Here is a 54,088-nt window from a genome sequence, read left to right as displayed (position 1 = left end):
GCGGATAATCTGGAAATCGGGGGATTCGAATCGACCTGGCGAGAGACCAAGAGAGGAACATGATCATGGCAACGCGCGTACTTGTAGTCGACGACGATGCGCAGATACGCAGTCTGCTTTGTCAGTGCCTGGCCGGCTTTGGCATGACCTGTATGCAGGCGGCGAGCGGCGAGGAGATGCACGACGTGCTCGCGCACAACGATATCGACATCGTCGTGCTCGATTTGATGCTGCCGGACAGCGACGGCCTTACGCTATGCCGAGAGTTGCGCACGTCGTCGGACATTCCCATCATCATGCTCACCGCGCGCGGCGAGATGACCGACAGAATTGTTGGCCTCGAACTCGGTGCCGACGACTATGTCGTCAAGCCGTTCGAACCACGTGAGTTGGTGGCGCGAATTCAGACCATTCTGCGCCGTACCCGGGCGCAAACGAGGTCGGCGCCCGAGCCCAAAGACGAGCGGAGATTCGCGGGATGGCGCCTGAGTTTGATCGGTCGTCATCTCATTGCGCCCGACAATACCGTCATTCCTCTCTCGAACGCGGAATTTCGACTGCTGAATGCGTTTCTTTCCGCACCGGGGCGCGTGCTGAGTCGCGAATATTTGATGGATATGGCCCGGGGGAAGTCGATCGATGCGTTTGATCGCAGCATTGACGTACAGATTTCGAGGCTACGACAAAAGTTGCGAGAGGACACCAAGGAGCCACGATTGCTACGGACGATTCGCGGAGAAGGCTACATGCTTGATGTTCGCGCACGTTCCGATATGGAGGGGTAGGTTGTCGTGGGATGGGTGCGTTGAACGGCGGCATGTGGAAGCGACTTTACCCTTGTCCCTGCCGCCCCTGGATTCATCGAGATGACGTTGCCGGCGTATCGCGGCGACGTCTCACAAAACAAAAAGCCCCTGACGTCACCGTCAGGGGCTTTCTTGCTTCTTTGGTAGGCCGTGCTGGGTTCGAACCAGCGACCAAGGGATTATGAGTCTTTCCAGTTTCCCTTTTAAATCAATGCATGAAGTACGAAACGTTCTACATATTGCGTAAACATTAAGCACCATTCCATGCGGCTTTCGGGGCGATTGTGTACGAATTGTAGAAGCGATTTTTAGCCGCGATTATCGGTCGGCAAGCGCGGATCAGCTTGTGCCTTTCCACGGAAGAACGACGCAACGCCCAAGATGCCACCGATCGCAATCCATGCCTCTGGTGGGATCGACGGCTGAGCAATCGCCGGCCACCAGCCGCGCAGGATAGGAATGATGAAGTAGGCCCCAATCCATGCGAAGCCGAAGCAGAAACCGACGAACGGTCGCCAAGCATAAGTGGGCCAGTGATCAGCTTTGGCCTCGGCCTGCATGGTCGCATTCACGGTCGCAGTGTTCTGCGCATCGGCAGCAATATCGGCCTTCTCCACATCAGCAGCGACTTCGGCGAGGTGTGATTGTTGATCGAGCACCGCCTTCTGGAATTGCATGGCGAGATTCGGATCGGCCTGAATGGCAGCGAGTGCGGCATCTGGAGCCGATTGCCCGGTGATGGTTTGGGCGACACCAACAACCTTGCTGGCTACGTCCTCTGCCTTGGAACCGCCGAGCCAGCCGGCGATCATAGGCGCGAATTGTGCAAGCGCCATTGCGATGGGGATCAGGGGCATCACGCAGCTCCTTTCATGAGATTTGAAGCGATACGACGTGCCCAGCCTTTGCCGAAATCGAGCCACGTCTTGAGCGACGTGAAATAGGTCAAGCGAAGTGAGTTCCAGCGCATCATAAAGCGCAACGGATCGGTAGCCTGAACGGCTGCGATGGTCTGCGGCCCGATCAAGCCGTCGACCTTTGCGCCCGCGGCGCCCTGCATCCATATCACCGGGTGGCCGCCGTTGTAGTTGGCGTCGAATATCTGGAACGCGACGCGCGCATCCAATTCATCAAGCCGCAAAGGATCCCAATAGAGCTTCTTGGCGATAGCTTTGGCGGTATCCCGTGGCAAGTCCTTCATGGGGCCGCTATAGCCGCTTGCTCGTGCTACGCGAGCCGTGATGCCCCACATGGTTTCACCTCCTGGATCTTTGGGATTGTTGCTGTAGGCACCTTCGTTGCCGATCAGTGCGTCGAAGGCTTCATCAAAGCTGCTCATGGCTTATCCACCTTCGCATCAAGCTTGTCCTCGATGCGGTCTAGCTTCTTGAAGATCGCATCGGTCACGGCTTGGAAGTCATCGCGCCGGATGTACTCCTTGGCGACCTGCAACGCCAATTCCGTCATTTCCTTGCGGACGGTTCCAAGATCCTTATGAGCCTGATCGATGCGGCCATATGTCCGGCTGAGAAGGAATCCGAGTAAGGTAATCACGCCACCCCCCGCGATCTGAATGATCATCCCAAGTTCCATGCTTTCCCCGAATCAGTACTTAAATCACATTCTGATTTGTGCGCAGCAATTTACGTTCATAGTGTCATTGCTACTGAAATTAATAGAACCACTTGTACTAGAACAGTTGGCAGTGACAGAAGATGACGTTGTGGTGTTTACATTGACAATCGCTTTTGCGCCGCCCGCCGAAGAATTAAGTGCTGTAAGTATTACATTCGGAGGAATCGGATATTTATACGGGAAATTAATCACTACGCTGTTTTGATTTGCGCCGGATGTTACCGGTATAGATCCAGAAAAAGTTTGAGTCGGGAGACGCCAAATTGACACAGGGATAATTCCATCAGTAACGGCATAAAAAGCTGCATTTCCGTTTTGCAGTCCAGAAACGTCAGAAAGGGTGAAACTGGCGATCGACCCAGACCCACTGGTGCGTTGCAATGTTGCGAACTGCGTTACCGCAGGCCCGGCAACAATACGTGCATTGGTATAGTTGATCGTAAAGGCTACATTCGCCCCGTCTACTGAATAACGGTTCACATATACCGTGCCTGCTGGCGCCAAGAAGTTACAGTTGTTGAAGTTGAAAATGCAAGAATTCTGCGTATTGGATTGCAGAGAGAAGTCCAGAATTCCACGATTGCCATTCCCGGTCGTGTTCGGGTTGTTGCTAGATGCGAATGTGCAGTTGTCAAAATCGAACGTGCCTCTCACAAGTTCCGCTGCATATAACGCCGTCCCAACATTCAAGTTCCCAAAGAAGTAACAGTTCGAAAACTTGTGGTTTGCGCCACTCAACATGAAGCCGTTGGTAAAGCGGCAACCTTGAAAGATCAATCCTTCTGAATTTCCATGCGGATCCACAGAGCCGATTGCGGCGCTGTTGTTGGTGTCTGCGATAAAACGAATGGCCCGCGTCGGAACACCCCCTACAATATCGTCGCCTCCGGGGGCGATACCGTGCCGTGCACCATAAAATTCACCTTGCACGATGCCGCCTTGACAATTGCTGATGAGCAAACCATATTGATATCCGCTTAGCGCGGATGACTGATAGGCGCGGCCCTTAACATCTATGTCCATGCAGCGATCAAGATAGATGCCACAGTACAGGCTTCCACCGGTCTTGATATTTTCGACAATTGGATGATCGATTAGGCTAATCTTGATGGCAGCGCTCATCGTGTTCGGCTGCTGGAATGCAAGATCGCGGAATGCTGTGCGAGCCCCGACTAGCTTGTACACCGTCACAGCGGCAGCCACGTAGCTATCCCAAAGGTTTGCCATGATCGACACAACAGAACCCGTCACCGAAAGCACCTTGCAGAACTCTCCTTGACGGTAATTCGTTCGCCATGCAGAGAACGAAGAGTTCGTCGGGTTATAGATGATAAGCGTGTCGTTTGGACTGACGCTGGGCGCTGAAGCGAAGGTCAGTTGCGTGTCGCCTAAGTTCGCATTCACAGACATAGATTGCCCAAGCGCAGTCAACGTGCCCGTGACATTAAACATGTAGGTGGCACCCCCCGGAAAGGAGCCGCCCGCGATGATGACTGATCCATCGCCGTCGCCGTAGACCGTATCGCCAGCTTGGAAGGTGATGGCGCTATTTACGATGTAGTTACCAGTTGGGATATACTTCTGCCGGGCTGAGATAGCAGCGAAGTTAGTGAAGGCAGTGCTGTCGTCTGTCAGGTTGTCGCCCTTTGCTCCAAACTGGCGAACCGAGATAACATTCTGATTAACTAGTTTCCATCGGCCGCCGTCGGCCGCGACAATGATAGTGCCGCCATTGTCAGCCGATGTAGTGTCGCTAGAGTCGCACCAGTAAGCGCCACCACCGCCGTCACCGGTAGAGTAGTACCCAGTGACGAAAGCCCGCGTGTATGTCGCTTTTGAAAGCCCTCTCAAGGCCTGAATACTATCTACTACACGGTTGTTCTTCGACGCGAAGAATTGCGCAAGCGTGCCGCCATCAAAGCCAACGAGAGATGCACCCTTCGTCGGATCTGTCGCATTCAAAAGGTCATCTTCATTGACCGATGCTGCGACGGCCTGATCCCATATCGTCACGCCTGACGAATCCTTGACGATTTGCCGATATGTGCCAGATCCCCAAACGAGAGCCTGCCCGCGGCTGTCTAGCGTAATGGGGTTGGCGTTCGGGATCGTTCCTGCCTGATCCTGATAGGTCGTCTTCGGGGTCAGCGTTGCGGGCACGTAATACCCAACGGTGCCATTAGCCAAGGGAGCGCCATTGGCGTCGATGAATTGGATCTTGCCGTTCGGGAGCAATTGCATGGATGCCTCAAAACAAAAAGGCCACCCGAAGGTGGCCTATAATGAAAAAGTTCCGCTCTCGCGGGGTCTATACGTTAAATCCTGTGCCCAACATCCACAGTCACTACGAGAATCTAAAAGTCGCTCGAGATGCGCCTATCGAAGTCATTCGGGCGGCGTACAAAGTGTTGGCGCAAAAATGGCATCCAGATCGGAACGACAGTCCAGATGCCGCGAATACGATGCAAGCCATCAATAGCGCCTATGGCCAACTGTCAGATGCAACCAAACGACGCCTCTATGATGATTGGCTCGAGGCGGAAGAGTTGAAATGGGTATTTCGTCATCCGACGATAGTCCCGCAACCTCACCCAACTCCACCCGCACCTAAAAGACCATCTGCTCCTGCGCCCACTGCTAAAGCGCCGACAAGTGGCGCATTTGAGATAGACGAATCTCGTCTGCGCGGCTTCAAATGGCCGAAATCCAAAAATGGTAAGGATTCAATGGGAAAATCTGCGCTAAGAACCATCATCTGGGCTGCTATCATCAACTCTATTTTTTCCCTGTGATGATTTGAGGGTTGGCCATGATGGATTTGAGTTTGTTGGCGCTCGCAATATCAACAGCACGCGCAACACGGCCCGACATCATCGCTCCTAGCCCACCTCCTGCGCTGGAACCGGCCATCATGCCCGGTACGCCGCCTAAGGCGTGGCCGATAGTGCCCCCGAGACTGCTTCCTATTGTCGGTGGAGCGTAAATCATCCCGCGCTGAAGTAGGTTATGACCTTGAACGGCGGCGCCAGGATATGCAGATGGCGTTTGCAAGATATGACCGGCGTTGTTCAACGTCTGGAATTGAGCGATTTCGTCGGGAGAGAACAATAGCGACATGCGCGAAGCTTGCGCATTCAGTTGCTTCGTGACGTTCGCAGCGTTCCAGAGCGAAGGGCCGTTTTGTGTGCCGCCACTATCGCCTGCTTGATAAATTTGCTTCGCGAGAGCGCCCTTCATCTCCGCAAGAGCTTGCTGCCCCTGTGGAGCGAGCGAGTCAGGAAGATTATTCAGAGTGTCAACGATGTGGCCTAGTTGCCCTGTGGGCATCGACATAATCTTGCTGGCGACCTTCTCGTCGGGCACCGCTTGATTGATGCCATTCGGTCCGCTCTCATTGAGAAGCGAAGAAATTCCCTTTGGGTTATCGAGGGTGTTCTTGCGCTCGGCATGCAGCGCCCGCGCAGATGCGTAGATATCGTCGCCGCCGGACTTCGTGACGTCCGTATCCAGCGCTTCTTTGATCTTGCCGATCAGACCGGAGTTTTGCGGAGACCACTGGCTGTTAAGATATTGGCGCAGTCCCTCAGCCTGTTGCACCGTGATCGGCTGCATACTACCGTCTTGCCCGACAATGCCTTGCTCACGGGTATAGGCATTAATGCCGCGGCGTAACGCGCTGTTTTCTGCCTTCCCAGCAAACATTGAGTTCGTGTCGAGTAACTTCCCGAAAGTGTCGGGTTGGACGTTCGGGATTCCGCCGGCGCGCTGGTCCGCGGCTTGATAGAGTTGGCTGATTGCGTTGTCGTAATGATCCGACAACCCCTGAAGCGGCGCGCGGATAGATTGCCCTACCGCTTCCGGCGTGTCCGCTGCAGCCCCGGTATTCTTGATAATCGACTGGCCGTAATTCTTCAGCGCGGCTTGCTCATTTGCCAGTTGCTGGCGCATTGCTTCGCCCACAGCGCTATCAAGCTTTGAGTGCTGGTATTCCTGACCAGCCAAGAACTTATCGCCTGCGATAGCGCTTGGACGCTGGCTATTCAAGCCAATCGCCTTCATCGTGGCGATATTGTCAGCCTGCGATGCGCCGGAAAGCACAGTTTTAGGTGTTGGGAGATCAGGAGCGTCAAACGTTGGCACGGGCGTGGGTGACGCGCTTGTCGCGGCCCCGGGAGGAATGCCACCATTGCCCGGAAGTGCTGCACGAGGAGGTGCTTGGGTAAATGTGCCATCTCCATTGGCTGTGAAATGCGGTTTAGGGGCCGCAGCCTCAGGCACTCGGGAATTGATACCCATCGGCCAAGATTCGGGAACTGGACCGGCTCCGATTGCCCCCGTGAGCCTATTCGGCACAACGCTACCCAAAGCCTTGGCCACAGGAATCGCGGCGATATTTGCCGCCACGGTCGGCACCTGATCATTGATCGTGGCCATCAGTGCATTAGGTGCTCCCTTGACGAAGGTGTCGGTGTAGGCTTGTCCAATCGGCGCCAGCAAATTACGTCCAATGGCCGAGTCCATAACGGCGTTTTTGGCGCCCGTGAGCATGTTGCCAAGCCCGGTCAATGCCTCTTGACCGCCTTGGGACATCGGGTGGTAAGTCAGCGCGTTCGATACGTTATTGCCGGCCTGCTCTGCTCCTGCATAGCTATTCCCGAGCGCCACCGAACCTAGTCGCACCAAGCCGGCGATAGGCGCCGCGATTGCTCCGGTCGCCATAGTAGCTAAGGGTTCGACGGCTGCCCCAAGCAAATCGTATGGCTGCACATCGCGCGGCGTGGGCGTCGGCAATTGAGTTCCCGGTGTAACGCCAGACGTCGCACCAGCCTTCGCCATTAGGGCGCTGAATGGGTCTGTCGGAGCCTGCGAGGTACCTTGCGAATTCCCCCCTAAATAGCGGCGTTCAACTTGGTCTGGCGCGACCGAAGCGGCTCCGGCCTTCGCCATTAATGCGGAAAATGGGTCTGCACCCGATGCTGCGTCCGCACCGGTGGGGGGCAATCCAGCCATCTGTGTTTGCGGCATGTTTTGACCTTGAAGAACTCCCTGGTTTTGATAGGCTGCCGTGACCTTTTTCACATATGCCTGCGTTTCCGGGAAGTCCGGAATGCCACCAGCCTTATCCACAGCCCCCGGGCCTGCGTTATATGCGGCTAGGGCAAGCGGTACGCTCCCGTACTTGTCGAGTTGCTGAGACAGGTATTTGGCGCCCCCAAAGATGTTCTGTTGCGGATCCTTGATGTCCGTAACGCCCATCTCCGTCGCCGTCGTAGGCATCAACTGCATCAATCCTGCCGCGCCCCTCGGAGAAACCGCGTTCGGATTGCCGTTACTCTCTGGCGTCATGACGGCGGCGAGCAAGCGCGGGTCGACGTTGTACTGCTTGCCCGCGGCTTCGAAAATGCTCCCGTAGTCGGCCATTATTGCGGTCCGTTGATGTAGCCCTTTTGCACGGCCCAGTTGTATTGGGCCTTGAACTGCGCTTTCTCTTTCGGCGGCATTTTTTCCACCATAGCTTTGACCTTGGATGGCTCAATCTGGTCTGCCACAAAGACGCGGGGATCCATCGTGCTGCCGAACTTGGCCGCCCAGGTGCGATATTGGTCCGGAGGAAGCCCGGCACTGTTCCATGCATCCTGCTGTGCTTGGCCCATGCGCTCTAGCCCGATATTGGCCTTCACAACGTCCTGAGCGGCGAGACTCGAAATGTGCGTGCTGGCGTTTGCGGATAGCGTAGTAGCGAGCTTGGAATCGGTACCACCGCCCAAAGCAGATGCTTTAGCTGAAGCGTATTGCGTGAGGTATTTGTTGGCTTCGTCGTATGAAGCGATCTTTTGCGGGTCGACTCCGGGAAGGTACTTGCCGAGATCGCCAGGGGTCTGAGCAAGCAGGAACGATTGAATCTGGTTTTTCTGGTCGGTACCTGGGCCGGTATTGCCAGCCTTCTGGAGAGCGGAGAGAGCCGATTGGAGTTGGTAGATACGTGCGCCCGATCCGGCGGCCGATTGCTGGTCTGCGACTAGCTGATTGCCAGAGCCGGTCCCGGCCACATCGGCGGCCTGAGACACGCCTGGCGCGAGACCGGTTGGAAGCACACCACCGTTCGCCGGCGGTTGGCTGCCGTAGCGGCCGTCGCCTATGCTTCCACCCTGTGCACCGCCCGTGACATATTGACCGTTGCCCTGCTGCTGCGCCGCTTGCGCCTTACTGATCAATCCCGGAGTGCCGTTTGGCTGCACGATAGGAACTTGCGACGTGGCGTCACTCGGCGTGAGTGTCTTGTTGACGGTGCTTCCGACAATCCCGGGATTAGTGAGCGGATTAGTGTCCTTGAATGCGATTTGACCGCCCGTATCGACCTGCGTCGGCGTAGGCGTCATCGCCTTAAGATTATCGAGAGTACTCGATACGGACGCCAAGCCTCGCTGCAACCATCGAGCGCGTCCTGCCGGGTCGGGTGGGATTGATTGCAAGCTACGAACTACCATACTTGGATCAGCATTGTAGTCCTTGATGATATCTGCCCCGCTTTGCATGACCTTTGACATGAAGTTAGGGTCGTTGGGGTCTAGGGTTGACATACGCTGATAGATGGCTTGATGCATCTTGTTGGCGTTGTCGATTTGGGTATTTGAAAGGGTGACGTTCGCTTGCTGATTTTCTGTCAGGCTCTTGGTAAGCGCCGGAAGCCCAAACGCTCCATTAGGATCACCTGCAAGCGCACCTTTCACGCTGTTCCAGTCCGTGTTTCCGTTGGCGTCCGTATGCGCTTGAATGGCTTGAGACACGGCCTGATTCGCGCCAATGGTCTGCTGCAACTGATTAGCATTGGCATTCATATAGCGCAGCTGCGCTGCTTGAAGCATGGTCTGCAGAGGGTTCATCTGCGGCGCTTGAACCTGCAGCGGAATACTCGGATCGATCGGCATATTTCCTCCTTAGTTTCCAGTCCAGCCATTGGCGGAGTTCATATAGCCGATTGGATCGCTGGATCGATTTGCCGCAGCTATCGTGTTGTTGTTAGCGTTGTTCTGCATCATCCCGTACAGCAAAGCGTTGTTGCCAATGCTCGACAGACCGCCGCTCAGTGCATTAGCACTTCCTACCTGTCCAGAAGCCAGCGCATTTGCGCCACTGGTGAGCGTATTCCCGATGTTGCCCATCGCTTGCGCGCCCAACGATCCATTGGTCGCCGCCGCGTTCTGGCCGCTACCCACAAGCGACGAGAGCCGATTCACGCGATTCGCTGCGCTGCTGTAGTTCGTGTTGAAGGTATTGAGCGCACGATTGAACACGTCGTTATAGGTAGAATCTGCGAGCCCTGTCGTATAAGACGCGGCCCCCTTCAAAGCCGCTCCCGATGTTCCAAGGCCTCGTGCCGCTGCGCTGTTCTGCACCGACTTGAGGCCCTGATCGAGCGTGAATTGATACCCGGGCGTCGCTTGCGCTTGCTCTGCCGTCGGCGCGGAAAATGTCTGGTTCAGGATGTTGTTCGGGTCGAGTTCCATCCCGCTGAATGGATTACTCGTTTGCGCCCCGTAGGCTGCATCTACCGCGGCGTTCAAGCCGTTGTAGTCGACCGATGAGCCACCGCTGCCACCGCCGCCTTGCAGAGGCTGCCATTGCTGCTGATCGCCCCCGATGTTCATCATGTACCCGGGCACGCCCCCTTGATACACGACTTGTCCGCTGAATGGCGCTCCGCTGAATCCCAATCCCCCAGCAGTGGAAAGTTGGCCACTGCCGGAACCGGAATTCGTGTATTGCGGCAACAGGCGAGCGTAAATCTGATCTCGTGTCTCTGCCGGCGCAGCACCAGATGTCTGCCGATAACCCATCGCCTGAAGCAGCGGATTGATCGCGCTGCTACCGAGATTAAGATATGGAGCGAGGTTCTTTTGCGTTTGCTGCCATTGCGCATTCTGCATCGATGCAGCGTTGTTTGCAGCATCCGCCTGCGTTTGTGCTGCACCCTGAGCAGCATTGCCGCTAAGGATGGCGCCACCAAGCGCGCCCGCGCCGGCTACAATCCCGCCGATTGCTGCGCCTGAGAGTCCGAAGGCCATATTTACCCCTTCAATCGATTCTTGATGAGTTGCACGTTTTCACTTCCGCCGAGCAGTTCGCAGGCCCTCGATTCCGTGAGTAGTTCGACCAACTTGTCTGTGTCCGTCTCATCCGTAGGGAAAAAATTCGTCCATACGGAATCCTCAAGCGCTAGGGCTGCATTTTTCTGCCCTGGCTTGACAGTCAGCGTGTGCGGTGCCGTTATTTCCACTACGCCGCCGTCAGTGACGAGCTGAAGCTTGCCCGCCGAGAGAACAGCGAGGTTTTCGGTCTTGTGGATCGCCCCGACGAGCACTGTTCCCTTTGGGATCGTGATTTCACGCGCATACATTCCAGGCGCGAAGTAGTGTCGAACCGGGCATTCGACTTGAGGCTGGTCGTTCAATGCATCTTCGAGGCGATGAACCTTCTCGCGCATCGATGGTTTCTTCCAAAAGTCGCTATACCGCACAGCCGGCACGATGCGAGGCATCAATGGTCCTGTCATCGTGGCAAAAACATCACCGTAGGTGGCGGATTGATGAACGTGACGTTGATAAAGTCGCCTTTTGACATCGGCACGGGAGCATAGAATTGCCCCGTGTTGAAATACGGAGCAGATCCGCGTCTGAGCTGGACGCCCGTTACTCCACCGCCCGAGATGAACAACGCGCCATCGGCTGGGGCCTTATATTGGAGCGGCGACGAACCAATCGGGACCGTCACAGGGGCACCCCCTGGAGAATTACCTGAAGCCGAGCCAGTTCGGTCAAATAGTGTGAGCAAGTACTGCCACCACACCATTTGAACTTTCCCGTTCTCATCGAGAAAATCGACGTTCGGAGGTGGAATGTTCGAGACGATCGTCATGTGCGAGCGCTTGATACGTCGACGTATGCACCATTAAGCGCCGTTTTCACGGGCGCCGACCAAGACAATTCAAATACTCGATCTCGCGCGTATCCAAGACGCTGAAACTGGATGCATGTCAGGAACTCGCCAAGCTTCCCGAGATTTCCAGAGACGGCATTACCCCAACTCGCGCCGCGGTCATCGCTCCATCTGAGGCGCAATTCCGGGTCGTAGGCGTCTTGTGCGACGCCCTCTCCGACTTCCATATCCGCGATGAACTGACGAAACAGCGCGCGCTTCCCATTCGCCCCCAAGTGCGGGAAAGACCGAATGCGCACGATTGGATTGCCGTTGTCGTCAAACACTGTTTGATCTAGCACATAGACGACTCCAGTCTTCCAATCACCGACCAGATTGAGACCGTCGTACAGATTCGCGTTGTTCATGCGATGACGCGACAACGAGCCGTCGGCTTCGAGATAGGCACGCTGGTGCCACATGTTCGTCGCCGTGTCGAAGCACCACGTCTTATTTGCCGTCGGGAACGTCAGCACGTAGAACTCATGGCCGCTCTGTTGATAGGAGCACCCAATAGCGTCATCAATGCGGGCGTAGGTCGCGATCTCCTGCTCTAGCGCATGCGTCGAAATGCGATTCGCGGTGTAGTTGCGACCAGCGTAGACAATCCCTTGGCCTCGGTCATCTTGACCAAGCCAGAACAGCGTCAAACCAATTTTCGCTACCGAATGCTTTGCTGCGCAACCGTGCTCGATGAAAACGCCAGGCATGCGACCAAACGTGAAGTCCGATGCGCCCGTATTGAACCAGACCTCGATCGTCTTTTGCCCGAACATCCAAATTTCGCGATGCATTACAGCCAACGTCACGAGAAGGTCTGGCGCTGTTGACTTTGAGGCAATATCCAACGGATTGAACGTGACAGACTGGTAGTTCGAGATATAAAACTGTTGCGTGCCGGGCTTGTTGAAGATGAAATATCCATCAACATAATCAACACGATCAGCGCCATAGAAGGCAGGATCAGTGATCTGCGCCCAGACATTCGTGCCTAGGTGAATCGTGAAGCCAGTGGGTGAGCCATCGACCACGACGGCATCGATCCCGTTGTCTTGGATACTCACTGGCCCCGTCGTCGTGGTCAGATTCCCGAGCAGCGTATAGGCACCGATGCTGCTTACCGCGTATACATTCGACGCCACTACCTCAAACCGCTGGCCGTTGCTTGCCGTGTAGATACACCGCGACTCCCCAGCGATGGGGGGCGTTGAATATACCCGTAGGCCTGGAGTCGGGTAGTGCGTAACAGGCGCCTCTGCATCTTCCGGGTTGTTCTCCGGATACAGATTCACGCAGCGCTGGGCGTCCGCGATGATGCTGCGAGCCGTGTATGCGCCGCCTTTGAGAAGTACTCGCATCAGTACGGACGGTCGCTATAAATGTTGTACTTCTGCTCAGATGCCAAGCCGCGCGGCATCGTCATGGATTGAATCTGCACATTCATTCGCTTGATGATTCGCTTCGCATTTCCTGCCAGACGCACCAGCGACGGCATCGGTTCAAGCTGATAAGACGGCGCAAGCCACAGAGCCAGGTTGTAGCGGATGGCGGCGGTATATTCAGGCGGCAGATTGATAACGGCAGCCGGCACAGAGAACTGAGGGAGCGCCTCCATCGTCACGATGTGCAGCTCGAACGTGCTATTTGGCACCGGGCATAGGAACAGATTTCCGAGCGGATACGCCGCGTCGTAAAACGCGAACTCCGGGAACGACACGAGCGACTTGAGCCCAATGCGCACGTAATCTTCTCGAGCGTCTATCATCTTCACCGGATAGTCGATTGGGTTCGACATGCCCGGATTCAACCTCGCATATGCCGCATTGATCTTGATAGGGCGAAGCACGTTGAAATTTCCGCCGACCCCGACCGTATAGGACTGGGCTCCCGTGGACATCAACGCCGTATCGACAAGGTGATAGACGCTCAAGCGCTCGCCCTGCCAAGCCCCAAGCATCATATTGAGCGTTGCCAAGCCGTCGGCTGTGTCATCCGGGCCGATAGATTGCCCGATGCCAAGCGCTCCGATATCCTTGAGCGCGAGCGTGATGAGGTCGACGGCGGTCGTCATGCGGCCTCCAAAGCGGCCCGGATCTTGTCATCAGACCAACGCTTGTCGATCCTGATGCCCTTCTCTTCCGCGATCTGGAGCAATGCTGCTCGGGTGTCGGGATTGTCTGACCCCAACAGCGCGGATTCTTCCTCAGCATTCTGCACAAGCTGATCGCCTACCCACTTCGGATATTCGACGTAATCAGGTGTATGTTCGCGGGCTACGAGGTCGACGCGTTCGGGCTTGACCCAGCCATCTCCGAGTGCGACAAACTCGGCTTCGTTCGCGACGATGCGAGCCTCTTTCTCTGGGTGAGACACCCACATGGGGAACTCTTGGAACATGTCGCCTCCAGAAGCGAAAAACCCCGCCGAAGCGGGGGTCGATTGCTGCATCAAGGCGCTCATCGAACGATCCGGCACGCGAGTTCCGGGTAGATAGCCGACCAGCCATACAACACGTCGATACGAACCGGAACCGTATCGGTGCCAATCGCATATTGGCGCGCGATACGCATCGAAATGCCCTTATGCATACGACGAGCACCCCATGCACCGTATTGGCTGACGTCTTCCAAGTCGGCGGTGGCCAACGTGAAAGCGTCCTTGTGGTAGGTAAGATTGGCGACGTAGCTGGTCGAGGCAGCGATATCCCACGCCACCGCCGCCGCATTTGCCGGGCCAGCCGATACCGTCTGGTATTGCTGGTTGGACGCCGCCGTGTTGATCGCCGGGAAGATCGAGAGGGTTGCGTTACCCGAGCCGTCTGCGGTCGCGTCAGCCAGCACCGTGAATTGACGCAACACGCCGGTCGATTGGCGATTCTGCGGGTTCACACCGTACACGCCAGCGATCGTGAAGGTGTCACCCTTCTTGACCGTGCCAGCAGCACCGAGACCGGTCACGAGTAGCGACGAACCGGTTTGACCGGCCCCAGATACCGTACCGTTGGTACGCGTACCAGTCGTAAACGTGTTCACGTTCTGGTCCATGCCGATGTCGAAGCCCAGGCCAGACGGCGAGAAGATGCCGCTTTCGTATTGTTCACCGATCTTGTTGGACGGGTTGAACAGGCCAGCCGCCGATTTGACCATCGAGCCGTTGGTAGCCGGATCCCAGATGGCGGTGCGGCGCCCATCGCGCGGAGTTGCTTCGTTGTCGAGCTTCACGCCAGCATCGAGCAGATACTTGATGTCGTTCGGGATCGTGCCGACGGTGCCGACATTGTTCGCCACGGTCGACGCCAAAGCGAGCCCGTCGAAGTCCAACTTGTTGGCGATGGTCGCCATGGCCGGCTTCAGGTAGCGATCCGCGAACTCGTCCACGATCAACGTCAAGTCTTGCGACGACATCGTGAAATCAACGTGGAATTGCGTCGTCAGCGTGACCGGCACAGACGTTTCGTTGATGTTCTCAATGTTCAGGTTCGGGCCGGTCGTACCAACGAAGCGGTTCGGCTTGCGGGCATTGACCGTCGCGCCAACCTTGGCGCCGCTGATCGCAAAGTCTTTCGAGTACTCGCGATTGGCGCGGCTGGTGAAGGACAGGTTGTTCTCAAGAATCATCAGCGATTCATCGAGAATCTTGGTCGGAGTAAGGAAGGTGTTCGACATTTAAGACCTCATTTCTTTTGTCGCTTCTTCCACGCGATGTAGTCCGCCGTCGACGCGAATTCTTCGGGTTCGACAGGAGCGGACTTTCCGCCAACAGGCGTAATCGGGGCCGGAGCGTTGGACACAGGGGCAGCCTTGGTTTGCTTGACAGTCGATTCGAGACGGGCAAGTTCCAAAGCCATGCGCAACGGAGGAAGGGACAACAGGCGTTCGGCGTCTTCGGGGTTCTGCCCCAGGTGGTGGAGCACCTTGTGACCGGCATCCATAGACGTGATGGCCTCAAGGAACTCAGGCGATGCGCCGCCCAGCATTCCGAAGGTCTTCAACGAAGAATCCCAATCTGGGAATTCAGTCTTCCCGGCCTCGAATACCTTGTTGCAGGCCGAATCGAACTCCCGCTGCTTCACCAGTTGCTCAGCGGCCTTGTAGACGTCTTGCACCGGAGGATTTGCCGCCGATGATTGGTCTGTTGCGGGCTGCTGGTACTGGCGTAGCTGCGCCTCAAGCGCTTCACGCTGCCGCTTTTCCTCGTGTTTCTCCCGCGTGAGCTGGTCGATACGCCGTTGAACCCAGTCGTTCTTTGGCTTTTCCTGCGCGGTCGGCTCGACTGCTGCTGCGGTTTGCTCGGTGCCCGGTTCCGTGCTGGTTTCTGTGACGGGCTGTTGCGCCTGTTCCGTAGAGGCCGTAGGCGTTACGTTTTCTACTTCGACTTGCTGAGCTTCGGTTTGCATGGACGAGTCCAAGAATTGAGCCCCGCCATACCGGACGGGTGCGGAAACAAAAAAGCCCGCGACTCTTTCGAGTAACGGGCTTGGGTAAAGCGGTGAATCTGTGGCTTAGCGCTGGCCGCCGATGATGTATTGCTCGCTCGCCGGCACAATTGGACTGGCCGTGGTGTTCACGTACTGAATCGCCAGCGTGTTTGCAGCCGACACCCGAACGTTGCCGATTGACAAGCCGACCTGATGCGACGCTTTGTTGACGTCAATCGAATCGCCTACCTGCAAGCCAGGCACAGTGAACGTTTGCTCTGCTGTGGTATTGGCCGCTACAGACGCAGGCGTCAGCACCTGCTTGATGTTGTAGATGCCTTGAATCGGAGAAGTCGATCCGAGGTCTTGGAGGATTCCGGGATAGGTCATTTACTGCTCCGGTTGGTTTTGGCTAGGCGTAAAAAAACCCGCCGGAGCGGGTTGTGCGGGTTGCATCTGCGATGGATCTGGCGGCATCGGTGGCGCGCCATTCATCGTTGGATCAGGCGAACCGGTCTGAATCATCTGCATCACCACTTGCGTAGCCACATGCGCGACGACTTCAGGGCTGATGTCCTTTCCGATTGCAGCGAGGCGCTTTGTCTCCGCCTCATAGGCACGGATGTTCGTTTCCTCGGCTTGGTTCCCTTGATCCGCCTGAGCAGCTTGCAGGGCTTGAGACAAATGCTCGATCATCTGCCCCATCTGCTGCATCTTCTGCGTCATGTCCTGCTCTTGCGGCGTAGGGCCTTCACCAAGAATTTGCGGGGGGATAGTGCGATGCAAGCGCTCCGCAACCTCATCAGCCATCGGGAAATCAGCAGCCTTGAACAGCAAGTCGCCCGCTACCTTCATCAGCCCTTGGTCTTGCGACATGATCTGCGTGAGCGCGTTAAACGCTTCTTGGCGTCGCGTCTCATAGTTCGGGCCAACCTCTACCGTCACGTCATATCGACCGATGCCAGGATTGAAGATCAGTTGCACCTCGTTCGCAATCGACGGATGCGGAACTTGCTGGAGTGGCTGCTGCTGCTGCGGATCGACCTTCGCGAATGTCTCTGTACCGTCTTCTCCGAGAATGCGCACGACACGTTGCGTATCGTAGATCTTCGGGATCAGGTCAATCAGCACGCGGCCCGTGTACCGAATAGCCCGAGCAACGTTGTCGATGTAGTGGTAAGTAGCGCGGTCGCCCTGGCGCTGGCGTGCCTGAATCGCCACACCGGCCTGCGCATTCGACTGCTGCCCAAACTGCTCCTGATATTGGCCCGAGGCCATCATCAGTTCTTGTTGAGCCGTCTGCATGCCGCTCAGATAGGCTTGGGCACCGACGGGCGGCTGCTCGCGCTGCGGGCGTTCAATGGGCGTTCCATCGTCACGCAGCCCGTTATATGGCAGGTACGGGAGATTGTCCTTGTTGGCGTTCGCCCACTCGCTTTCGTATCCTTCAAACGCTTCAGCGGGCCCCACATACGGCGTCTTCGTCTGCAGCGCGATGTATTCGACCTGAGCGCTGGACATGTAGTTGTACATGCGCTGCGCGTCTTTCATGCTGCGCGTGTGACCCTTGCGCTCGGTCTTTCCGTTGATGCAGATTTCCTCACCGATTACGCGCACGATCGGGATATACCGTCCCGCCCACGGCTTTTCGTCGATGATCTTGTCGCCGGCCAGCAGATACCATGTAATGGCAGGCTCTGAGACGGGGCGCTTCTGGATCGATGCATCGGCCTCGATAACCTTGCGTTCCTGCTCATCCTCGATGCTTGAAAGCATCACCGGGCCGCGCTCAGGATGGTTGACTAGCGTGTCAGTCTTCGTCGTCTTGCGGAAATACTCGCAGACGCGGATCTTGTCCTTGCTGATCCAGTCGCTTCCAGTCGTGTCGTCGCCAAACGTGACGCTCTGCGCGCGCTCGCCTGGGTAAGTGGCCTCGTACTCGGCCTTACTCATATCCTGGAACACGAACGCGAACTTGGCATCGGCGCCGTCGGCCGATTCAATATCGCAATCCAGATAGATCGTGAGCGGGTCTTTCACCCGACGCAGGAAGATTTCCTGATCGAACGAGCCATCATGTGCGTACTCGCAGACGATGCGCCAGTAGCCCAAGCCACCCTGCACCGCGAACTCAGTCGCCGTGTCATAGACGATCTCGGCGTGCGAGTTGTACTCGATATGGCGCACAATCCCGTCAAGGATCTTGGCAATCTCGATATCAGCGTCACCGTCTACCGGCAACGTCTTGACGCTCGGCTTGTTCTGCTTGGCGTCGTTGATGATCTGGAGGTTGTGCTGGCGCGTCTTGTTGATCGTCAGGCACGGGCGCGCATCGCCCTCGCGCGTGTTGCGGATCTGGTCGGGCCACTGCCAGCCATTGTCAGAATCGCCATTCGCAAAACGCATGTCCTCCACGAACTTCTTCCGGAACTCGCTTTCGGCTTCCTCGCAGCGCGCAAAGCGTTCCTTTGCTTCGGCCACGATCTTGCTTTCGGCGGTTTCTTCGGATTTGCGTTTGCGGGCCATGGCTTCCTTATGACATCCAGCCGCCGGATGTTATCGTCCGGCGAATAGTAGGTTTCTGTGGTTTTGGCGCTTTGCCAGCCCGGCGAGCGCCTTCGCACGCATATCGAAGGGCATCGATCACGTGGTTGTCCTTGTCGTTCAGGATCGGAAGAATCGCTTCCGTAAGAGGGTCGACCTTGTAGCTATACAACGCCAGCTCATCAATCAGGTGCTTGCAGCGCGGATGAACGATGATGTCGAAGCTCTTAAGGAACTCGACACCTTCTTCCAACGACTTCGCCCCTTTGATCGCAGCGCGGATCTTAGGGAATCCGTTCTTCTGCATGTGGCTGATCGTCTCGGGCCGCGCCGAGTCAGCCGTGATAGGCCACTTCTCGGCGTCCGGCACGCTCATGAACAGTTCCGGCAAGTTCACGATCTCGCAGCCCACCATATAGGCTTCGTAATCGACGTACAGGCGGTTGCCATCGATATCGCAACGGATCAGAACCGAAGGATCGACAGAGAAGCCCCAGTCAGCGCCTAGACGGTGTATGGTTCCCTCTGGACGCTCGAATTCCTCGACGCGCCAGTTATGGAACACCCGGGCATTGCTGTTCTGCTGATACTTCCCAAGCCAGATGTGAGCGTACTTGTCAGGATCGCGCCGCTTGTCGTACTCCATCTCATCGACAAGTTCTTGCGGGAACCACGGGTTATCGCTGAAGTTCGCCTCTACGACCACAGCACCAGGCGGAAGCGTATCGCCACGCAACAGCACGTCAATCGGATCCGTCGCGTAGCGTGGGTTCCAGCCGAACCATAGTTCGCTGCCCGGTGCGCGGATGGTGGGACGAAGCAGGTCGAGACTGCGCTGACTGGCAGATTGCGCTTCCTCGAACCACGCCCGGGTAAATCCTTCGAGCGACTTGATCGAGTCCGACGTGTGATCCTGCATCCCCTGGAAGATGATTACGCCGCCGTTCTTCGCGTTGATCTGCGCGTCCAGAACGTCGAAGTAATAACCCGCGTTGAGGCTTTCAATCTTGCTTTCGAGCAGTTTCTTGACCGAGAACTTGAGCGACTTTTGAATCTCTCGCAAGCACACTGCATCGGTCCTTTGCCGGATGCAGTCCTCGATCAACATCTCAGCGAAGAAGTGGGACTTGCCTGAGCCTCGCCCACCGTATGCGCCCTTGTAACGGGCCGGGGCAAGAAGCGGCTCATAGACCGCTGGCGTCTCAATCCTTAGAACGGACAATGACGCGCTCGATCTGTTTGAATTGAACCGGCTGCCCATCCTTACCGGTTAGCTCGACGCCCTGCATAGCCTTGCCGTATCCACGGTCAAGCAACTCTTTGACCGCCGCTATGCACGCCTGATCGCTTTCAGACGTATGCATGATGCTTACGAGCTTCTGGATGGCCTCCGGGCCGAACTGCTGTGCAAGCGCCTTGATGTCAGCGGTAGCCTTGTTCGGCGTTCCCTTCTTACGACCTCCTCGGCGTTCGCCCGGAGCAGATCCTTTTGCCATTGCTATTTTTTGCTATTTTTTGTCAAATTGCGGCTTTCACCATCTCACGCACCGCAGCAACCTCATGCGCGAATACGTGAACACCGCTCCCGATCTTGGCTTCGAGCGCGTCGATAGCAGCGTGCAGGCGCATCAGCGTCCCGGCCTTCTGGTCAGTGGAGATAGCCGCTTCCCCAGAGTTCGTTGTCGCCAGCCCATCCGATGAATTCGACCCAGCATCGAGTGTGCTCTGTGCAATCGCCGCAGTAGTCGTATCGGTACTCGACATTCCCGGCACGTTTCCCTGCTCACCTACATCAGCATCGGTCACGACCGGCTGCACTTCGTTCGATTGGTCCATCATGATCTCCAGATAACGTTACGGTCGCCTACCGCCAAAAGGATCCGGTATTGCACCGGCAGGAGACGGCTTCCCAAAGTATCGACCGCTGCCGGTGTTTCTCCCCACTACCGGCTTGGGGTAAGCCAGAAACGCAAAAACCGCCCGGAGGCGGTTAGTAATCGGATTTCGCGTCCGGATTTCGCGTACCGGATGCAATCGCCATGCGTGAGAAAACGAAAAGCCGCCCGGCATGACCCGAAGCGGCTTTTTTTAGAGGCAACTCTGGCCTCTGCGCAAAGAATGGCACATCTTTCGAAAAAAAGCAATACTTACCATTCGACCCCTTTACGCGACAGAATCGGCGCGATCTTGGCCTTAGCCTTTGCATAGGCTTCCTTCTGGTCAACCACGCGAGGGTTGCGCCACACTGCCGGCCCTTTTCGATTGCGTAACTCGGTCATGATCGCGATACGGTCATCGCTCAGCAATTCCTCCATCGCGAATGAGATCATCGGCATGACATACGCCTCAATCCGGCTGTCGATAACCTCGTCAGATGAAAGCCATTGATCCGAACTGGCTGACCTCGCGCATGCCACATCCTGGCGCCCGTAACCTTCCACAGGGACATACCCCTGCTCCCGGCAATACCAGTCATACAGAAGGTCGTCCAATGCGTCATAGGGATATGTATCGAGTGACGAGACATATTCAACCTTCGGGGTGGGGCATGCCGTATATGCCATCTTTTCTCCCTATGCTAAATACCGCAGACAAGCCGCGCCGAAACCGATGATGGTTGCTGTGCTGGCGATGATGAATATGTTGATGGGCGTCATGCTGGCCCTAATACTCAAGTGGCATCGGCTCACCATGTAGTTCGGCGAGGCGCTGAGCAACTTCGCGTAGGTTGGCGTAGACAAAATCACCGTAAGGGGCGGTTTGGTCCAGCTCATTTGGTGGAATTGTCAGAATCCAACCGTTATTTACGGCTCGTAAGATATAGGTCATCACATCCCCTTCCCTATCTCAGCAGCAGCGCGGACGATGGCGCGGCGAGTGGCTTCCCCATCACACCCCGGCCCGTCGAACGCTTCGTGCGCGTAGGGGAGTAGATAACCTATCGGCAGCCCTTCAGCATGGACGCCATCTGACGTAACCGTGATTTGCAGTCTCAACTTCACTGCCAGCCGCAGCGCGTCGCCGTCGTCTTCAAGTGGGTCAAAGGTGACTACATTTCCTGATTCGTCTAACCACAGGTCGGTATCTTCATATCGGGTCAGCACCGCCGCCTTCGCCGCAAGCTCAAGCATCTCTTTGTCGGTCATGGGCACTCCGGTAAGATTTGATGAAACGCTCCTGAAACTGATGATGCGTGAGGAATTCGGCGGTATTCCCATTGCTCAACATGCTCTCCCCCTCACGCTGATAGCAATCTCCGTCCGCAAAGACGTAACTTTCATCGCCGTCGAATATCGCGATCTCTAAACCTGCCCCGTCATACAAGCGGTCGATCACGATTGCGAATGGTTCACTTACCCATGTGACGCGTCCGGGCGGCAGGCTAGGCGATTGGCTACCGCCACTCACAAGCAAACTGCCTGCTGCGGTGCCTTCTACGAACCCTTGCGCGCGCCCGGCACACCACATCTGGAAATCCCGCTCCGTGTACGTTTCGCCCCTATGGAAGCAAGCCTCGAACTTGCGCCGCATCTGTTCTTTGTCATCCATCACACGCTCCCGAACAGCGCGGCCACCAGCGGGTCACGCTTTACCAGATTGCCAGTTCTTTCCGCATACCTAAGCCGATCTTTCGCATTTCGTATGGCCAGACGCTCAGGATCTTTTCTCACTGTGTCCCGATACCTTGCACACGCTTGGGCCGCGGTGATCGGGCGAGGCTTCATGCGATTTCGACCATGGCCATATGTGTAATGAGGCGCATATGGCCCGACTATTCCAACGCGCCCCCAATCAGACACATGGATTTCATCCACCCTGTGCTTTGCACGAAGGTGCTTTGCAACCGTGCTCATAGACATCGCAAGCGCATTGCTGATCTGTTCGGCACTCTTGTTCGGATGGGCCTCCATGTAAGTGCGGATTGCTTCCCACGCAGGGGCAAACCGCTCTTTCGGATATGCTGGGCGTTTTGGAAGCCCCAAGAATCTGGCGTAGCGCACGATTGCGTCAGCACTCCGCTTGGGGAGAAGTGGGCATAGAACACGCTTCACCGGGCCAGCGTCTCCCCAATGCTGGCAAAGCGTCTCCCTTTCTTCTGTCGTCCATGCTGTCGTGTATGGCATATCACCCTCTCAACAGGTAGTCGACGGCTTCAGCAGCCGACGTGATAACCGCAATCTCACCCTTCCATGCGGCATGAAATTCGATCTGGTCAGGAGTCAGCTTTCGCGCGCTCGGCGGCTTGCTCCCATCTTTAATCTCGAACAACACATTCCGGCCGCGCCATCCGCAGCAAATGTCGGGGAAACCTTGGCCAGCCGTGCTAGTTACAGCGACCGTTGCCCCGATAGCCCGAAGGGCCGAGACAATTTCGGGCTGATTCGCGTCGACCTTGGCGGCTCTACGCATTGCCGCTCGCAATACGGTCAACTTCGGCACCGGTATAAGCGTGGCCATAAGGATCAGGAATGCCGTTCTCAGCGCAGAAAACGTTCAGAAGATGAAAGCCGTCCCCGTTGGCGAATCGATAACCACGCTTGTGAGCCTTCGACAAGCTGGAGAAGAACTGAAGCATCGGCTCAGGGTCAGCTTTGATATTTCGCTTAATCTCCGCTACCTCCTCGGCCGTCCAGCCGTACCACTCGACTAGATAGGCGAACTCTTCAGCAAATTCCTTGGACACGCGCATGGTCAGAACTCCACGGTTTCGGCCATATCGACCGATTCAACGGGTTTGGGCAACTTGTACCGATGCGGAAATTCTCCGCGGTTCTCCACGTACTGAAACGAATCACGGTCGAACCAAAAATGAAAGGCGCCCTCATACTCGCCGTGACGCTGCTTTTCGATGGACAGAATCACATCCCCCTCGGCCATCACGTAATCCGCTTCGTCGTTCTTGAGGTGCAATTTGCCCTCTGCCAGCGCTTCCTTCTTCTTGTTACGCCAGACGATCACCACGTTGTCCACCAAGTCGGTAATGGCGCCTGAACCCTTGACGGAGAACTTGCCCACCTGGTCGTATTCGTCTTTTCCCTTGCGGACGTGTGCTACCAGGTGGATATGAATGTTCTCGGCCTGGGCCACTGACGTAAGCTGGTCAACGAAATCCTTCTGGCCGTTGTAGTCGTCCTCACCAGCAACGCACTTCATAAGGTTGTCCACGAACAAGTGCTTGATGCCAAGCTCCGAAGCGCAATAGCGCGCCACGGCGCAAATGGCGTCCGGAGTCACCTTCCCGAGGTGGTCATAGATCCAGAGCCGGTCATCCGTCCATTTGTGGAAGTCACGGATGAATCCTTGAGACGGATCCGAAGCTGCCCATGCCTGACGCGTCATGCGCGCCATCGTCTTATGCGGTTTCATTTCGAATGATGCGATGCACACCTTCTGGCCCTGCGTGCAGAGGTCAAGCGCAACCTGACTGGTGATGATCGACTTGCCGTGACCGTTCACGCCCGCCCAAAGCGTCACCTCGCCGTCGCGCAGATCGACTTTCCCCCACGTCTTGGTCCAGCCCAATCGGACAGCGGGCATTTCCGGCGGACGATGGAAATGATCGACAACAGCATTCATCCACTCGGAAGCCGGTCTCACTTTGTGCCACTCGGCCGTGTCGGTCATGTAATCCGACAGGTTGATGACGTCAGCTTTAAGCACCTGCATGTTTGACTCCCAAAAACTCGGTATTCATTCGGGCATCCCAAGGCATGAGCCACACGGGCAGTGTCCTTGACGAAACCATAGACCGGTAGCGCTCATGCGACGCGGGGAAGTCGAGAAGAACTTCCGCCCCGACGTGTCGCTCGACGTCCCAAAGATGTAGAGAATTCGTCCTGGCGTTTGCAATAGCCTGAAGCTCTCCAGCAATCGGCTGCCCCGGCTTAGCGAAGGCCACGACGTCCAATCCTCTCGCCCAACGCCACTCATACCGCTCACCCGGATTCGGATACACATCGAATCCATCGCGGTCGAATGGCGTTTCACCGCAAAACGTCACCCCGACGAATGCTGGCCGTACGCCGTCACGCAGCAGTTCGAGGACTGCACCCGTGTTCGGAGCGGCTTTCAAAATGCCACCCCGCGCCCAGGAATCCACCTCGCACCCTCCGGGATGACCACATACGGCGGCGGCTTGCTGGGGTCAGGCGGAGGTTCGTCTGGAGAAGGCAGACTGCCCCGATAGCCAGCAAATTTCGTCGCGTTGAAAAGCGTCTCAGGCCGCAGGTATTCGGCCATCTTTTCGTCGTTCAGCCATTGCGCTACCTTTGCGTCGATCACGGCTTTGCAGTCCGCAACCGTCGCGCCTTCGGAAAGCCGAGCGCCGATCATCGACAAATTCGCCTTCACGGGCTGGAATGACCGATGAGCCTTTGCGTTCAGGTAGTCCAGCACCTCACTGGCTTGTGGATGGTCTTCGGGTTTTGGTTTTGCAGAGCGACGGGGTTTGGAGGAGGCGTCGGGCTTGCCCGACATATCCTTCTGTTCTGTATCTGTTCTGTTCTGTTCTAGGGCGTTACTGGAACGTTTCTGTAACGTTTCATTGGTTTCGACTTGTTGTTTTTGCTTCTCTCGATACCTTCTAACCCTCCCTGTGCTTGAATCCGACTCATATTGACGCTTGCTCCAGTTAAGCAAATTCCAATCAGAATCGATGAAGCCTCGACGCATGAAAACATCCTTCGTCTCGGCCAACTCCTGTTCCGAAACTCGCATTGCAAACGCAATCGATGTTTCACGCTCGGTTACATGAAACGTTTCAATGCCGTTACTGCACTGTAGGCAGAAAAGCATGACGAGGCGTCGTTGCATAGCCTCGCTCATCATCTGTACCTTCGGGTCGGAAGCAAATTCCGAGTACATGCGGAACCAATCCATTACGTGCCCTCGATCATCCCGGCAGCGATCAAAGCGCCGTCAGGGACTTGCATATCTCGTTGCTGTAGCCACTCGATGCACCAGCGCAGCAAGTCCATCTGCGCGCCGTAGCGTTCCTCGAAGCGGGCCTTGTAGGGGTGGACAGCCACAGCCGTCCCGTTGTCCTGGTGATGGCCGCCACAGAGCGGCAAAACGAGCCAATGAGCATCAGGCTTCGTACGGCCATCAATGTGATGCAAAGAAACGTAGTCGTTGAAACCACCCTCGAAGCGACACGCGATGCAGCCGATATGACGGCACAGGTCATCGTGGAAATGTTTCTGAGCAGTAGTTGGCGTGCGGCCTTTCATTGCTTGCTCCAACGCCGCCATTCAACGAACGGCTCGCGGAATTGCTCGTGGAATATCGCCGCAGCTTCTGCCTTGTGGTCGAGTTCTGAACGACTGTTGATACGGCATCGGTTACGGATCAGCTTTGCGGCGTCCTCGGACATCGAGCACGCCCAGCCATGCTTCGCATGCAGGAAATTCCAAAATTCGGGGTTGTTGCAGAGTTGGCCAGCGAGCTTGGCAAGTTCGCCGCCCTTCTGCTGAGACTCCGGTTGTACGGGCTGTTCGTCGTCGCCAATCTCGACCAACACAGCGGCGAATCGATGGCCAGCATGATTGCCCTTGCGGATAGTCAGGGTTCGGAATGCCTCAAGGTCGGTCGCATCGGTCAGCCAGAATGTGACCTTGGCACCCCCGTTGTGGGTATCACTCCAGCCCGCAAGCTGAACCTCACCTTGAAACGTCGGGATGATTGAAGACATGACTAACCCCGAAGCACCAGATACGTAGGAATGGCGACGGCCAGAAGCACGACGGCGCTCATGATGTAAGCGGTCATTAAGCTGCCCCTCCTGCGCTAACCTGCTTGATCAATGCCAGCACGTCAGGCAGACGCTTCGCCAATTCCTGAAGCGCTCGGTCTTGCTTTGCCTTCTCGTCCTGCAAGTACTTCTCGATCAAGAAATAGACCGGCGTCAGATCGCCTGTGGCTACCAGATATTTCTCCAGGTCATCCACGGAAAACTTGCGGGGGTCGTCGGGATCGCCGCCGAGCTTGCGCGAAAGCGTTGACTGCGACATGTCCATGTCAGCCGCAATGGTCTTCAGTGGGTTGGAATGGGAATACGCGCCGGCACGGACACAGGCCAGCAAAGACTGATGGCGTTCAGCCAAACCCGGCTGAAAATCAAGCGTCATCTGCTTAGTGGTGATTACCGTCATGTTGTTTTCCTGTAGTTGCCGGTACGAAGAAGCCCAAAATAAAGACGTCTCTTCGGACGCCACACCCAAAAAAGAAGGAGCCTCAGACCATGTTAGATTTCCGTTGTCACCCTTCAATCAACACGGAAAGAGGCCCCTATGAACTATTTCTACGTCTCAGTCAAAAACGATCCATCGATTCGAGTAGCACTTGCGAAGCTGAATCAAAATCTGGAGCTCGTCCCAGTGATCCCACTTGGACCAGAGGTTCCGGACGCAGGGAACGCATTGGTGCGCTGCATCGAGGTGCATCTAACGGGATATGGCTTCCTCCGCTTGGTGCCGGATCAGGAAGGAAAAACCCACGGCACTCCTGCGGTTGCGCTAGCCATCCCGCTTGGACTCGTGAACTGGGTTCTGGAGTCGGGGACAGACTCGACAAAGGAGCTTGGCTTTCTGTGACCTTGCGACGTGCACGCTCACCGGCAATTTCTCTTTCAAGACGGTCGAGCAACGCATCGTCATACGTACGGAGCGCGCGAATCACACGACGGATGGCGCTCATTTCAGGCGACTCCCTCAAGAGCCACGCCCCCGGTACTACTTTCCGCTGCCCCTGCGCCCTCTTGTGGGACGCTGGGGCTTGGTCGGAGGCGCTCTTTGACAACCATCCAATCGATATCTGGACGGAGTTCTTCGCAAAGAACCGCGTGGCCTGTAAGGCGCTCAATTTCTGGGCAGTGCTCAGCAGGTACCCGGCGACCTTCTTCGCCCCATTGGCCAACAGCGCTTTTCGTCACGCCAAGAGCGCTTGCGAGTTTTGTTGCTGATCCGACGATGCGAATCGCTTTGTCAAGAGGCTTTTCCATGACTCAAAGTATAGAAATTCTGCACCACAAAAGTCAAGAATTTGTTGACCTTCCGCGTAAAGATTTTCTCTACACTCGGCTTATGGATATCGGCCAATGGGTACGCGCAAGCCGCGAAGCAGCCAAACTCACGCAGGAGCAGTTGGCGGAGCAACTTGGAAAAACAAAGAGCAATGTTTCTGGTTGGGAAAACGGACGACATGAGCCCAGCTTCGGCCAGATCAAAGAGATCGCGAGGATCACCGGATATGCGATCGCCATTCCTGGCATTGATCGGCTAGTCCACTCGAACGTAGAACCTGTAGCAGCCAGCACCGCACTTCGAAGAGTGCCCGTTATCAGTTACGTCCAGGCAGGGCAAATGGTGGAAGTTATCGACCCTTTTTCTTTGGGAGGGGGGTTCGAGATTATTGAAGTGTCGGCACCATGTTCGGCACGGACTTTTGCTCTTCGCATCCGAGGTAACTCAATGGAGCCGAGATTCTTTGAAGGCGACTTGGCGATCATTGATCCGGAACTATCGCCTAAGCCGGGGCAGTTTGTTGTAGCCAAGAACTCAAATGACGAAGCGACCTTCAAAAAGTATCGCCCTAGGGGTGTTGATGAGCACGGGAATGAGGTTTTCGAGCTGGTCCCAATGAATGAGGACTACCCTATGCTTCATAGCGAAAGGGACCATCTTCACATTATCGGCGTGTGTATTGAGCGCCGAGAGAACATGCTCAGATAGAAGTCCACAATTCTTGAGGAGATATGACATGACTCGGTTTTCACTGACTTTTCTACTAGCAGCACTTTGTTCCTCTGCTTTTGCCCAACAGTCGTATCAGGACATTGGGAATACCCGTTACTACCAGGACGGCATGACTGCTCAACAGATTGGGAACCAAACGTATTACAGCAACGGAAATGTCGGCCAGCAAATCGGGAACCAGACTTATTGGTCCAATGGGCAAAGTGCTCAACAAATAGGCAACACGACCTATTACAACAACGGCACAACAGCCCAGCAGATCGGTAACACGACGTATTATTCGAACGGGAAGACTTGCCAACAGATCGGCAATCAAATGTTCTGCAACTGACGTCGCTCCACGAACTGTCAAAGCCCGCTTCGGCGGGCTTTTTGTTGTCCTGAATTTTCGCACGCCCAGAAATTAAGAGGGGTGCCGAGCGCACATAAGCTATCAATAATTGGAACACGATAGGTACTTTTTTCAACGGAAAGTACAGTTTTTCTTGACCTTTGTGGTGCAGATTTTCTATACTTGCCTCATGTTCACACGAACACCGAGGCGAACGCCTCGTAGCTCTTACCAAACGACATGAGGTCAGCCATGCAAACCATCGCAACCGCAGCAAATAAGAAATTCTTCGCCGGACAGAAGGTGGTCATCGGCAATACGTCGATCATCAATGACCGCAAATACGTAGGGCTTACCGGGACGGTCGATTTCGAATTTGACACGCTGGTTTACGTCTTCGTGCGCGCTAAAGGTCAACGAGCCGACCGCTGTATCTGCATGCATCGCGACAGTCTGACGCTCGCTTCGTAAGGGGAATGTCATGCAAACCACCAGCAACCTCCTTGATCTCGAAACCGTAGTTCTGAGTTCCGGCGGCCACACCGCCGAAAGCGGCCAACACTGCTTGCTCGAAGTCGTGAGCATGTTTGCTGGCGAACCCTTCGGCGATTCCCCGGCATGCGTCGATCCGGTTCTCGCAGCGTTCGGCCGAGCTTGGAACGACGGCATGCGCACCGACGAGGAGCGCGCCCAACTCAAGCAATACATCCCTCTCCTTGTCGGTACCGCTGGATCGAAGGAACTCTCCGAAAAGCGCTCGTGGATGGCCTTTGACTGGCTGGTACGCGTGCATTGCGCCGCTTGGCTGGCTCTCACGCCTGCGCTGAAGGTTCACGCCGACATTCTCGTCTCGCTTCCCGCTATCACCTGCAACGCCGAACTCGACATTGCATTGCCCAAGATCAATGAGGCACGGGCCGCCGCATGGGCCGCCGCAGGGGCCGCCGCAGGGGCCGCCGCATGGGACGCCGCATGGGCCGCCGCATGGGCCGCCGCAGGGGACGCCCTTGGACCCACCGTAAAAACCTTGCAGGTCAGCGCGCATGAATTGTTCGCACGCATGATCGCAGCGAAGTGAGGTGCCGAGATGAACGCCCCCCTACCCTGCATCGTCACCCGCGACTTGGGTGACTACATGCGCCAGAAGGACGCGGCCGAGGCACTTGACCGCGCCCGAGACAGAGCCGCCGAGTGCGTGGACGTGATCAACGCGCTGCAACGCCTGCAAGAGCACGACTACGCCGGATACCAAGCGCTGCAAGACGCGCTCATCAAGCAAAACACGAAGCGCGCCGGCGAGATCCTCCAAGTCGCGTTCGAGGTCGAGGTGAATGTGTTTGCTGAGGGCGAGGTGTTCCATGGCTGATAAGCACATCTCCGGTCCTTGGTCGTGCGTTCCTTCGATTCCCGAAGAAGGCGTTGAGTGCTTCTGGATCGAGAACGGCGTACAGCGCATCACTGCTGTCGACGGCCCGCAGAACGAAGAACGTGAAGCTACTGCCTGCCTGATCGCCGCCGCGCCGGAACTGCTGGAGGTGCTGGACGCGATCAATGAATCGGTGGAATCGCTGCACGCCACCGTTGGACTGATTGCTGCTCGAAGCGAGTTCGAAGAGGACGTGCATTTCCACGAGAAGTGGGCAATGGACGAGCTTCTCTCAAAGGTCGAGCGCGCCCGCGCCGCCCTCTCCAAAGCACGAGGTGAACAGGTATGAGCGAAGCCAAACGCTACCCGGCCCCGAAGATGGTCGATCGGACGTGCAAGCGCTGCAAGAAGCCGTTTCAGGCACGTGCAGCAGATGTAAAGCGCGGCTGGGGCCTGTTCTGCTCGAAGTCGTGCAAGGCCATCAAGCAGGAGGCGCGTACGGGCCAGTACGCGGCGTTCATTGAGCGCGGCCAGAACTCATCTGAGGATAGAGAAGCTTCGTACGACGCTGCGTATGACGAGATCACGGGCGGATGGGACGAAGGTGGCTGGCGTGATGACGACTCTGGCGTAACCACCGTACGAGGTGCCGCATGACCCCCGACTACTGCGTCCGCTGCGGGCGCCAAGGCCATACCGCCGATGAGTGCTCGCTTCGTCACCATCGCCCTGCGCCGACGCTGATGGAGCGCATCGACCGGTTTGCTGCTCGCTTTCCCGGCGTGGCCGCGCTGATCTTCATTGCCGTGATTGCGCTGGGTGCTGGGATTGTCGGCTCGTTTGATGCCGACGACAGCCTTCGTACGGCGCAGCACGTCGTTTATCGGAGCATCTGATCATGGACCCGCAATGGTGGGCTGAAGTCGGGCAATGGGAAGAATATTTTAAGGGTCAACAGCCACCCGTGACGGCTGAATCCAAGGAAAAGCAATCATGGCATTCATCGCATCAGACAACGGTGGCGGCGACTTCAAGCGTGTCCCCGCAGGCGTGTTCATCGGACGTTGCTACTCGCTCATCGACATTGGCACACAACGGGTCGAATTCCAAGGCGACGTAAAGCTTCAACACAAAATTATCATCCGTTGGGAGCTTTTTGGTGAAGACGAGCATGGTGAGCCACTGACAATCGATGTGGACGGCAAAGCAATGCCGATGACCATTAGCAAGCGCTACACATTGAGTCTGTCTGACAAAGCGCGCCTGCGTCACGACTTGGTTTCTTGGCGTGGCCGAGACTTTACAGATGAGGAAGCGAAAGCATTCGACGTTTCCAAATTGATTGGCGCTTATTGCATGGTCAACGTCACACAGAACGAATCCAACGGCAAGGTCTACAGCAATATTTCCAGTCTTACGCCGTTGCCGGGAGCGCTTAAAAATGCCAAGCCCGATCCCGTTCATGAAAATCGGATGTTCGATCTTGATTCGCCGGATTGGGATTTCTTCGAAACGCTTCACGAAAAGCTTCGTGAAACGATCAAGGAAAGTACGGAATGGATTTCGAAGTATGGGAAACCGTCAGGTGCTAAAGAATATGCAGATGTCACAGGCGGCGCCGGTTTCCATGACGATGATATCCCGTTCTGAGGCATGCCATGAACATCTATCTTGATATCGAAACCATCCCGTGCCAGCGCCCCGAAGTCCTCGAAGCAATCCGACGCGATGTTGCCGAGAACTTTAAAGCACCGCCGTCTTTGACCAAGGAACAGGCCGCATCCGATCTTGGAATGACCGATGCACAGGAAATCAAATTCACCAGCAAGGATGCAATGCTCGCGAAGTGGGTTGATCGGTTCCGCGATGAAAAGGCGGAAGAAGTTGCAGATGAGAAATGGCGCAAGACCTCGTTTGATGGCGGACTCGGACAAATTGCAGTGATCGGGCTTGCCTTTGACGATGCCCCGCCCGTCTCGTTCTATTCGGACGACTGGGCCGGTGACGAGGCAAGCGTAATCAGTGCGGCCTTCAACGCGATCAAGAATAGCTACGCACCGAGCAGTGATCGCCGTCCTGTCTTTGTTGGTCATTACGTTACCGAATTCGATTTGCGCTTCATTTTTCAGCGCGCTGTCGTCCTTGGCATCCAACCTCCATCAATCATCCCTTTCCACGCCCGCCCATGGGACGACTACGTGTTCGACACGATGACGCGATGGGCTGGCATCAAGGGAAGCGTGGGACTCGGGAAGCTTTGCGATGTGCTGGGCATTCCCAATAAGGGCGCAGAACTTGATGGTGAAGAAATCGACGGCAGCATGGTTTGGGACTTCGTGCGCGCCGGCCGCATCGCAGATGTCGCGACGTATTGCATTGGCGACGTTGAGCGTGCTCGCTCCATCTTCAAGCGCATGACATTCCAATCCGCCGCCTGATTTCGAGGCGCCCGGCGGCCGTGCTGCTGAATGGTGGCGAACAGCCAGGAATTACACACTGATACGGAGATTGAGATGAGAAAGATTATTTCTGCTTTGGCTTTTATGTTGTTGGTTACTGCTCTGCCTGGTTGCAGTAATGACGCAGATGTTGCGTCGCATAACCTCTCCAAGGCAGCCGACAACTTCGAGATCACCCGTCGAGTCGTGTTCTACAACGGCATCACGGGGGATTACATGCTCAGCATTGAAGGACTTTGCTCTCTCGGCAACAACGACAAGTCGCGAGAAGTTTCGATTACTTGCAAAACCGGCCCAAACAGCTACAAGAAGCATTTTCTCGGCCTGTCGGACAACGTGACGTATTTCGTTGAGCAGATCGATGCAGCAAATGTCAGCGCATATCACTACCAGGTCATCTTCAAGCCTTCGGTGATCGTGCCGGACATCACCATCAAGTGAGCGCAGCGATGACCAACTACATGGACCCCCGCCCCGAAGGGCTGAATACCGATCCTGCGCCGCCTTCTGTTGTCGAGACGCTCGACGATGACCCACCGAATAGCTATGGCTGCGGTTACGAAGGCGCTCACTTCGGCGCTCCCTACATTGATGCCATTTGCATCGAAGGCGAGCTGTGGGACTTGGATGCCTTCGAAGACGGGATGCTGGTGGGCGGCGGCAATATGCCCTGCCCTTGCTGTAACACCCGCGAATACCTCGAATACCAGGACTACCGCTACACCGGCAACGCACGGAACCGTCGCGCGCAGATCCGTAAGGACATCCGACGAATCCTGCGATTGATCAAGGAGCGTAAAAATGCCTGACCACAAGACCGTGACGTTTGATGCGCTCATCGAATATTTGAAGCACACGCAGGACAACCACAAGAACAGCGTTTCGGCCCGCGACCCCGTGATCGCGGCACATATCAAGGATCTTGACGAATGGATTGACGTGCTGCTCTCCGCCGCCCCCATGCCAGCCGCACAGAGCGCAGGGCAAGAGGCGGTGGCGTATGAGCACGTCATGCACAAGGAGGGCGGTCAGACTGATGAACGCCTGACGTATGGCGAAGACAATCCATTCGGCTTTCCGGGCAGGGACTACGACCGCACGTACACTGTAACCCGCAGACCGCTCGTTTATGGCGATGCCGCGCCCGTGAATGGAGGCGAGCACTACGCGGAACGATTCATCGCAGAATATGGGAATCGTCTTGCGGAACTCCTCGGACTCGATGCCTACGATATAGCGGATCGTGACGCACAAATCATGCGGTTATTGCGTGCAGCAGATGTGCCCGTGAATGGCGGCGAGCGCGCCTTTACACCGGACTGGGCCGGATACCGCCAAGGGCTTGCCGATGGTAAAGCCGAGTGCGCCGCAGATGCGCAGCAGGTGGGCGGCGAGCGATCTGTAACGTTTGAAGCATGGGCAAAAAATCAAGGCTTTCCGCTTGATCGAACGGGATTGGGTGATGGCGCGTCTTATCTTGACATTCGGACTCAGGGCGCGTCTGACGCGTGGCATGCTGCCCTCACGTCTCCCGAGAAGGCGAGCGGCGATGCGCCGCTAACGCTCGAAGAACTTGAACTGTTTGCGGCAAATCTAACGAAGTCCGGCGAATTGATTTGGGCCGGGTTCCGTAAGGACGCAGACGGCAAATACAGAATCCCAATCATATCGCCGTCCGTCTATAAGCTGGTATGCGCCGCGCTGTCGGCGAATATCCAGCACGAGCGAACTTCCATCATCGCTGGCGCACTGTTCGATTTCATGGGGCACCTGACAAGCCGCGATGAAGTGCTCACGCTTTCGGCTGCCAACTTGGCGACCCCTGCTGTTGATGCACTTGCGGCATGGGCAAAGAAACGCGGTCTAAGTCTCGACGGCGCCAGAGTTGAGGATTGGCAAGACGCGCTGTCGGCGGATGGCGGGGATCGCAAGGATGCGGAGCGGCTCGACTTCCTCATCGAGCAACAGGCATGGGCGCAATGGGAGGATCGAGACGGGACAATCCGCCAGTGTCAGGTATGGACGCAAGATCACGATGAGAATTACCACATCCTGTCTGGTGACTCCCGCTACTTCAACACTCCGCGCGAAGCCATCGATGCCGCCATTGCCGCCCAGGCGAAGGGGGGATGATGATGATCCGGTGCATCCCAATAGCAACCTGCGAAATGTGCCCGTATCGCAAGCGGCACTATGGGCAGTATGAGTGCAGCATGTTCAACTATCAGCGGCTTCCCGATCAGGACGCGAGCAATGGTATCGCCAAAGGCGTGCCCGACTGGTGCCCACTCCCGCCACACCCGTCGTTCAATGCCGCCTCTCAGGCAGCGGAGGAGCGGAAATCGTGAACCAGACATTCAGCGAATTTGCCACCAACGTCGCCTTTTCGATCAGCCTGTCGAAATCGCAGTGCAACGCGCTCCTTCGCATTTCCCTTGGCGCCGAGCATGCGCAATTGTTCGCCGTCGATGTGTCCACCGTCCAGGCTCTTGAGCGGAAAGGATTGGTGTTTTGGAACCGCACGAGCGACGGCCACCCGGAAGGATTCGGCGGCCTGACGAAAGCGGGCGAACTGATGGTCGCGCTACTCGGTGAGGCAGGTATGAGCATCGAAGTGACCAACACGGCCCGGATTCTGCGGAGGATCGCATGAGACAGAACGAGATCATTCTGGGCGACTGCCGGGAGGGCCAATTGAGCCTCTTCGAAGTGCCGGCACCCGATGCCACGGCACGTCGTCGCCTAGACTTCCGCCCAGCGAACATGCGGACTGTCCACGGAATCCGTCACGAAAATAGGCACGTCAGGTCTTACTCGGTTTCGTGCGTCGAGTGCGTCGAAGACAGACTGTCTGACGAGAGTTTCGTGCGCATCTCCGGCGGCGGCATGGATGCCCCCGACGACTTGCCCGTCGGCTCAGTCAAAGCCTGCTTCTCGGACATCGGCTATCCCACCTACCGGCTGACTGGAATCATCCAGCGCATTTATCGACGCGACAAAGCATGACCACCCACCCGGCCACGAAAAAAAGCCCATCACGATGGATGGGCCATGAGTCCGTGGTGCGGGGGGCACAACATTGCGTCACGGTCAGGACAGTCTACGCGCACCGGTCCGCCGAAAAATTGAGGAATACCCGGCCCAACCAAACGGGCGTTTGAGGAAAGAGTGATACAGCAAGCACCACCGGCCACGGCCGAAGCACTGAAAGAGATTCTGCGGGTGACCGCGAAGGAATGGGGAGTTGAGAGATGAGGACCTTTATGACGCCGGAGGAACTAGCCGAACTCACCGGCTATGTCCGCTGCGCCGACCAGCGCAAATGGCTCAAGAAGCAAGGATGGGCGTTCGAGGTATCGCGTGGCGGCCGACCGATTGTTGCGCGCTCGTACTTCGATGCTAGGATGAATCGTAAGGCCGTTGCAGCTACATCGCCAACGCATCACTTTGACCGGCTTCACGCCGCCTGAAAATCATGGCCAGGAAGCGAACCACGAATCTTCATCTTCCGCCACGCATGCGGCAGAAAGGTGCGTCCTATTACTACGACACGCAGCAGACGCCGCGCAAGTGGATCCCGCTCGGCCAGGATTACCAGCAGGCATTGATCGAATGGGCGAAGATCGAAGGCCGGGATCTATCGCCGGAATTGTCCACGCTGACGACGATCTACGCGCACTATAAGCGAGATGTCTATCCGTCAAAAAGCCCAGCCACACAACGGGACAACGACCGCGAATCAGCCAAGCTGCTACTGGTTTTCGGGGATTCAGCGATAGACAGCATCACCCCGGCCGACGTGCAGCAGTACATGGAGGCCCGCGGCGCGACGGCGAAAGTGCGAGCCAACCGGGAAAAAGCGCTTCTGTCGCATGTTTGGAATTTTGCTCGAGCAAAGGGCTACACGACGCTACCCAACCCCTGCGCCGGCATCAAGAACCACCGTGAACGTGGGCGCGACAAGTACGTGAGCGACAGTGAATACAAGGCCGTCTGGCAGCAAGCCGACCAAGCGCTACGCGATGCGATGGATCTGGCCTATCTAACTGGGCAGCGCCCTTCAGACGTGCTCAAACTGTCCATGACCGACATTCAGGATGGCACGCTGGCAATCAAGCAGGCAAAGACCGGGACGAAACTGCGCATCCTGATAGAGGGGGAACTGGCGGCCCTGATCGAACGCATCAAGGCTCGCGAGCAAAAGACCAAAGGTCTGCGCCTCGTGCAGGACGAAAACGGCCGGCACCTGACGTATTGGCAATTGGCTAACCGTTTCGAGGAAGCGAGAGCCGCGGCAAAGGTGACGTTCCAGTTTCGCGATATTCGCGCGAAAGCGGCAACCGATGTGGGGGGATTGGATTCAGCGCAGCAACTGCTAGGGCATGCCAGTCGGGCGATGTCAGAGCACTACGTGAAGAAGGTCGCGGGCACCAAAGTGAAGCCGGTGAACCGGAAAATCTGATCGGGATTGTAGAAGATTGTAGAAGTGGTTAGCAGGCGCTAACCTGCTAACCGTTACTACTGGTAGGCCGTGCTGGGTTCGAACCAGCGACCAAGGGATTATGAGTCCCCTGCTCTAACCACTGAGCTAACGGCCCTCAACTACCGGCGCTCGCTCAGCTGCAATCAATTGCCTTCGAGGAACGACTTGAGCTTGTCGGAACGGCTCGGGTGACGCAGCTTGCGCAGCGCCTTGGCTTCGATCTGACGAATACGCTCACGCGTCACGTCAAACTGCTTGCCCACTTCCTCGAGCGTGTGGTCCGTGCTCATCTCGATACCAAAACGCATGCGCAACACCTTGGCCTCGCGCGGCGTCAGCGAATCAAGCACATCCTTCACGACGTCGCGCATACTACCATGCAACGCGGCGTCCGCAGGCGCTACCGTGCCCGTATCTTCGATGAAATCGCCCAGATGCGAATCGTCGTCGTCACCGATCGGCGTTTCCATGGAGATCGGCTCCTTCGCGATCTTCATGATCTTGCGGATCTTGTCCTCCGGCATCTCCATCTTCTCGGCCAGCGTCGCCGGATCCGGCTCGACACCGGTCTCCTGCAGAATCTGACGCGAAATCCGGTTCATCTTGTTGATCGTCTCGATCATGTGCACCGGAATACGGATGGTACGTGCCTGGTCCGCGATCGAACGCGTGATGGCCTGACGAATCCACCACGTCGCATACGTCGAGAACTTGTAACCACGACGGTATTCGAACTTGTCCACCGCCTTCATCAGGCCGATGTTGCCTTCCTGAATCAGATCCAGGAACTGCAGGCCACGGTTCGTGTACTTCTTCGCAATCGAAATCACCAGACGCAAGTTCGCTTCGGTCATCTCGCGCTTGGCCTTGCGGGCACGGCGCTCGCCTTCCGACATCTTGCGATTGACGTCCTTCAACTCGGTGAGCGGCAACACCACGCGCGCCTGCAAGTCGATCAGCTTCTGCTGCAACTCGCGCACCGCCGGCACATTACGCTCAACCACCGAGCTGTACGCCTTGTTGTCGGCCACGACCGTGTAGATCCAGTCGAGATTGGTTTCGTTGCCCGGGAAACGCGACACGAAATCCGCACGCGGCATGCCGCACTTGTCGACCACGATGTTCAGGATCGCACGCTCGATGTTGCGCACTTCATCGACCTGCGAACGCAGCGTGTCGCACAGACGCTCAACCGTGCGCGCCGTGAAGCGGATCGTCATCAGTTCCGCCTGGATCGACTCACCGGCCTTCACGTACGACTTCGACTGGTAGCCTTCCTTCTCGAACGCACGACGCATCTTGCCGAACCAGTCGGCGATCTCGGCGAACTTGGCCAGCGAGTCACGCTTGAGCTGCTCGACCTGCGCGGCCGAAGCCCCGCCGCCGCTGCCGCTGTCATCGTCCTCTTCAGCCTCTTCTTCCTCTTCTTCCTCTTCGTCTTCCGCGTCGGCGTCGAAGTCTTCGTCGTCGGCAGCCGCTGCCGCCACCGCCTCGGCGTTCGGATCGATCAGGCCGTCAACCACTTCGTCGATGCGCATTTCTTCACGCTCGACCTTCTCAGCCAACGCCAGAATTTCGGCAATCGTCGTCGGACAGGCGGAAATGGCCTGCACCATGTGCTTCAGGCCTTCCTCGATCCGCTTGGCGATCTCGATTTCGCCCTCGCGCGTGAGCAGCTCGACCGTGCCCATTTCGCGCATGTACATGCGCACCGGATCGGTCGTGCGGCCGAACTCGGAGTCGACCGTCGACAGGGCCGCTTCCGCTTGCTCCTCGACTTCGTCATCCGTTGCGGCGTTCGGCGCATTGTCGTTGAGCAACAGCGTTTCGGCATCGGGCGCCTGCTCATACACGGCAACGCCCATGTCGTTAAACGTGGCGATCACGCCTTCCAGCGCGTCGCCCTCCACCACGTCGTCAGGCAGGTGGTCGTTGATCTCTGCAAAGGTCAGGAAGCCTCGTTCCTTACCCAGCTTGATCAGCGTCCTCAGCTTGCCGCGACGCTCCTCAAGTTCCTCGGCCGTTCCGGGCTGGTGCGAGGAAAATGCGTCTTTGAGCAGTGCTTTCTCTTTTGCCCGGCGATCACGCGCCTTCTGCTTTTCCACTTTGGTCTGATCTTCGTTCACGGGTTGATCACTAGTATCCGCTGCGACGTTCTGCGCCACCGAGGCGGCTGTCTTCGCGGCCTTGCCGCGCGTCTTGGGGACGAGCGGCTCACCTGCTGCCGACACGACCTCCACAGCCTCGGGTTTGCTGGAAGCCCCGGTCTTGCGTGGGGCTTGCGTCGCAGGTTTACTGCGGCCCGCCAGGGTCGATGCCTTGGCGGTAGTTGCGCGCTTCGCGCTTTTTTCAGCGGGTTGTCGGGCCTGCGGTTTCCCGCCGGCCGTCGCCTTCGCGGTCGTTGCTGCCTTCGTCGCCCTGACGGGCGGCTCGGACTTCACCGTCGGCCTGGCTGCCTTCGCAGCCCCCACCGTGGCGGCGGTCGCACTCTTGCGCTTGGTGACATCGGTCACCTTCGCAGCCGTCTTGCCGGTCGTCTTCGTTGCGCCGGCGGCTGCCTTTATTTGCGTGGTACGTTTCGCCGAACTTGCCTGGCTGGCCGTTTTCTTCGTCGCTTGCGCCACCGCCCCGGCTTTCACGGCAACGCCAGCTTTCGGAGAACGAGACGCCCCCCTCCCACCGGATGCCGCCGCCGCGCTGGTCGCGCGCTTTGCCTTCGGTGCAGGGATAACCGTCTTTTTTCCGCTGGTCGTTGTCATCTTTGCCATAGCGATCTCGCTTGCCAGAAAACAGCCCACTGAAAACTTTCCATTATAGCACGCGGGCTTACCTCAACTTCGCGCGCCTCCTGTGCCGGCCGGAGCCAGCAGCCGCTTCAATTCGTCGCGTTGCCGCGACAGCGCTTGAGCGTGGCGCAATTCATCGGACGTCAGCGACGTCCGCTTGAAAATCGTCTCCAAGGCTTCGCACAGACCGTCGTACTGCAAGCGCCGGATCGCGCTTCGCAGTTCCGCAAGCCGCAGTGCAATCTGCTCCTCCCGACGCTCGACCTGAGTCTCGTCGTCAGGGTCGAACAACAACAGGTCGCGGGCATTCTCTTCGAACGAGAGAATTTCGCGAATGATGTCGTCGAAACTCGCCCAGTTCGGCGACACTCGCAGCCGATCCGACATGAAGCGGAAATCGGCCTGCGCCCCCATTTCGCGGCAATGCGCCAGCACTTCCGAGAAAATCTCGGCGTGATAGGGCCCTTCCTGCAAAATTCCGGCTTCTTCTTCGGTCAATTCGTTCCCAAGTACCGGGAACATCAACAGGTTCTGCAGCGCCCGATGCTCGGTGCCGACCACCCGGCGCTTCTCGCGCTTGGCCGGCGCCTTGTCCCACGGGTTCTGACGGCGCGCCGCGCCAATCTGCAACTCGCACAACCCGGCCACTTCCTCGACCGAGCTTTCCACCCGCTCGGCCAGCGCATGCAGGATTTGCCCGCGCAACGCGTTCGCCGGCATCTGCTGCAACAGCGGCTTCGCCTCGAACAGCGCGCGCGCCCGCCCTTCGGGCTGGTGCATCTCCTTGCCCGCCGTCACCTCGCCAATCAGGAACTGCGACAACGGCATGGCACGCGACACCTCGCCAGCAAACGCCTCGGCACCGTGCTCACGGACATAACTGTCCGGATCGTGCTCGCTGGGCAAAAACAGGAACTTGAAGCTCCGGTTGTCGTCCGCATGCGGCAAACACGCCTCGAGCGCCCGACGCGCCGCCCGCCGGCCCGCCGCGTCGCCGTCGAAGCTGAACACTACCGTTTCGGTCTGGCGCAACAGCTTCTGTACGTGCATCGGCGTGCAGGCCGTGCCCAACGTGGCCACCGCTTGCGGGAAGCCGAGCTGCGCCAGCGCCACCACGTCCATATACCCTTCCACCACGAGCACATAGCCCGCGTCGCGAATGCCCGTGCGCGCCTCGAACAGGCCGTACAGCTCGCTGCCCTTGCTGAAAAGCGGCGTCTCGGGCGAGTTCAGGTACTTGGGCTCGCCCTTGTCCAGCACGCGCCCGCCAAAAGCGATCACCTGGCCCTTCGTGTTCCGGATCGGGAACATGATCCGGTCGCGAAAACGGTCGTAACGACGCTTCGTGCCGCCCGCCTCGCCCTTCTCGCTCTCGATGACGAGGCCGGCATCGAGCAACTGATCGTCGCGGTAGTCCTGGAACGCGGCCTCGAGATTCTGCCAGGCATCCGGGGCATAGCCCAGGCCGAAATGCGCGGCGATTTCGCCGGTCAAACCCCGTCGCTTCAAATAATCGATGGCCGCCGGCGCACTGCGCAATTGCTTGCGGTAGTAATCACAGGCACGCGTCATGACGTCAACCAAGCCAAGCGTTTGCGCACGCTGCGCGGCAGGTGCCGGCGCGCCCGGCAGCGGCGCCTCACGCGGCACATCCAGCCCGACATTCCGGGCCAACTCCTCGACAGCTTCGACAAATCCGAGTCCGGCATGCTCCATCAGGAAGCTGATCGCGCTGCCGTGCGCGCCGCACCCGAAACAGTGATAGAACTGCTTGGTCGGACTTACGGTAAATGAGGGCGACTTCTCGTTATGAAAGGGGCACAGCCCCATGAAGTTCGCCCCACCCTTCTTCAATTGCACGTAGCGGCCCACCACCTCGACGACATCGACGCGGTTGAGCAGATCTTGCAGGAACGACTGGGGGATCACTGGATCGATACCATCGCGGCGCGGTGCCGTACCGTCGCACGCGACGGCAACTTACCGCACCACCCAATTACGCAGCCAACGCCGCCTTCACTTGCGCGGACACGGCCGTCATGTCGGCGCGCCCAGCCAACTGGCCCTTGAGCACGCCCATCACCTTGCCCATGTCCTGCGGACCGGAGGCGCCCGTTTGCGCCACGGCTGCCTTGACCGCCTGCTCGACCTCGTCCGCCGAGAGCTGCTGCGGCAGGTAGACCTTGAGCACGTCGAGTTCGACGGCCTCCTTGTCGGCCAGATCGGTGCGCCCGGCCGCCTGGAACTGGCTGATGGAATCCTTGCGTTGTTTGATCAGCTTGTCGACGACGGCAACGATCGCCGCGTCATCGAGAGTGATGCGCTCGTCGACTTCCTTTTGTTTGATTGCCGCGAGCAGCAGCCGGATGGTCCCCAGTTGTTCAGCGGCCTTGGCACGCATGGCCGTCTTCATGTCTTCGGTAATGCGTTCTTTCAGACTCATGAGCAGGGGTTCCGGAATTCGAATACGTTTCAGTGTAGTGCATGCCGCCCCAAAGGAAAGGACGACCGCCGTCGGACAGCTACCGCGCGCGGCCGCGGCCGATAGGTTGGCGCAGGGGCGAGCGGGAGCAGAAAGCACAAAAACCCGCTTGCGGAGACGATCACACACGCGATCACAAGCGGGCTCGCCGGAGACTCGGACCCGCCCCGGCAAAGGCGCACCCGGGTGCACTCGGCCGTCGACGTGTCGGACGCAGACTGCCCGGTCATGCTTCGGAAGCGTTGAGAACCGCCCCGAAAACGACCGCTGGCGCGTCGTCTCCACGAAGGGGAGAGATTATCACAGCACAGAAGTGACCGTCTACGACAGGGCGTCGCCCCGGGCCGGCTCAACCTTGATGCTTTCGGACATTGCCCGCGCGCACGCCACGGCCGACGCCCACGCCCATTGAAAGTTGTAGCCGCCGAGCCACCCGGTCACGTCAACGACTTCCCCGATGAAATGCAGCCCTGGCTGCGCGCGCGCCTCAAGGGTCGCGGATGACAGCGCCTGCGTATCGACCCCGCCACGCGTGACTTCGGCCTTGCGCCAGCCTTCGGAGCCGCATGGCTTGAGCGTCCAGTGGGTGAACGCCTGCGCGAGCGAGCGCAATGCCTTGTCCGGCAACTCCTGCACGCGGGCCTGCGGCGAAAGTCCGCTGTTCGCTACCCAGGCGTCGGCCAGCCGGGCCGGCACCCATTGCGCCAGCAGGTTGGCCAACTGCCGCTTCGACGTCGCCTTCGCCTCGAACAATGCCGCCTCGATGTCGGACGATGGCGCCAGATCCAGGGTGATCGGCTGTCCCGGCGTCCAGAAGCTGGAAATTTGCAGGATGGCCGGACCGGACAGCCCGCGATGCGTGAACAGCAGATCCTCGACGAAACGCTCGGCGTCGCGCCCCTGCCCCGTGCTCACCTCGACTTCCAGCGACAGGCCGGATAACCCCGCAAAGGGCACCCAGGTCGACGCGTCGAACATCAGCGGCACCAGCGCCGGACGCGGCTCGACGAGTGCCAGCCCGAATTGCCGGGCGATGCGATAGCCCCAGTCCGTCGCGCCGATCTTGGGAATCGACAAGCCGCCGGAAGCGATCACCAATCGTTTGGCCGCGATATGCCCGGCATCCGTCGTCAAGTGATAAGGATGCGCGCCGCCGGCCGCCGTATGGGCAACCGTATGGACGGCGCAAGGCATCCGCCAGTGCACGTGCCCCGTCGCACACTCCTTGCGCAGCATGTCGATGATGTCTTCGGCACTGTTGTCGCAGAACAGCTGTCCGCGATGCTTCTCGTGCCAGGCAATGCGGTGACGCCCCAGCAGATCCAGAAAATCACGCGGCGTATAGCGCGCCAGCGCGGACCGGCAGAATCGCGGATTTTCGGACAGGTAATTGGCCGGCCCCGCGTTGATATTAGTGAAATTGCAGCGCCCGCCGCCCGAAATCCGGATTTTCTCTGCCAGGCGCGTCGCATGATCGATGAGCACCACGCGCAGCCCGAGTTGCCCGGCCACCGCCGCGCACATCAGGCCCGCCGCGCCGGCCCCCACGATCGCTACATCGAACTTTTCCATGGCGCGCATTGTACCCGGCAGGCGATAAGGTCGACTGGTATACTTCTCGGTTATCTCCACATTCTGACGCTGCGCGCCTCCCCTTCCGCCATGCTGGTTTTAGGCATTGAAAGCTCCTGCGACGAAACCGGGCTCGCCCTCTACGACACCGAGGCCGGCCTGCTGTCGCACGCGCTGCATTCGCAGATCGCCATGCATCGTGAATATGGCGGCGTGGTGCCCGAACTGGCGTCGCGCGACCACATTCGCCGCGCGCTGCCCCTGGCGGAAGCCGTGCTCGCACAGGCCGGCAAGCCCCTCAGCGCGGTCGATGCCATCGCCTACACGCAAGGCCCTGGGCTCGCCGGGGCGCTGCTGGTGGGCGCAAGCGTCGCGAACGCGCTCGCCTTCGCGCTCGAGCGTCCGGTCGTTGGCGTGCACCATCTGGAGGGGCACCTGCTCTCGCCGCTGCTCGCGCCGGACGCCCCCGCTTTCCCGTTCGTCGCGCTGCTGGTGTCCGGCGGCCACACGCAGTTGATGGAGGTTCGCGCCTTCGGCCAGTACGCCATGCTCGGCGAGACGCTGGACGACGCCGCCGGCGAAGCCTTCGACAAGACAGCCAAGCTGCTGGGACTCGGCTATCCCGGAGGCCCGGCCGTCTCGCGCCTGGCCGAGTTCGGCACGCCGGGACGTTACGACTTGCCGCGTCCGATGAAGCACTCGGGCAACCTCGACTTCAGCTTCAGCGGACTGAAGACCGCCGTGCTCACACAGGTACGCAACCTCGGCGGTCATGTGTGCGACCAGGAAAAGGCGGATCTCGCGCGGGGCTTTGTCGACGCCATCGTCGACGTGCTCGTCGCCAAGTCGATGGCCGCGCTCAAACAAACGGGCATGAAGACACTGGTCGTGGCGGGCGGCGTGGGCGCCAACACCCAGCTTCGCGAAGGGCTCAACGAAGCCGCGCGCCGTCGCGGCTATCGGGTGCACTATCCGGACCTGGCGTTCTGCACCGATAACGGCGCCATGATCGCTTTCGCCGGCGCCATGCGACTCAAGCATTGGCCGGACGAAGCGGACAGCGAATACGCCTACACGGTCCGCCCGCGCTGGGATCTCGCCGACATCGTGCGCAGCGCCTGACGGCACGAACGACCGGCAAACACCCAAGAAAAAACCGCTCCGAGGAGCGGTTTTTCATTTCATGCGCCGTGCCAGGCGCAGCGAGATCAAGCCGCCAGGCGCTTGTCGCGTTCGATCACGGCGTAGGCACTGTGATTGTGGATCGACTCGAAGTTCTCCGCCTGGAGCGCATAGGCCACGATGCGCGGCTCATCGTTCAGACGCGTCGCCACATCGCGCACCAGATCCTCAACGAACTTCGGATTCTCGTACGCCCGTTCGGTCACGTACTTCTCATCCGGACGCTTGAGCAGCCCCCACAACTCGCAGGACGCCTCCTCCTCCGCCATGCGCACCAGCGCCTCGACGGCGATATCGCCCACGATCTCGGCATCGATCGTGATGTGCGAGCGCTGGTTGTGCGCGCCATACTGCGAAATCTTCTTCGAGCACGGGCAAAGGCTCGTGACCGGCACCAGCACCTTGAGCCACACGCGCGTCTGGCCGTTGCGCACGTCGCCAGTCAGGGTGACCTCGTAATCGAGCAGGCTTTGCACGCCCGAGACCGGCGCCGTCTTGTTGATGAAGTACGGGAACGTCACTTCGATGCGACCGGCTTCGGCTTCGAGCTTCTCCAGCATGCTGTCGAGCATGGCGCGAAAACCCGCCACATCCAGCGGCGCGCGATGCGCTTCGAGCAGCGCCACGAAGCGCGACATGTGCGTGCCCTTCTGATCGGCAGGCAGATGAACGTCGAGATGGAAGACGCCCACGGTGGCCTGCGCGTCGCCATCGGCCAGACGCACCGAAAGCGGATGACGCACGCCGCGCACACCCACGCGCTGAATCGGGATCTGCCGGGTGTCGACGGTGCTTTGCACATCCGGCATGACGAAAGCGGGGTTCATCTGATTCATCTAATTCTTCCTTCTTTGCCGGCGGGCCGACGGGCCGACGGGAGGGGGGAGGCAATGGGCAAACGTCTCCGACGCCGGGCTCGCCAGCCGCTGACGAATGTCATCGGAATCGTGCCGGAGAACCCCGGCACGGCATCGGAAAAGGGCGATTCAAACAAAACGATCCGGCAGGCAAGCCGGATCGTTCGGTGGTTCGGGACAACCGGACGCTCAGGCGACGAGCTTCGTCGTGACCTTCCCAGCGGCCTGCGATGCCTCCAGCGGCGGCAGGTCGAAGCGGGCACGAATCGACTTCGCGATCCCCGCAGCGTCGAGGCCTACCGAGGCCAGCAGCAGCGCCGGGTCACCATGATCGATGAAGCGGTCGGGCAGGCCCAATTGTAGTACAGGCCGAATTTCCCCAGCGGCGAGCAGGGATTCCGCCACGGCCGAGCCCGCGCCGCCCATGATGCTGCCCTCTTCCACCGTCACCAGGTAGTCGTGGGTCTGAGCCAGCCGCGCGATCAAGGCGTCATCGATCGGCTTGACGAAGCGCATGTCGGCCACTGTGGCGTCGAGTTCCGCCGCCGCGGCAAGCGCCGGGGCCACCATGCTGCCGAACGCGAGAATCGCCACGCGACGCCCGGCGTCGGCCTGACCTTCGCGCCGCACCACACCCTTGCCGATCGGCAGTGCGGTCATCGTCGACTCGATCGCCGCGCCTGTGCCCGCGCCGCGCGGATAACGCACGGCCGACGGGCCGTCGATCTGCACGCCCGTATAGAGCATCTGACGGCATTCGTTCTCGTCCGACGGCGCCATCACGACCATATTCGGAATGCAGCGCAGATAGGCGATGTCATACGCGCCCGCGTGCGTGGCACCATCCGCACCGACCAGGCCCGAGCGGTCGAGGGCGAACACGACCGGCAGGTTTTGCAGCGCCACGTCGTGGATCAGTTGATCGTAACCGCGCTGCAGGAACGTCGAGTAGATCGCGACCACCGGCTTGAGGCCTTCGGTCGCCATGCCGCCCGCGAACGTCACGGCGTGTTGCTCGGCGATGCCGACGTCGTAATAACGCGTCGGGAAGCGCTTCTCGAACTCCACCATGCCCGAGCCTTCACGCATGGCCGGGGTGATCCCCACGACGCGCTTGTCGGCTTCAGCCATGTCGCACAGCCAGTCGCCGAACACTTGCGTGTACGTCTTCTTGCTGCTCGTGCTCGGCTTGATCCCCTCGGCCGGATTGAACTTGCCCGGGCCGTGGTACAGCACCGGATCGGCTTCGGCCAACTTGTAGCCGTAGCCCTTGCGCGTGACCACGTGCAGGAATTGCGGGCCCTTCAGATTCTTGATGTTCTCGAGCGTCGGAATCAGCGAATCGAGGTCGTGACCGTCGATCGGGCCGATGTAGTTGAAGCCGAACTCCTCGAACATCGTCGCCGGCACAATCATGCCCTTGGCATGCTCCTCGAACTTGCGCGCCAGTTCCAGCACCGGCGGCGCCACGCTCAGCACCTTTTCCACGCCCTTCTTCGCCGCGGCGTAGAAGCGCCCCGACATCAGGCGCGCGAGGTAACGATTGAGCGCGCCAACCGGCGGCGAAATCGACATGTCGTTGTCGTTCAGGATGACCAGCAGCGGCACATCGTCATGCACCCCGGCGTTGTTCATCGCCTCGAATGCCATACCGGCCGTCATGGCGCCATCGCCGATCACCGCGATGCCGAAACGGTTTTCCCCCTTCGTGCGCGCCCCAAGCGCCATGCCCAGCGCCGCCGAAATCGACGTGCTCGAATGTGCCGTGCCGAACGTGTCGTACGGCGATTCGTCGCGCTTCGGGAAGCCTGAAATGCCACCGAGCTGGCGCAGCGAGGCCATCGCGTCGCGACGGCCCGTCAGGATCTTGTGCGGATAGCTCTGGTGGCCCACGTCCCAGACAATGCGGTCTTCCGGTGTGTTGAACACGTAGTGCAGCGCAATCGTCAGCTCGACCGTACCGAGATTGGACGACAGGTGCCCCCCCGTGCGCGACACGCTCTCGAGCACGAAAGCGCGCAGCTCTTCGGCCAACGGCGCGAGTTGGCGACGCTCCAAACGCCGCAATGCGGCCGGGTCATCGATGGTATTTAGCAGTTCGTACATCGTCGTTCCATATGTAGGCGTTCTGATCGGGCAGCCCTCCCTGGGGAGCCGATCCCGATCTCCTGCCGGTGCGTTCTGTGGGGAGATCCGCGCCAGCCCTCCTTGCCTCTTGCCTGTGTCTACTGCAAACCGCCCCGCAGTCATGCCATGTCTTGCGGCTCGGGGCCGTCTCGAAACTTGCCTGTCCGGCGAGCCGCCGCTCAGTTGATGCGATCGACCACGTAATCGGCCAGCGCCCGCAGCCGATCTGCGTTGCCGAGCGTCGCGCTCGCCGCGTGCGCGTCGGCGCGCAGCTTCTCCGCATATCCGCGCGCACCGTCGAGCCCCATCAGCGACACGTAGGTCGGCTTGTCGTTGGCCGCATCCTTGCCCGCCGTCTTGCCGAGCGTGGCCGAATCGGCCGTCGTGTCGAGAATATCGTCCACGACCTGGAAGGCCAGCCCGACGGCCGCCGCATACGCGTCGAGCGCGAGCGTTTCATCGTCCGACAATGCACGGCCGCACAGGGCGCCCATGCGCAGCGACGCACGCAACAGCGCGCCCGTCTTCAGTCGATGCATGTTCTCCAGTTGCGCCTGATTCAGCTTGATGCCGACGCTCTCCAGATCGATCGCCTGCCCGCCCGCCATGCCCAGCGCGCCCGAGGCTAGCGCCAGTTCGCGCACCAGCGCGAGCGACTGTGCCGCGCTCAGGTCGCCCGTGGCTTCGCCAAGCAGCACAAACGCCTGCGTTTGCAAGCCGTCGCCGGCGAGCAGGCCCGTCGCTTCGTCGTATTGCACATGCACCGTCGGCTTGCCGCGGCGCAGATCGTCATCGTCCATGCACGGCAAGTCGTCGTGCACCAGCGAATAGGCGTGGATCATTTCCACGGCGCATGCGGCGCGATCGAGCGCCGTCTCGCTCGCCTGGGTCACTTCGCCCGCCGCAAAACACAGCAGCGGACGCACACGCTTGCCGCCACCGAGCACGGCGTAACGCATCGATTCATTGAGTCGCGCCGAGCCGCCATCGGTGGCCTTGGGCAGCGCGGCGTCGAGCGCTTGTTCCACACGGGCCTGCACCGCCTGCATCCAGGCCTTGATATTCTGATCCGCCATTGTATTCATCCTGCACGTGCCCGTCGGGCCGTGCGTGTTATTGAGTCGCCCCACGCCGCCCTGGGACGCATTCGGTCATGCGTCGCAGTTCGCGGGTCGCCTTGCCACGTCAACCGGCGCCGCTCAGAACTCGTCGCGCGTCGCCTCGAGCGGCTTGAGCGTCTCGCCTTCGAGCACCTTGACCTGCTGCTCCACCTTCTCGAGCAGGCCCTGACAATACTTCACCAGCACGGCACCGCGCCGGTACGCGCCGAGCGACTCCTCGAGCCCCAGCTCACCGCCTTCCATACGCCCGACGAGCTTTTCCAGCTCGGCAAGCGCAGCCTCGTAGGTCTCGGGCAGATCCTGCGGCACGTCGGGTGCCGCGTCTTGCGACTTTGCAGTCTTGGCCATAAACGCAAAATTCGGGTCGAATGTTCCATTTTACGGCAAAAGCGCATCGGCTCGCAGGGCGTAAATTGCCTCAAAACCGATCGCAATGACAATTTTCGGACATTATTTAACGCAAATCATGGACTTAGCAGCCCTCGAGAGTCCATACAAGGTATAATCATCGGTTCCCCTAAATCGATTTTTCGATGGTTGGGTTGTTCACTGCTTTCAAGCTAGTCGGGAGTGGGAATGTCCAATCTAAGCAGCGCTTTGCAACTCAAACCGGCCTCGAGCCAACTGCCGGTCTACACGTATTTCGACGAGGCGCTCCTCGCCCGCGAACGTGAAGTCCTCTTCGAACACGGTCCCCGCTACGTAGGCCATGAGTTGATGGTGCCGGAAGCGGGCGACTATTTTGCGCTGCCCGCCGAGCAGGAGGGTCGCATGCTGGTGCGCAATGGCGCGGGCGAGCATGGCGGCGTCGAACTGCTCTCCAACGTCTGCCGCCATCGGCAGGCCATCATGCTGGGCGGCCGCGGCAATGCGCGCAACATCGTGTGCCCGCTCCATCGCTGGACTTACGACACGAAGGGCGAACTGCTCGGCGCACCGCATTTCCCGGAAAAGCCCTGCCTGAACCTCGGCAAGTTCCCGCTGCAACGCTGGAACGGCCTGCTGTTCGAAGCGCAAGGCCGCGACGTACAGGCCGACCTTGCTCGCCTGGGCGTCAAGCACCATCTCGACTTCTCGAACTTCATGTTCGATCACGTCGAAGTGCACGAATGCAATTACAACTGGAAGACGTTCATCGAGGTTTATCTCGAGGACTACCACGTCGTTCCGTTCCACCCCGGGCTGGGCAGTTTCGTCTCGTGCGAGGACCTGAGCTGGGAGTTCGGCGACTGGTATAGCGTCCAGACGGTCGGCGTGCACGAGGGTCTCGCAAAGCCCGGCAGCCCGATCTATCGTCAGTGGCACGACGTGCTGCTGCGTTATCGCGAAGGCGTGCCGCCGGACTTCGGCGCGATCTGGATGGTGTACTACCCGCATCTGATGATCGAGTGGTATCCACACGTGCTGGTAGTGTCGTGGCTGATTCCGCGCGGGCCGCAGAAGACGACGAACATCGTCGAATTCTATTACCCCGAGGAAATCGCGCTCTTCGAACGTGAATTCATCGAGGCCGAGCGTGCCGCCTACATGGAAACCGCCCGCGAAGACGACGAGATCGCCGAGCGCATGGACGCCGGTCGTCGGGCGTTGTTCGAGCGCGGCGTATCGGAAGTCGGTCCGTATCAAAGCCCGATGGAAGACGGGATGCAGCACTTCCACGAGTTCCTGCGACGGCAGTTGGGCGACTTCTGAACGCCGACGTCTTGGCGCGTCTCAGTCATTGAGAAGGTGAACCTACCTGATCAAGACGTCGCCAGGCGGCCGATGTGGCGCCAGCGAGACTGAATTAAATAGTTGCCGAAATTTTGTAGAACGGCGGGCCATCGGTCCGCCGTTTTCGTTAGAATCGTCGCAACGCGCTCGGCACATCCGTGCGCCCCCTATCGGCCGCACGGGTCGCCTGCGATCAGATCGATGCCCGCCCGTTCGCCTGTTCGTTGATTTACCCCTTCGCCACTTCGTCAATTCGCCGCCAACTGGCCCCCATTTTCCATGCAATCGCTCTGGATGTTGGTCTCAGCCTTCATGTTCACGTTGATGGGGCTGTTCATCAAGCTGGCAGCAAACGGATACAACACCGGCGAAATCATTCTCTATCGCAGCCTTATCGGCGTTATCGTTCTACTGGTCTTGTCACGTGCACGCGGCCAATCGGTGCGCACCCGACACGTTGGCGCTCACATCAAACGCAGCGCCGCCGGCGTGATCTCGCTCGGCCTATGGTTCTATTCGCTGACGCAGTTGCCGCTTTCCACGGCGATGACCCTCAATTACATGTCGCCGATCTGGATTTCCTTGATCGTCATGGCGAGCGCCGCCATGCGCGGCAGCCTGCGCACCGACTTCCGCCTGGTCGCCGCGATCTTCGCGGGCTTCGTCGGCGTCGCCCTGTTGCTGCAGCCAACGCTCGACAGTCAGGCGTGGACCGCCGGCGTGGCGGGCGTCATCTCGGGCGTCTTCTCGGCCATCGCGTACATGCAGGTCAAGGACCTTGGCGCGTCGGGCGAACCCGATTGGCGCATCGTCTTCTACTTCTCGCTCGGCGGCGTCTTGCTGGGTCTCGGCTGGGTTGCCATCGACGGCATGCACCCGCTGACGTGGCGCAGCGCAGGCCTCATGCTCGGCGTCGGCATCGCGGCACTTGTCGCCCAAACGGCCCTCACCCGGGCCTTCAGTTTGGGCAACACGCTCGTCACAGCGAATCTGCAATATTCCGGCGTAATCTTCGCTACACTGATCAGCATGCTTGTCTGGGACGATTGGCCCGCGCTGGCCGGCTGGATCGGCATGTTGCTCATTGTGGCGAGCGGCATGACCGCACTGCGCCGACCGTCGGCCACGGCCTGACGGCGGGCGGCTCCCGCCGCTCCTTCCCCCACGCCCGTCTGCGGAGACGTCATGATTCACACGCACTTCACCACGCTCATCAGTCCGCAAAATCTTGACGCGCTGATGCAAACCGCCACCGACGGTGGCGCCCCGGTGGTCATCTTCGACTGCCGATTCGATCTCGCGAATCCGACGGCCGGCGAAACGGCGTACGTCGACGGTCACCTCTTCGGCGCCTTCTACGCGCACCTCGACCGCGATCTGTCCGGAACGACGACCGGCAAGAATGGTCGCCATCCATTGCCCGAGCGCGACACGCTCGCACGCCAACTGGCCACCTGCGGATTGTCGAAGGGCCAGCAAGTGGTGGCCTACGACGCGCAAGGGGGTGTCTACGCTGCGCGCCTGTGGTGGCTGCTGCGTTGGCTCGGCCACGAGTCTGTTGCCGTGCTCGACGGTGGGCTTCAGGCCTGGGAAGCGGCCGGCTTTACGCTCGATGCCGCCCCGCCCGAAGCGCCGCCGCCCGGCGACTTCACCGCGGGTGAGCCGCTCGCCACGACCGCCGACGCGGCAGCCATCGAGCGCAACCTGACCTCTCACGAGCGACTGGTCATCGATGCGCGCTCACCCGATCGCTATCGCGGCGAGAATGAAACCCTCGACCCGATCGGCGGCCACATTCCCGGCGCGGTCAATCGCTTCTTCAAGGACAACCTCGGCGAGGATGGCCGCTTCAAACCCGCCGCCGCCCTGCGCGAAGCCTTCACGCAAGTCATCGGCAAGGACCGCCTGCCCGAGCGTGTCATCTCGCAATGTGGCTCAGGCGCGACGGCTTGCCACAATCTGCTGGCGATGGAGATCGCAGGGCTTCACGGGGCCAGCCTCTATGCGGGATCGTGGAGCGAATGGTGCGCGGACAAACGCCGCCCGGTCGCCACCGGAGCGCAGCCGTAAGCCACGCGGCTTCCAGCAGGTATTTGTACCAGGCATCTGCGCCAGGCATCTGCGCCAGGCATCTGCGCCAGGCATCTGCGCCAGGCCAATGAATAAGGGCGTCCCTCAGGACGCCCTTATTCATGTTCCACTGAGCGACGTCAGACGCCACGCAAAGACATCACCTCATCTCGCCAACGACGAGCCAGTCATCGGGACGCCGGTGCCAGCACTTCCAGCAGCACCTCTTGCATTGCTCACCCCCTCCCCACCGACGCCTGCCACCGACATGGCGAGGGCGCTGCTGGGCGCGTCATGGTCGTGGCCGTGCGCGTGCTCATGATCGTGACCGTTGAGCCAAACCACCAGCGCCAGCCCCACCGCGATCAGCAGGATCTGGGGCAGCGCGTCGCGCGGCGATGTCCGGCGTTGCATCTGCGGCATCAGGTCCGACACCGCGATGTAGATAAAGCTGCTCGCCGCCAGCGCCAGCAGGTACGGGATCAGGCCCTGCAGACGATCGAGCATGAAGTACCCCAGCACACCACCGGCCAGCGCCGTCAGGCTGGAGGCCAGTGTCAGCACCAGCGCCTTGCGACGCGGGAAACCGGCATTGAGCAGCACCATGAAATCGCCAAGCTTGTGCGCCACTTCGTGCACCGTGATCGACACCGTTGCCGCGAGCCCAAGCCGCGGATCGGTCAGGAACGCCGCCGCGATTACGACCCCGTCGGCAAAGTTGTGAATTGCGCTTCCGACCAGAATCATCCAGCCGCCTTTGCCGGCTTCATGGGCATCGTGCCCGTGCTCATGATGATGTCCGTCGCCCTCGTGATGATGGCTGTGGCGCAGCAACGCCAGCTTCTCCAGCAGGAAGAAGCCGAGCAGCCCGCCCAGCAGCCAGCTCGTGATGACGTGCGCATCGACATGCGACTCCAGGCTCTCAGGCAGCAGATGCAGCAACGCGGTGCCAAGCAGCACGCCCGCCGAGAAGCTGACCATCTTGTCGATGAGCTTTGAGAGCAGACCGAGCGATAGCGATGCCGCGCCGGCCAGGCTCAGCACGCCGGAAGCCAGGGTGGCGATAACAATGAAGAAAAAGATGACGTCGATGGTGATTCTCCCGCAGGCAAGGCGGCGATTTAACCAGCTTTTACCGCGACAGGCAAACCGTCGGCCAGCGAGGCGCAATGACGTGCCGCGTGCTCGATGGGCTCAGTGCGCTTCGATGACCTGCCCAAGCCTTCGCTCACTCAAGCCACACCGTGCTTGCGCAGCCAGTCCAGTGCCAGCGCCCAGCCCTCCTTCGCGTCGGCCTCGACGTAGCTCGATCGATAATCCGCGAAGAACGCATGTCCCGAATTCGGGAACACCTTGAGCTTCGAGCCTTTCGACGCCGTATCGCCCTCGGCAAGGACCTCGCGCGCCCG

At 58.7% G+C, this 54,088-nt stretch carries 65 protein-coding genes and 1 tRNA gene (1 of these 66 only partly in view); 26 read left to right on the top strand and 40 right to left on the bottom strand.

The features are described from left to right. The first annotated feature begins 59 nt into the window (after positions 1-59). Positions 60-785 (top strand): response regulator, encoded by a 726-nt coding sequence (locus PEP31012_RS18600; protein ID WP_343039907.1) that lies wholly within the window; start codon positions 60-62, stop codon positions 783-785. A gap of 329 nt (positions 786-1,114) precedes the next feature. On the opposite strand, the gene PEP31012_RS18595 is transcribed toward PEP31012_RS18600, so the two are convergent. From PEP31012_RS18595 to PEP31012_RS18580, 4 genes are read right to left on the bottom strand one after another with little or no spacing between them, the layout of a single operon-like run. Continuing rightward, the gene (locus tag PEP31012_RS18595; RefSeq protein ID WP_150590775.1) at positions 1,115-1,663 is read right to left on the bottom strand and encodes a 3TM-type holin; all 549 of its coding nucleotides are present in this window, start codon (positions 1,661-1,663) and stop codon (positions 1,115-1,117) included. Then, the gene (locus tag PEP31012_RS18590) at positions 1,663-2,145 is read right to left on the bottom strand and encodes a glycoside hydrolase family 108 protein (protein WP_150590774.1); all 483 of its coding nucleotides are present in this window, start codon (positions 2,143-2,145) and stop codon (positions 1,663-1,665) included. The genes PEP31012_RS18595 and PEP31012_RS18590 overlap by 1 nt, the downstream gene beginning before the upstream one ends. Continuing rightward, positions 2,142-2,387, bottom strand: a complete 246-nt coding sequence (locus PEP31012_RS18585; protein WP_150590773.1) for a hypothetical protein — start codon at positions 2,385-2,387, stop codon at positions 2,142-2,144. Before PEP31012_RS18585 ends, PEP31012_RS18590 begins: the two co-directional genes overlap by 4 nt. Before the next feature lie 36 nt (positions 2,388-2,423). After that, entirely contained in the window at positions 2,424-4,682 is a 2,259-nt protein-coding gene (locus PEP31012_RS18580) for a phage tailspike polysaccharide lyase family protein (RefSeq protein WP_150590772.1), read from the bottom strand. 41 nt (positions 4,683-4,723) lie between these two features. On the opposite strand from PEP31012_RS18580, the gene PEP31012_RS18575 reads away from it, so the two are divergent. Further along, on the top strand, positions 4,724-5,233 hold the full coding sequence (locus tag PEP31012_RS18575; RefSeq protein WP_150590771.1) for a J domain-containing protein: 510 nt from the start codon (positions 4,724-4,726) through the stop codon (positions 5,231-5,233). On the opposite strand, the gene PEP31012_RS24180 is transcribed toward PEP31012_RS18575, so the two are convergent. The 24 genes from PEP31012_RS24180 to PEP31012_RS18450 all read right to left on the bottom strand — a co-directional run bounded on the left by PEP31012_RS24180 (position 5,217) and on the right by PEP31012_RS18450 (position 26,528). Next, positions 5,217-7,862 carry a lytic transglycosylase domain-containing protein gene (locus tag PEP31012_RS24180; RefSeq protein ID WP_150590770.1) on the bottom strand — a complete coding sequence of 882 codons (2,646 nt, stop codon included), beginning with the start codon at positions 7,860-7,862 and terminating at the stop codon, positions 5,217-5,219. The genes PEP31012_RS18575 and PEP31012_RS24180 overlap by 17 nt on opposite strands. Next, positions 7,862-9,370, bottom strand: a complete 1,509-nt coding sequence (locus tag PEP31012_RS18565; protein WP_150590769.1) for a hypothetical protein — start codon at positions 9,368-9,370, stop codon at positions 7,862-7,864. The genes PEP31012_RS24180 and PEP31012_RS18565 overlap by 1 nt, the downstream gene beginning before the upstream one ends. A 9-nt stretch (positions 9,371-9,379) precedes the next feature. Next, positions 9,380-10,507 (bottom strand): hypothetical protein, encoded by a 1,128-nt coding sequence (locus tag PEP31012_RS18560; protein WP_150590768.1) that lies wholly within the window; start codon positions 10,505-10,507, stop codon positions 9,380-9,382. 2 nt (positions 10,508-10,509) lie between these two features. Beyond that, the gene (locus PEP31012_RS18555) at positions 10,510-10,980 is read right to left on the bottom strand and encodes a hypothetical protein (RefSeq protein WP_150590767.1); all 471 of its coding nucleotides are present in this window, start codon (positions 10,978-10,980) and stop codon (positions 10,510-10,512) included. Positions 10,981-10,991: 11 nt separating this feature from the next. Next, positions 10,992-11,357 (bottom strand): hypothetical protein, encoded by a 366-nt coding sequence (locus PEP31012_RS18550; RefSeq protein ID WP_150590766.1) that lies wholly within the window; start codon positions 11,355-11,357, stop codon positions 10,992-10,994. After that, positions 11,354-12,775 (bottom strand): packaged DNA stabilization protein, encoded by a 1,422-nt coding sequence (locus PEP31012_RS18545; protein ID WP_150590765.1) that lies wholly within the window; start codon positions 12,773-12,775, stop codon positions 11,354-11,356. The genes PEP31012_RS18550 and PEP31012_RS18545 overlap by 4 nt, the downstream gene beginning before the upstream one ends. Beyond that, positions 12,775-13,488, bottom strand: a complete 714-nt coding sequence (locus tag PEP31012_RS18540; protein WP_150590764.1) for a hypothetical protein — start codon at positions 13,486-13,488, stop codon at positions 12,775-12,777. The genes PEP31012_RS18545 and PEP31012_RS18540 overlap by 1 nt, the downstream gene beginning before the upstream one ends. Then, on the bottom strand, positions 13,485-13,877 hold the full coding sequence (locus PEP31012_RS18535) for a hypothetical protein (RefSeq protein ID WP_150590763.1): 393 nt from the start codon (positions 13,875-13,877) through the stop codon (positions 13,485-13,487). Before PEP31012_RS18535 ends, PEP31012_RS18540 begins: the two co-directional genes overlap by 4 nt. Then, positions 13,874-15,082 (bottom strand): P22 phage major capsid protein family protein, encoded by a 1,209-nt coding sequence (locus PEP31012_RS18530; protein WP_150590762.1) that lies wholly within the window; start codon positions 15,080-15,082, stop codon positions 13,874-13,876. Before PEP31012_RS18530 ends, PEP31012_RS18535 begins: the two co-directional genes overlap by 4 nt. A gap of 8 nt (positions 15,083-15,090) precedes the next feature. Then, entirely contained in the window at positions 15,091-15,813 is a 723-nt protein-coding gene (locus PEP31012_RS18525; RefSeq protein ID WP_150590761.1) for a hypothetical protein, read from the bottom strand. A 105-nt stretch (positions 15,814-15,918) separates the two neighbouring features. Beyond that, positions 15,919-16,224, bottom strand: coding sequence for a hypothetical protein (locus PEP31012_RS18520; RefSeq protein ID WP_150590760.1), 306 nt, complete (start codon positions 16,222-16,224; stop codon positions 15,919-15,921). Then, complete coding sequence (locus PEP31012_RS18515) at positions 16,225-18,360, bottom strand: portal protein (RefSeq protein ID WP_150590759.1); 2,136 nt, start codon at positions 18,358-18,360, stop codon at positions 16,225-16,227. It lies immediately after the preceding gene. A gap of 7 nt (positions 18,361-18,367) precedes the next feature. Next, a complete protein-coding gene (locus tag PEP31012_RS18510) occupies positions 18,368-19,639 on the bottom strand; it encodes a PBSX family phage terminase large subunit (RefSeq protein ID WP_150590758.1) in 1,272 nt (423 codons plus the stop codon). Next, positions 19,581-19,874 carry a hypothetical protein gene (locus PEP31012_RS18505; protein WP_150590757.1) on the bottom strand — a complete coding sequence of 98 codons (294 nt, stop codon included), beginning with the start codon at positions 19,872-19,874 and terminating at the stop codon, positions 19,581-19,583. The genes PEP31012_RS18510 and PEP31012_RS18505 overlap by 59 nt, the downstream gene beginning before the upstream one ends. Positions 19,875-19,896: 22 nt before the next feature. After that, on the bottom strand, positions 19,897-20,217 hold the full coding sequence (locus PEP31012_RS18500; protein WP_150590756.1) for a hypothetical protein: 321 nt from the start codon (positions 20,215-20,217) through the stop codon (positions 19,897-19,899). Positions 20,218-20,525: 308 nt separating this feature from the next. Beyond that, positions 20,526-20,942, bottom strand: coding sequence for a hypothetical protein (locus tag PEP31012_RS18495; protein ID WP_150590755.1), 417 nt, complete (start codon positions 20,940-20,942; stop codon positions 20,526-20,528). Positions 20,943-21,206: 264 nt separating this feature from the next. Then, positions 21,207-21,524, bottom strand: coding sequence for a hypothetical protein (locus PEP31012_RS18490; protein WP_150590754.1), 318 nt, complete (start codon positions 21,522-21,524; stop codon positions 21,207-21,209). Next, entirely contained in the window at positions 21,502-21,927 is a 426-nt protein-coding gene (locus tag PEP31012_RS18485) for a hypothetical protein (protein WP_150590753.1), read from the bottom strand. The genes PEP31012_RS18490 and PEP31012_RS18485 overlap by 23 nt, the downstream gene beginning before the upstream one ends. 853 nt (positions 21,928-22,780) lie before the next feature. Then, complete coding sequence (locus PEP31012_RS18475; RefSeq protein WP_150590751.1) at positions 22,781-23,068, bottom strand: hypothetical protein; 288 nt, start codon at positions 23,066-23,068, stop codon at positions 22,781-22,783. A 2-nt stretch (positions 23,069-23,070) separates the two neighbouring features. Continuing rightward, complete coding sequence (locus tag PEP31012_RS18470) at positions 23,071-24,045, bottom strand: AAA family ATPase (RefSeq protein ID WP_246171375.1); 975 nt, start codon at positions 24,043-24,045, stop codon at positions 23,071-23,073. 402 nt (positions 24,046-24,447) lie between these two features. Further along, on the bottom strand, positions 24,448-25,242 hold the full coding sequence (locus PEP31012_RS18465) for a conserved phage C-terminal domain-containing protein (RefSeq protein WP_174978298.1): 795 nt from the start codon (positions 25,240-25,242) through the stop codon (positions 24,448-24,450). Positions 25,243-25,256: 14 nt separating this feature from the next. After that, positions 25,257-25,607 (bottom strand): Ref family recombination enhancement nuclease, encoded by a 351-nt coding sequence (locus tag PEP31012_RS18460; protein ID WP_150590749.1) that lies wholly within the window; start codon positions 25,605-25,607, stop codon positions 25,257-25,259. Further along, positions 25,604-26,068 (bottom strand): hypothetical protein, encoded by a 465-nt coding sequence (locus PEP31012_RS18455; RefSeq protein WP_150590748.1) that lies wholly within the window; start codon positions 26,066-26,068, stop codon positions 25,604-25,606. Before PEP31012_RS18455 ends, PEP31012_RS18460 begins: the two co-directional genes overlap by 4 nt. A 76-nt stretch (positions 26,069-26,144) precedes the next feature. Beyond that, complete coding sequence (locus PEP31012_RS18450; protein ID WP_150590747.1) at positions 26,145-26,528, bottom strand: phage regulatory CII family protein; 384 nt, start codon at positions 26,526-26,528, stop codon at positions 26,145-26,147. Between the two features lie 138 nt (positions 26,529-26,666). Between PEP31012_RS18450 and PEP31012_RS18445 the strand changes: the two genes are divergently transcribed. Then, the gene (locus PEP31012_RS18445; RefSeq protein WP_150590746.1) at positions 26,667-26,969 is read left to right on the top strand and encodes a hypothetical protein; all 303 of its coding nucleotides are present in this window, start codon (positions 26,667-26,669) and stop codon (positions 26,967-26,969) included. 104 nt (positions 26,970-27,073) lie between these two features. Here PEP31012_RS18445 and PEP31012_RS24285 read toward each other — a convergent pair whose 3' ends face one another. After that, positions 27,074-27,376, bottom strand: a complete 303-nt coding sequence (locus PEP31012_RS24285; RefSeq protein ID WP_150590745.1) for a transcriptional regulator — start codon at positions 27,374-27,376, stop codon at positions 27,074-27,076. Between PEP31012_RS24285 and PEP31012_RS18435 the strand changes: the two genes are divergently transcribed. The 18 genes from PEP31012_RS18435 to PEP31012_RS18355 all read left to right on the top strand — a co-directional run bounded on the left by PEP31012_RS18435 (position 27,375) and on the right by PEP31012_RS18355 (position 36,748). Then, positions 27,375-28,106: a LexA family protein gene (locus PEP31012_RS18435; RefSeq protein ID WP_174978297.1), complete on the top strand. Its 732-nt coding sequence runs from the start codon at positions 27,375-27,377 to the stop codon at positions 28,104-28,106. The two genes, PEP31012_RS24285 and PEP31012_RS18435, sit on opposite strands and share 2 nt — an antisense overlap. A gap of 28 nt (positions 28,107-28,134) precedes the next feature. Then, positions 28,135-28,461 (top strand): hypothetical protein, encoded by a 327-nt coding sequence (locus PEP31012_RS18430; protein ID WP_150590743.1) that lies wholly within the window; start codon positions 28,135-28,137, stop codon positions 28,459-28,461. 252 nt (positions 28,462-28,713) lie between these two features. Then, positions 28,714-28,932: a hypothetical protein gene (locus PEP31012_RS18425; RefSeq protein ID WP_150590742.1), complete on the top strand. Its 219-nt coding sequence runs from the start codon at positions 28,714-28,716 to the stop codon at positions 28,930-28,932. Positions 28,933-28,942: 10 nt separating this feature from the next. After that, a complete protein-coding gene (locus PEP31012_RS18420) occupies positions 28,943-29,539 on the top strand; it encodes a hypothetical protein (RefSeq protein WP_150590741.1) in 597 nt (198 codons plus the stop codon). A 9-nt stretch (positions 29,540-29,548) separates the two neighbouring features. After that, the gene (locus PEP31012_RS18415; RefSeq protein WP_150590740.1) at positions 29,549-29,827 is read left to right on the top strand and encodes a hypothetical protein; all 279 of its coding nucleotides are present in this window, start codon (positions 29,549-29,551) and stop codon (positions 29,825-29,827) included. Further along, entirely contained in the window at positions 29,820-30,176 is a 357-nt protein-coding gene (locus PEP31012_RS18410) for a hypothetical protein (RefSeq protein ID WP_150590739.1), read from the top strand. The genes PEP31012_RS18415 and PEP31012_RS18410 overlap by 8 nt, the downstream gene beginning before the upstream one ends. Next, complete coding sequence (locus PEP31012_RS18405; protein WP_246171374.1) at positions 30,173-30,484, top strand: hypothetical protein; 312 nt, start codon at positions 30,173-30,175, stop codon at positions 30,482-30,484. Before PEP31012_RS18410 ends, PEP31012_RS18405 begins: the two co-directional genes overlap by 4 nt. Next, entirely contained in the window at positions 30,481-30,723 is a 243-nt protein-coding gene (locus tag PEP31012_RS18400) for a hypothetical protein (RefSeq protein WP_150590738.1), read from the top strand. Before PEP31012_RS18405 ends, PEP31012_RS18400 begins: the two co-directional genes overlap by 4 nt. Before the next feature lie 97 nt (positions 30,724-30,820). Then, positions 30,821-31,477, top strand: coding sequence for a phage replication initiation protein, NGO0469 family (locus PEP31012_RS18395; protein WP_150590737.1), 657 nt, complete (start codon positions 30,821-30,823; stop codon positions 31,475-31,477). 8 nt (positions 31,478-31,485) lie between these two features. Continuing rightward, positions 31,486-32,265 carry a 3'-5' exonuclease family protein gene (locus PEP31012_RS18390; protein ID WP_150590736.1) on the top strand — a complete coding sequence of 260 codons (780 nt, stop codon included), beginning with the start codon at positions 31,486-31,488 and terminating at the stop codon, positions 32,263-32,265. Positions 32,266-32,340: 75 nt separating this feature from the next. Then, positions 32,341-32,727, top strand: coding sequence for a beta-sandwich lipoprotein (locus PEP31012_RS18385; protein WP_150590735.1), 387 nt, complete (start codon positions 32,341-32,343; stop codon positions 32,725-32,727). Between the two features lie 8 nt (positions 32,728-32,735). Beyond that, the gene (locus PEP31012_RS24060; protein WP_246171373.1) at positions 32,736-33,095 is read left to right on the top strand and encodes a hypothetical protein; all 360 of its coding nucleotides are present in this window, start codon (positions 32,736-32,738) and stop codon (positions 33,093-33,095) included. After that, on the top strand, positions 33,088-34,419 hold the full coding sequence (locus PEP31012_RS24055; RefSeq protein WP_246171372.1) for a hypothetical protein: 1,332 nt from the start codon (positions 33,088-33,090) through the stop codon (positions 34,417-34,419). Before PEP31012_RS24060 ends, PEP31012_RS24055 begins: the two co-directional genes overlap by 8 nt. A gap of 80 nt (positions 34,420-34,499) precedes the next feature. Beyond that, positions 34,500-34,634 (top strand): hypothetical protein, encoded by a 135-nt coding sequence (locus tag PEP31012_RS24175; RefSeq protein WP_281355517.1) that lies wholly within the window; start codon positions 34,500-34,502, stop codon positions 34,632-34,634. Next, positions 34,631-34,939, top strand: coding sequence for a hypothetical protein (locus PEP31012_RS18370; protein WP_150590734.1), 309 nt, complete (start codon positions 34,631-34,633; stop codon positions 34,937-34,939). Before PEP31012_RS24175 ends, PEP31012_RS18370 begins: the two co-directional genes overlap by 4 nt. Further along, positions 34,936-35,292 carry a hypothetical protein gene (locus PEP31012_RS18365; RefSeq protein ID WP_150590733.1) on the top strand — a complete coding sequence of 119 codons (357 nt, stop codon included), beginning with the start codon at positions 34,936-34,938 and terminating at the stop codon, positions 35,290-35,292. The genes PEP31012_RS18370 and PEP31012_RS18365 overlap by 4 nt, the downstream gene beginning before the upstream one ends. A gap of 245 nt (positions 35,293-35,537) precedes the next feature. Next, positions 35,538-35,756: a DUF4224 domain-containing protein gene (locus PEP31012_RS24280; protein WP_150590732.1), complete on the top strand. Its 219-nt coding sequence runs from the start codon at positions 35,538-35,540 to the stop codon at positions 35,754-35,756. Positions 35,757-35,803: 47 nt separating this feature from the next. Then, positions 35,804-36,748 carry a tyrosine-type recombinase/integrase gene (locus PEP31012_RS18355; RefSeq protein ID WP_246171371.1) on the top strand — a complete coding sequence of 315 codons (945 nt, stop codon included), beginning with the start codon at positions 35,804-35,806 and terminating at the stop codon, positions 36,746-36,748. Positions 36,749-36,808: 60 nt separating this feature from the next. Here the strand turns inward: PEP31012_RS18355 and PEP31012_RS18350 are convergent. Together PEP31012_RS18350 and rpoD are read right to left on the bottom strand one after the other, a co-directional pair. After that, positions 36,809-36,884: transfer RNA gene (locus PEP31012_RS18350), tRNA-Ile, on the bottom strand. Positions 36,885-36,912: 28 nt separating this feature from the next. After that, complete coding sequence (gene rpoD, locus PEP31012_RS18345) at positions 36,913-39,009, bottom strand: RNA polymerase sigma factor RpoD (protein WP_150590730.1); 2,097 nt, start codon at positions 39,007-39,009, stop codon at positions 36,913-36,915. Between the two features lie 10 nt (positions 39,010-39,019). Here rpoD and PEP31012_RS24050 point away from each other — a divergent pair, with 10 nt between their 5' ends. After that, positions 39,020-39,586 carry a hypothetical protein gene (locus tag PEP31012_RS24050; protein ID WP_150590729.1) on the top strand — a complete coding sequence of 189 codons (567 nt, stop codon included), beginning with the start codon at positions 39,020-39,022 and terminating at the stop codon, positions 39,584-39,586. 14 nt (positions 39,587-39,600) lie between these two features. Here PEP31012_RS24050 and dnaG read toward each other — a convergent pair whose 3' ends face one another. The 3 genes from dnaG to PEP31012_RS18325 all read right to left on the bottom strand — a co-directional run bounded on the left by dnaG (position 39,601) and on the right by PEP31012_RS18325 (position 43,609). After that, on the bottom strand, positions 39,601-41,484 hold the full coding sequence (gene dnaG / locus PEP31012_RS18335) for a DNA primase (RefSeq protein ID WP_150590728.1): 1,884 nt from the start codon (positions 41,482-41,484) through the stop codon (positions 39,601-39,603). Between the two features lie 67 nt (positions 41,485-41,551). Next, complete coding sequence (locus PEP31012_RS18330) at positions 41,552-41,998, bottom strand: GatB/YqeY domain-containing protein (RefSeq protein WP_150590727.1); 447 nt, start codon at positions 41,996-41,998, stop codon at positions 41,552-41,554. A gap of 360 nt (positions 41,999-42,358) precedes the next feature. Then, entirely contained in the window at positions 42,359-43,609 is a 1,251-nt protein-coding gene (locus PEP31012_RS18325; protein ID WP_246171370.1) for a BaiN/RdsA family NAD(P)/FAD-dependent oxidoreductase, read from the bottom strand. Between the two features lie 90 nt (positions 43,610-43,699). Here PEP31012_RS18325 and tsaD point away from each other — a divergent pair, with 90 nt between their 5' ends. Further along, on the top strand, positions 43,700-44,731 hold the full coding sequence (gene tsaD / locus PEP31012_RS18320) for a tRNA (adenosine(37)-N6)-threonylcarbamoyltransferase complex transferase subunit TsaD (protein WP_150590726.1): 1,032 nt from the start codon (positions 43,700-43,702) through the stop codon (positions 44,729-44,731). Between the two features lie 86 nt (positions 44,732-44,817). On the opposite strand, the gene folE2 is transcribed toward tsaD, so the two are convergent. The 4 genes from folE2 to PEP31012_RS18300 all read right to left on the bottom strand — a co-directional run bounded on the left by folE2 (position 44,818) and on the right by PEP31012_RS18300 (position 49,244). After that, the gene (folE2, locus tag PEP31012_RS18315; protein ID WP_150590725.1) at positions 44,818-45,627 is read right to left on the bottom strand and encodes a GTP cyclohydrolase FolE2; all 810 of its coding nucleotides are present in this window, start codon (positions 45,625-45,627) and stop codon (positions 44,818-44,820) included. Between the two features lie 210 nt (positions 45,628-45,837). After that, complete coding sequence (gene dxs, locus PEP31012_RS18310) at positions 45,838-47,754, bottom strand: 1-deoxy-D-xylulose-5-phosphate synthase (RefSeq protein ID WP_150590724.1); 1,917 nt, start codon at positions 47,752-47,754, stop codon at positions 45,838-45,840. Positions 47,755-47,954: 200 nt separating this feature from the next. Then, the gene (locus PEP31012_RS18305) at positions 47,955-48,860 is read right to left on the bottom strand and encodes a polyprenyl synthetase family protein (protein WP_150590723.1); all 906 of its coding nucleotides are present in this window, start codon (positions 48,858-48,860) and stop codon (positions 47,955-47,957) included. Positions 48,861-48,974: 114 nt separating this feature from the next. Continuing rightward, the gene (locus PEP31012_RS18300) at positions 48,975-49,244 is read right to left on the bottom strand and encodes an exodeoxyribonuclease VII small subunit (RefSeq protein WP_150590722.1); all 270 of its coding nucleotides are present in this window, start codon (positions 49,242-49,244) and stop codon (positions 48,975-48,977) included. A gap of 228 nt (positions 49,245-49,472) precedes the next feature. Between PEP31012_RS18300 and PEP31012_RS18295 the strand changes: the two genes are divergently transcribed. The 3 genes from PEP31012_RS18295 (at position 49,473) to PEP31012_RS18285 (ending at position 52,679) form a co-directional block, all read left to right on the top strand. Beyond that, the gene (locus PEP31012_RS18295; protein ID WP_150590721.1) at positions 49,473-50,588 is read left to right on the top strand and encodes an aromatic ring-hydroxylating oxygenase subunit alpha; all 1,116 of its coding nucleotides are present in this window, start codon (positions 49,473-49,475) and stop codon (positions 50,586-50,588) included. Positions 50,589-50,903: 315 nt separating this feature from the next. Continuing rightward, a complete protein-coding gene (locus tag PEP31012_RS18290) occupies positions 50,904-51,743 on the top strand; it encodes a DMT family transporter (protein WP_246171369.1) in 840 nt (279 codons plus the stop codon). A 51-nt stretch (positions 51,744-51,794) separates the two neighbouring features. Continuing rightward, positions 51,795-52,679 carry a sulfurtransferase gene (locus tag PEP31012_RS18285; RefSeq protein WP_150590719.1) on the top strand — a complete coding sequence of 295 codons (885 nt, stop codon included), beginning with the start codon at positions 51,795-51,797 and terminating at the stop codon, positions 52,677-52,679. Between the two features lie 165 nt (positions 52,680-52,844). On the opposite strand, the gene PEP31012_RS18280 is transcribed toward PEP31012_RS18285, so the two are convergent. Further along, positions 52,845-53,750: a ZIP family metal transporter gene (locus tag PEP31012_RS18280; protein ID WP_343039908.1), complete on the bottom strand. Its 906-nt coding sequence runs from the start codon at positions 53,748-53,750 to the stop codon at positions 52,845-52,847. Positions 53,751-53,911: 161 nt separating this feature from the next. Further along, positions 53,912-54,088, bottom strand: partial view of a dienelactone hydrolase family protein gene (locus tag PEP31012_RS18275; protein WP_150590718.1) — the end only. 699 nt of this gene lie beyond the right edge of the window; the window shows 177 of its 876 coding nt (coding positions 700-876); its start codon lies beyond the right edge, outside the window; the stop codon is at positions 53,912-53,914.

Origin of the sequence: Pandoraea eparura (assembly GCF_902459725.1) — a bacterium.
In the GTDB taxonomy this organism is placed as follows: domain Bacteria; phylum Pseudomonadota; class Gammaproteobacteria; order Burkholderiales; family Burkholderiaceae; genus Pandoraea; species Pandoraea eparura.
The sequence above is the reverse complement of the archived record's forward strand: the minus strand, read 5'-3'. Positions and strand labels throughout refer to the sequence as shown.

Coding starts and splice junctions, on each gene's coding strand:
- PEP31012_RS18600 (WP_343039907.1), top strand. CDS start 60: ATGATCATGGCAACGCGCGTACTTGTAGTCGACGACGATGCGCAGATA.
- PEP31012_RS18595 (WP_150590775.1), bottom strand. CDS start 1,663: ATGCCCCTGATCCCCATCGCAATGGCGCTTGCACAATTCGCGCCTATG.
- PEP31012_RS18590 (WP_150590774.1), bottom strand. CDS start 2,145: ATGAGCAGCTTTGATGAAGCCTTCGACGCACTGATCGGCAACGAAGGT.
- PEP31012_RS18585 (WP_150590773.1), bottom strand. CDS start 2,387: ATGATCATTCAGATCGCGGGGGGTGGCGTGATTACCTTACTCGGATTC.
- PEP31012_RS18580 (WP_150590772.1), bottom strand. CDS start 4,682: ATGCAATTGCTCCCGAACGGCAAGATCCAATTCATCGACGCCAATGGC.
- PEP31012_RS18575 (WP_150590771.1), top strand. CDS start 4,724: ATGAAAAAGTTCCGCTCTCGCGGGGTCTATACGTTAAATCCTGTGCCC.
- PEP31012_RS24180 (WP_150590770.1), bottom strand. CDS start 7,862: ATGGCCGACTACGGGAGCATTTTCGAAGCCGCGGGCAAGCAGTACAAC.
- PEP31012_RS18565 (WP_150590769.1), bottom strand. CDS start 9,370: ATGCCGATCGATCCGAGTATTCCGCTGCAGGTTCAAGCGCCGCAGATG.
- PEP31012_RS18560 (WP_150590768.1), bottom strand. CDS start 10,507: ATGGCCTTCGGACTCTCAGGCGCAGCAATCGGCGGGATTGTAGCCGGC.
- PEP31012_RS18555 (WP_150590767.1), bottom strand. CDS start 10,980: ATGCCTCGCATCGTGCCGGCTGTGCGGTATAGCGACTTTTGGAAGAAA.
- PEP31012_RS18550 (WP_150590766.1), bottom strand. CDS start 11,357: ATGACGATCGTCTCGAACATTCCACCTCCGAACGTCGATTTTCTCGAT.
- PEP31012_RS18545 (WP_150590765.1), bottom strand. CDS start 12,775: ATGCGAGTACTTCTCAAAGGCGGCGCATACACGGCTCGCAGCATCATC.
- PEP31012_RS18540 (WP_150590764.1), bottom strand. CDS start 13,488: ATGACGACCGCCGTCGACCTCATCACGCTCGCGCTCAAGGATATCGGA.
- PEP31012_RS18535 (WP_150590763.1), bottom strand. CDS start 13,877: ATGAGCGCCTTGATGCAGCAATCGACCCCCGCTTCGGCGGGGTTTTTC.
- PEP31012_RS18530 (WP_150590762.1), bottom strand. CDS start 15,082: ATGTCGAACACCTTCCTTACTCCGACCAAGATTCTCGATGAATCGCTG.
- PEP31012_RS18525 (WP_150590761.1), bottom strand. CDS start 15,813: ATGCAAACCGAAGCTCAGCAAGTCGAAGTAGAAAACGTAACGCCTACG.
- PEP31012_RS18520 (WP_150590760.1), bottom strand. CDS start 16,224: ATGACCTATCCCGGAATCCTCCAAGACCTCGGATCGACTTCTCCGATT.
- PEP31012_RS18515 (WP_150590759.1), bottom strand. CDS start 18,360: ATGGCCCGCAAACGCAAATCCGAAGAAACCGCCGAAAGCAAGATCGTG.
- PEP31012_RS18510 (WP_150590758.1), bottom strand. CDS start 19,639: ATGGGCAGCCGGTTCAATTCAAACAGATCGAGCGCGTCATTGTCCGTT.
- PEP31012_RS18505 (WP_150590757.1), bottom strand. CDS start 19,874: ATGGCAAAAGGATCTGCTCCGGGCGAACGCCGAGGAGGTCGTAAGAAG.
- PEP31012_RS18500 (WP_150590756.1), bottom strand. CDS start 20,217: ATGATGGACCAATCGAACGAAGTGCAGCCGGTCGTGACCGATGCTGAT.
- PEP31012_RS18495 (WP_150590755.1), bottom strand. CDS start 20,942: ATGGCATATACGGCATGCCCCACCCCGAAGGTTGAATATGTCTCGTCA.
- PEP31012_RS18490 (WP_150590754.1), bottom strand. CDS start 21,524: ATGACCGACAAAGAGATGCTTGAGCTTGCGGCGAAGGCGGCGGTGCTG.
- PEP31012_RS18485 (WP_150590753.1), bottom strand. CDS start 21,927: ATGGATGACAAAGAACAGATGCGGCGCAAGTTCGAGGCTTGCTTCCAT.
- PEP31012_RS18475 (WP_150590751.1), bottom strand. CDS start 23,068: ATGCGCGTGTCCAAGGAATTTGCTGAAGAGTTCGCCTATCTAGTCGAG.
- PEP31012_RS18470 (WP_246171375.1), bottom strand. CDS start 24,045: ATGCAGGTGCTTAAAGCTGACGTCATCAACCTGTCGGATTACATGACC.
- PEP31012_RS18465 (WP_174978298.1), bottom strand. CDS start 25,242: ATGTACTCGGAATTTGCTTCCGACCCGAAGGTACAGATGATGAGCGAG.
- PEP31012_RS18460 (WP_150590749.1), bottom strand. CDS start 25,607: ATGAAAGGCCGCACGCCAACTACTGCTCAGAAACATTTCCACGATGAC.
- PEP31012_RS18455 (WP_150590748.1), bottom strand. CDS start 26,068: ATGTCTTCAATCATCCCGACGTTTCAAGGTGAGGTTCAGCTTGCGGGC.
- PEP31012_RS18450 (WP_150590747.1), bottom strand. CDS start 26,528: ATGACGGTAATCACCACTAAGCAGATGACGCTTGATTTTCAGCCGGGT.
- PEP31012_RS18445 (WP_150590746.1), top strand. CDS start 26,667: ATGAACTATTTCTACGTCTCAGTCAAAAACGATCCATCGATTCGAGTA.
- PEP31012_RS18435 (WP_174978297.1), top strand. CDS start 27,375: ATGACTCAAAGTATAGAAATTCTGCACCACAAAAGTCAAGAATTTGTT.
- PEP31012_RS24285 (WP_150590745.1), bottom strand. CDS start 27,376: ATGGAAAAGCCTCTTGACAAAGCGATTCGCATCGTCGGATCAGCAACA.
- PEP31012_RS18430 (WP_150590743.1), top strand. CDS start 28,135: ATGACTCGGTTTTCACTGACTTTTCTACTAGCAGCACTTTGTTCCTCT.
- PEP31012_RS18425 (WP_150590742.1), top strand. CDS start 28,714: ATGCAAACCATCGCAACCGCAGCAAATAAGAAATTCTTCGCCGGACAG.
- PEP31012_RS18420 (WP_150590741.1), top strand. CDS start 28,943: ATGCAAACCACCAGCAACCTCCTTGATCTCGAAACCGTAGTTCTGAGT.
- PEP31012_RS18415 (WP_150590740.1), top strand. CDS start 29,549: ATGAACGCCCCCCTACCCTGCATCGTCACCCGCGACTTGGGTGACTAC.
- PEP31012_RS18410 (WP_150590739.1), top strand. CDS start 29,820: ATGGCTGATAAGCACATCTCCGGTCCTTGGTCGTGCGTTCCTTCGATT.
- PEP31012_RS18405 (WP_246171374.1), top strand. CDS start 30,173: ATGAGCGAAGCCAAACGCTACCCGGCCCCGAAGATGGTCGATCGGACG.
- PEP31012_RS18400 (WP_150590738.1), top strand. CDS start 30,481: ATGACCCCCGACTACTGCGTCCGCTGCGGGCGCCAAGGCCATACCGCC.
- PEP31012_RS18395 (WP_150590737.1), top strand. CDS start 30,821: ATGGCATTCATCGCATCAGACAACGGTGGCGGCGACTTCAAGCGTGTC.
- PEP31012_RS18390 (WP_150590736.1), top strand. CDS start 31,486: ATGAACATCTATCTTGATATCGAAACCATCCCGTGCCAGCGCCCCGAA.
- PEP31012_RS18385 (WP_150590735.1), top strand. CDS start 32,341: ATGAGAAAGATTATTTCTGCTTTGGCTTTTATGTTGTTGGTTACTGCT.
- PEP31012_RS24060 (WP_246171373.1), top strand. CDS start 32,736: ATGACCAACTACATGGACCCCCGCCCCGAAGGGCTGAATACCGATCCT.
- PEP31012_RS24055 (WP_246171372.1), top strand. CDS start 33,088: ATGCCTGACCACAAGACCGTGACGTTTGATGCGCTCATCGAATATTTG.
- PEP31012_RS24175 (WP_281355517.1), top strand. CDS start 34,500: ATGTTCAACTATCAGCGGCTTCCCGATCAGGACGCGAGCAATGGTATC.
- PEP31012_RS18365 (WP_150590733.1), top strand. CDS start 34,936: ATGAGACAGAACGAGATCATTCTGGGCGACTGCCGGGAGGGCCAATTG.
- PEP31012_RS24280 (WP_150590732.1), top strand. CDS start 35,538: ATGAGGACCTTTATGACGCCGGAGGAACTAGCCGAACTCACCGGCTAT.
- PEP31012_RS18355 (WP_246171371.1), top strand. CDS start 35,804: ATGCGGCAGAAAGGTGCGTCCTATTACTACGACACGCAGCAGACGCCG.
- PEP31012_RS18330 (WP_150590727.1), bottom strand. CDS start 41,998: ATGAGTCTGAAAGAACGCATTACCGAAGACATGAAGACGGCCATGCGT.
- PEP31012_RS18325 (WP_246171370.1), bottom strand. CDS start 43,609: ATGGAAAAGTTCGATGTAGCGATCGTGGGGGCCGGCGCGGCGGGCCTG.
- tsaD (WP_150590726.1), top strand. CDS start 43,700: ATGCTGGTTTTAGGCATTGAAAGCTCCTGCGACGAAACCGGGCTCGCC.
- folE2 (WP_150590725.1), bottom strand. CDS start 45,627: ATGAATCAGATGAACCCCGCTTTCGTCATGCCGGATGTGCAAAGCACC.
- dxs (WP_150590724.1), bottom strand. CDS start 47,754: ATGTACGAACTGCTAAATACCATCGATGACCCGGCCGCATTGCGGCGT.
- PEP31012_RS18305 (WP_150590723.1), bottom strand. CDS start 48,860: ATGAATACAATGGCGGATCAGAATATCAAGGCCTGGATGCAGGCGGTG.
- PEP31012_RS18300 (WP_150590722.1), bottom strand. CDS start 49,244: ATGGCCAAGACTGCAAAGTCGCAAGACGCGGCACCCGACGTGCCGCAG.
- PEP31012_RS18295 (WP_150590721.1), top strand. CDS start 49,473: ATGTCCAATCTAAGCAGCGCTTTGCAACTCAAACCGGCCTCGAGCCAA.
- PEP31012_RS18290 (WP_246171369.1), top strand. CDS start 50,904: ATGTTGGTCTCAGCCTTCATGTTCACGTTGATGGGGCTGTTCATCAAG.
- PEP31012_RS18285 (WP_150590719.1), top strand. CDS start 51,795: ATGATTCACACGCACTTCACCACGCTCATCAGTCCGCAAAATCTTGAC.